This is a genomic window from Streptococcus pseudopneumoniae, assembly GCF_001072925.1.
GTDB lineage: Bacteria > Bacillota > Bacilli > Lactobacillales > Streptococcaceae > Streptococcus > Streptococcus pseudopneumoniae_Q.
Genome location: NZ_JVHE01000086.1, coordinates 1 through 49,618, shown reverse-complemented (window position 1 = coordinate 49,618; position 49,618 = coordinate 1). Strand labels below are relative to the sequence as shown.

At 39.5% G+C, this 49,618-nt stretch carries 53 protein-coding genes; 47 read left to right on the top strand and 6 right to left on the bottom strand.

What is annotated here, in order from left to right; genetic code table 11:
- The 22 genes from ADH81_RS05175 to ADH81_RS05070 all read left to right on the top strand — a co-directional run.
- Positions 1–313, top strand: a 313-nt coding sequence (locus ADH81_RS05175) for an LPXTG cell wall anchor domain-containing protein (protein ID WP_049526996.1), incomplete at its 5' end; no start/stop codon positions are given.
- A gap of 214 nt (positions 314–527) precedes the next feature.
- Positions 528–1,235, top strand: coding sequence for a glucosamine-6-phosphate deaminase (locus tag ADH81_RS05170; protein ID WP_049526994.1), 708 nt, complete (start codon positions 528–530; stop codon positions 1,233–1,235).
- A gap of 270 nt (positions 1,236–1,505) precedes the next feature.
- Positions 1,506–1,682, top strand: coding sequence for a 30S ribosomal protein S21 (gene rpsU, locus ADH81_RS05165; protein ID WP_000048054.1), 177 nt, complete (start codon positions 1,506–1,508; stop codon positions 1,680–1,682).
- A 129-nt stretch (positions 1,683–1,811) separates the two neighbouring features.
- Positions 1,812–2,747, top strand: a complete 936-nt coding sequence (gene hprK / locus ADH81_RS05160) for an HPr(Ser) kinase/phosphatase (protein WP_049526992.1) — start codon at positions 1,812–1,814, stop codon at positions 2,745–2,747.
- The gene (gene lgt / locus ADH81_RS05155; RefSeq protein ID WP_049526991.1) at positions 2,740–3,528 is read left to right on the top strand and encodes a prolipoprotein diacylglyceryl transferase; all 789 of its coding nucleotides are present in this window, start codon (positions 2,740–2,742) and stop codon (positions 3,526–3,528) included. The genes hprK and lgt overlap by 8 nt, the downstream gene beginning before the upstream one ends.
- Position 3,529: 1 nt before the next feature.
- Complete coding sequence (locus ADH81_RS05150; protein WP_000895021.1) at positions 3,530–3,913, top strand: DUF948 domain-containing protein; 384 nt, start codon at positions 3,530–3,532, stop codon at positions 3,911–3,913.
- Positions 3,914–3,928: 15 nt separating this feature from the next.
- Positions 3,929–4,324: a YtxH domain-containing protein gene (locus ADH81_RS05145; RefSeq protein ID WP_049526988.1), complete on the top strand. Its 396-nt coding sequence runs from the start codon at positions 3,929–3,931 to the stop codon at positions 4,322–4,324.
- Between the two features lie 85 nt (positions 4,325–4,409).
- Positions 4,410–5,540, top strand: coding sequence for a radical SAM family heme chaperone HemW (gene hemW, locus ADH81_RS05140; RefSeq protein WP_049526986.1), 1,131 nt, complete (start codon positions 4,410–4,412; stop codon positions 5,538–5,540).
- Positions 5,541–5,544: 4 nt separating this feature from the next.
- Complete coding sequence (locus tag ADH81_RS05135; RefSeq protein ID WP_049526984.1) at positions 5,545–6,282, top strand: acyl-[acyl-carrier-protein] thioesterase; 738 nt, start codon at positions 5,545–5,547, stop codon at positions 6,280–6,282.
- Between the two features lie 10 nt (positions 6,283–6,292).
- Positions 6,293–7,066, top strand: a complete 774-nt coding sequence (locus ADH81_RS05130) for a TIGR01457 family HAD-type hydrolase (protein WP_049526982.1) — start codon at positions 6,293–6,295, stop codon at positions 7,064–7,066.
- On the top strand, positions 7,056–7,679 hold the full coding sequence (locus ADH81_RS05125; protein WP_049526980.1) for a TIGR01906 family membrane protein: 624 nt from the start codon (positions 7,056–7,058) through the stop codon (positions 7,677–7,679). The genes ADH81_RS05130 and ADH81_RS05125 overlap by 11 nt, the downstream gene beginning before the upstream one ends.
- A gap of 211 nt (positions 7,680–7,890) precedes the next feature.
- Complete coding sequence (locus tag ADH81_RS05120; protein WP_049526979.1) at positions 7,891–8,292, top strand: Spx/MgsR family RNA polymerase-binding regulatory protein; 402 nt, start codon at positions 7,891–7,893, stop codon at positions 8,290–8,292.
- A complete protein-coding gene (locus ADH81_RS05115; protein WP_045763367.1) occupies positions 8,293–8,571 on the top strand; it encodes a UPF0223 family protein in 279 nt (92 codons plus the stop codon). It abuts the gene before it with no gap.
- Complete coding sequence (locus ADH81_RS05110; protein WP_049526977.1) at positions 8,561–9,328, top strand: inositol monophosphatase family protein; 768 nt, start codon at positions 8,561–8,563, stop codon at positions 9,326–9,328. The genes ADH81_RS05115 and ADH81_RS05110 overlap by 11 nt, the downstream gene beginning before the upstream one ends.
- Before the next feature lie 6 nt (positions 9,329–9,334).
- Positions 9,335–10,648, top strand: coding sequence for an RsmF rRNA methyltransferase first C-terminal domain-containing protein (locus ADH81_RS05105; protein ID WP_049526975.1), 1,314 nt, complete (start codon positions 9,335–9,337; stop codon positions 10,646–10,648).
- Positions 10,649–10,758: 110 nt separating this feature from the next.
- Positions 10,759–11,637 carry a phosphate ABC transporter substrate-binding protein PstS gene (locus ADH81_RS05100; RefSeq protein ID WP_049526974.1) on the top strand — a complete coding sequence of 293 codons (879 nt, stop codon included), beginning with the start codon at positions 10,759–10,761 and terminating at the stop codon, positions 11,635–11,637.
- Positions 11,637–12,554 (top strand): phosphate ABC transporter permease subunit PstC, encoded by a 918-nt coding sequence (pstC, locus tag ADH81_RS05095; protein WP_049526972.1) that lies wholly within the window; start codon positions 11,637–11,639, stop codon positions 12,552–12,554. The genes ADH81_RS05100 and pstC overlap by 1 nt, the downstream gene beginning before the upstream one ends.
- Entirely contained in the window at positions 12,544–13,428 is an 885-nt protein-coding gene (gene pstA, locus ADH81_RS05090; RefSeq protein ID WP_045763362.1) for a phosphate ABC transporter permease PstA, read from the top strand. Before pstC ends, pstA begins: the two co-directional genes overlap by 11 nt.
- A gap of 10 nt (positions 13,429–13,438) precedes the next feature.
- Entirely contained in the window at positions 13,439–14,242 is an 804-nt protein-coding gene (gene pstB, locus ADH81_RS05085) for a phosphate ABC transporter ATP-binding protein PstB (protein ID WP_049526970.1), read from the top strand.
- A 12-nt stretch (positions 14,243–14,254) separates the two neighbouring features.
- Positions 14,255–15,013, top strand: a complete 759-nt coding sequence (pstB, locus tag ADH81_RS05080; protein WP_045763360.1) for a phosphate ABC transporter ATP-binding protein PstB — start codon at positions 14,255–14,257, stop codon at positions 15,011–15,013.
- An 11-nt stretch (positions 15,014–15,024) separates the two neighbouring features.
- The gene (gene phoU / locus ADH81_RS05075) at positions 15,025–15,678 is read left to right on the top strand and encodes a phosphate signaling complex protein PhoU (protein ID WP_049526968.1); all 654 of its coding nucleotides are present in this window, start codon (positions 15,025–15,027) and stop codon (positions 15,676–15,678) included.
- 157 nt (positions 15,679–15,835) lie between these two features.
- The gene (locus ADH81_RS05070; RefSeq protein WP_049526966.1) at positions 15,836–16,651 is read left to right on the top strand and encodes an ABC transporter substrate-binding protein; all 816 of its coding nucleotides are present in this window, start codon (positions 15,836–15,838) and stop codon (positions 16,649–16,651) included.
- A gap of 18 nt (positions 16,652–16,669) precedes the next feature.
- Here ADH81_RS05070 and ADH81_RS05065 read toward each other — a convergent pair whose 3' ends face one another.
- Entirely contained in the window at positions 16,670–17,944 is a 1,275-nt protein-coding gene (locus ADH81_RS05065) for a PLP-dependent aminotransferase family protein (protein ID WP_049526964.1), read from the bottom strand.
- A gap of 376 nt (positions 17,945–18,320) precedes the next feature.
- Here ADH81_RS05065 and budA point away from each other — a divergent pair, with 376 nt between their 5' ends.
- The 12 genes from budA (at position 18,321) to ADH81_RS05000 (ending at position 30,368) form a co-directional block, all read left to right on the top strand.
- Positions 18,321–19,049 carry an acetolactate decarboxylase gene (gene budA / locus ADH81_RS05055; protein ID WP_049526960.1) on the top strand — a complete coding sequence of 243 codons (729 nt, stop codon included), beginning with the start codon at positions 18,321–18,323 and terminating at the stop codon, positions 19,047–19,049.
- A gap of 12 nt (positions 19,050–19,061) precedes the next feature.
- Complete coding sequence (locus tag ADH81_RS05050) at positions 19,062–19,814, top strand: YhfC family intramembrane metalloprotease (protein ID WP_049526958.1); 753 nt, start codon at positions 19,062–19,064, stop codon at positions 19,812–19,814.
- A gap of 117 nt (positions 19,815–19,931) precedes the next feature.
- Positions 19,932–20,837, top strand: coding sequence for a UDP-N-acetylmuramate dehydrogenase (gene murB / locus ADH81_RS05045; RefSeq protein WP_049526956.1), 906 nt, complete (start codon positions 19,932–19,934; stop codon positions 20,835–20,837).
- Between the two features lie 161 nt (positions 20,838–20,998).
- The gene (locus ADH81_RS05040; RefSeq protein ID WP_049526954.1) at positions 20,999–22,156 is read left to right on the top strand and encodes an ABC transporter ATP-binding protein; all 1,158 of its coding nucleotides are present in this window, start codon (positions 20,999–21,001) and stop codon (positions 22,154–22,156) included.
- Positions 22,137–22,943 (top strand): ABC transporter permease, encoded by an 807-nt coding sequence (locus tag ADH81_RS05035; protein WP_000754123.1) that lies wholly within the window; start codon positions 22,137–22,139, stop codon positions 22,941–22,943. The genes ADH81_RS05040 and ADH81_RS05035 overlap by 20 nt, the downstream gene beginning before the upstream one ends.
- Positions 22,940–23,713 carry an ABC transporter permease gene (locus ADH81_RS05030; protein ID WP_045763347.1) on the top strand — a complete coding sequence of 258 codons (774 nt, stop codon included), beginning with the start codon at positions 22,940–22,942 and terminating at the stop codon, positions 23,711–23,713. Before ADH81_RS05035 ends, ADH81_RS05030 begins: the two co-directional genes overlap by 4 nt.
- On the top strand, positions 23,710–24,780 hold the full coding sequence (locus tag ADH81_RS05025; protein WP_049508863.1) for an ABC transporter substrate-binding protein: 1,071 nt from the start codon (positions 23,710–23,712) through the stop codon (positions 24,778–24,780). Before ADH81_RS05030 ends, ADH81_RS05025 begins: the two co-directional genes overlap by 4 nt.
- 140 nt (positions 24,781–24,920) lie before the next feature.
- Positions 24,921–25,172, top strand: coding sequence for a hypothetical protein (locus ADH81_RS11320; protein WP_049526953.1), 252 nt, complete (start codon positions 24,921–24,923; stop codon positions 25,170–25,172).
- Positions 25,173–25,445: 273 nt separating this feature from the next.
- Positions 25,446–25,931 carry an LURP-one-related/scramblase family protein gene (locus tag ADH81_RS05015; RefSeq protein ID WP_001258742.1) on the top strand — a complete coding sequence of 162 codons (486 nt, stop codon included), beginning with the start codon at positions 25,446–25,448 and terminating at the stop codon, positions 25,929–25,931.
- Positions 25,932–25,947: 16 nt separating this feature from the next.
- A complete protein-coding gene (alaS, locus tag ADH81_RS05010; protein WP_049526951.1) occupies positions 25,948–28,566 on the top strand; it encodes an alanine--tRNA ligase in 2,619 nt (872 codons plus the stop codon).
- Between the two features lie 137 nt (positions 28,567–28,703).
- Complete coding sequence (locus ADH81_RS05005) at positions 28,704–29,708, top strand: NADP-dependent oxidoreductase (protein ID WP_000234814.1); 1,005 nt, start codon at positions 28,704–28,706, stop codon at positions 29,706–29,708.
- 15 nt (positions 29,709–29,723) lie between these two features.
- The gene (locus ADH81_RS05000) at positions 29,724–30,368 is read left to right on the top strand and encodes a TetR/AcrR family transcriptional regulator (protein WP_049526949.1); all 645 of its coding nucleotides are present in this window, start codon (positions 29,724–29,726) and stop codon (positions 30,366–30,368) included.
- Between the two features lie 97 nt (positions 30,369–30,465).
- On the opposite strand, the gene gdhA is transcribed toward ADH81_RS05000, so the two are convergent.
- Positions 30,466–31,812 carry an NADP-specific glutamate dehydrogenase gene (gene gdhA, locus ADH81_RS04995; RefSeq protein ID WP_049526948.1) on the bottom strand — a complete coding sequence of 449 codons (1,347 nt, stop codon included), beginning with the start codon at positions 31,810–31,812 and terminating at the stop codon, positions 30,466–30,468.
- A 229-nt stretch (positions 31,813–32,041) separates the two neighbouring features.
- Here gdhA and ADH81_RS04990 point away from each other — a divergent pair, with 229 nt between their 5' ends.
- From ADH81_RS04990 to ADH81_RS04965, 6 genes are all read left to right on the top strand, one after another.
- The gene (locus ADH81_RS04990; RefSeq protein WP_049526946.1) at positions 32,042–32,977 is read left to right on the top strand and encodes a dihydroorotate oxidase; all 936 of its coding nucleotides are present in this window, start codon (positions 32,042–32,044) and stop codon (positions 32,975–32,977) included.
- Positions 32,978–33,009: 32 nt separating this feature from the next.
- Complete coding sequence (gene holA, locus ADH81_RS04985; protein ID WP_049526944.1) at positions 33,010–34,047, top strand: DNA polymerase III subunit delta; 1,038 nt, start codon at positions 33,010–33,012, stop codon at positions 34,045–34,047.
- Between the two features lie 69 nt (positions 34,048–34,116).
- The gene (gene sodA / locus ADH81_RS04980) at positions 34,117–34,722 is read left to right on the top strand and encodes a superoxide dismutase SodA (protein WP_049526942.1); all 606 of its coding nucleotides are present in this window, start codon (positions 34,117–34,119) and stop codon (positions 34,720–34,722) included.
- Positions 34,723–34,872: 150 nt separating this feature from the next.
- Positions 34,873–35,781 (top strand): LysR family transcriptional regulator, encoded by a 909-nt coding sequence (locus ADH81_RS04975; RefSeq protein WP_049526940.1) that lies wholly within the window; start codon positions 34,873–34,875, stop codon positions 35,779–35,781.
- Positions 35,778–36,239: a signal peptidase II gene (gene lspA, locus ADH81_RS04970; RefSeq protein ID WP_049526937.1), complete on the top strand. Its 462-nt coding sequence runs from the start codon at positions 35,778–35,780 to the stop codon at positions 36,237–36,239. Before ADH81_RS04975 ends, lspA begins: the two co-directional genes overlap by 4 nt.
- Positions 36,229–37,119 carry an RluA family pseudouridine synthase gene (locus ADH81_RS04965; RefSeq protein WP_049503197.1) on the top strand — a complete coding sequence of 297 codons (891 nt, stop codon included), beginning with the start codon at positions 36,229–36,231 and terminating at the stop codon, positions 37,117–37,119. Before lspA ends, ADH81_RS04965 begins: the two co-directional genes overlap by 11 nt.
- Before the next feature lie 183 nt (positions 37,120–37,302).
- On the opposite strand, the gene ffh is transcribed toward ADH81_RS04965, so the two are convergent.
- Genes ffh through ADH81_RS04950 form a run of 3 tightly spaced genes read right to left on the bottom strand, consistent with a single transcriptional unit; the run spans position 37,303 to position 39,436 of the window.
- Positions 37,303–38,868, bottom strand: coding sequence for a signal recognition particle protein (ffh, locus tag ADH81_RS04960; protein WP_049526936.1), 1,566 nt, complete (start codon positions 38,866–38,868; stop codon positions 37,303–37,305).
- A gap of 17 nt (positions 38,869–38,885) precedes the next feature.
- Positions 38,886–39,101 (bottom strand): hypothetical protein, encoded by a 216-nt coding sequence (locus ADH81_RS04955; protein WP_049508835.1) that lies wholly within the window; start codon positions 39,099–39,101, stop codon positions 38,886–38,888.
- A gap of 2 nt (positions 39,102–39,103) precedes the next feature.
- Complete coding sequence (locus ADH81_RS04950; RefSeq protein WP_000402062.1) at positions 39,104–39,436, bottom strand: putative DNA-binding protein; 333 nt, start codon at positions 39,434–39,436, stop codon at positions 39,104–39,106.
- 153 nt (positions 39,437–39,589) lie between these two features.
- Here ADH81_RS04950 and rnc point away from each other — a divergent pair, with 153 nt between their 5' ends.
- The 4 genes from rnc to ADH81_RS04930 all read left to right on the top strand — a co-directional run bounded on the left by rnc (position 39,590) and on the right by ADH81_RS04930 (position 45,321).
- Positions 39,590–40,288 carry a ribonuclease III gene (rnc, locus tag ADH81_RS04945; protein WP_000661075.1) on the top strand — a complete coding sequence of 233 codons (699 nt, stop codon included), beginning with the start codon at positions 39,590–39,592 and terminating at the stop codon, positions 40,286–40,288.
- Positions 40,279–43,818 (top strand): chromosome segregation protein SMC, encoded by a 3,540-nt coding sequence (gene smc / locus ADH81_RS04940; RefSeq protein ID WP_049526935.1) that lies wholly within the window; start codon positions 40,279–40,281, stop codon positions 43,816–43,818. The genes rnc and smc overlap by 10 nt, the downstream gene beginning before the upstream one ends.
- 88 nt (positions 43,819–43,906) lie before the next feature.
- A complete protein-coding gene (locus ADH81_RS04935; RefSeq protein WP_049526933.1) occupies positions 43,907–44,566 on the top strand; it encodes a trimeric intracellular cation channel family protein in 660 nt (219 codons plus the stop codon).
- A 176-nt stretch (positions 44,567–44,742) separates the two neighbouring features.
- Positions 44,743–45,321 carry an HD domain-containing protein gene (locus tag ADH81_RS04930; protein WP_049526931.1) on the top strand — a complete coding sequence of 193 codons (579 nt, stop codon included), beginning with the start codon at positions 44,743–44,745 and terminating at the stop codon, positions 45,319–45,321.
- A gap of 318 nt (positions 45,322–45,639) precedes the next feature.
- On the opposite strand, the gene ADH81_RS04925 is transcribed toward ADH81_RS04930, so the two are convergent.
- Entirely contained in the window at positions 45,640–46,107 is a 468-nt protein-coding gene (locus tag ADH81_RS04925; RefSeq protein ID WP_000136624.1) for an 8-oxo-dGTP diphosphatase, read from the bottom strand.
- Between the two features lie 325 nt (positions 46,108–46,432).
- Here ADH81_RS04925 and ADH81_RS04920 point away from each other — a divergent pair, with 325 nt between their 5' ends.
- From ADH81_RS04920 to ftsY, 3 genes are read left to right on the top strand one after another with little or no spacing between them, the layout of a single operon-like run.
- Positions 46,433–47,224: a Cof-type HAD-IIB family hydrolase gene (locus ADH81_RS04920; protein WP_049526929.1), complete on the top strand. Its 792-nt coding sequence runs from the start codon at positions 46,433–46,435 to the stop codon at positions 47,222–47,224.
- Complete coding sequence (locus tag ADH81_RS04915) at positions 47,224–48,042, top strand: Cof-type HAD-IIB family hydrolase (protein ID WP_049526927.1); 819 nt, start codon at positions 47,224–47,226, stop codon at positions 48,040–48,042. Before ADH81_RS04920 ends, ADH81_RS04915 begins: the two co-directional genes overlap by 1 nt.
- 3 nt (positions 48,043–48,045) lie before the next feature.
- Positions 48,046–49,509, top strand: coding sequence for a signal recognition particle-docking protein FtsY (ftsY, locus tag ADH81_RS04910; RefSeq protein WP_049526925.1), 1,464 nt, complete (start codon positions 48,046–48,048; stop codon positions 49,507–49,509).
- Positions 49,510–49,618 lie beyond the last annotated feature (109 nt).

The following is a 49,618-nucleotide window of genomic DNA, read 5'->3' as shown; positions in this document are numbered from 1 at the left end:
GCCTCCAGGCCCAGTAACGCCTCCAGGCCCAGTAACGCCTCCAGGCCCAGTAACGCCTCCAGGTCCAGTAACGCCTCCAGCTCCAGTAACACCTCCAGGTCCAGTAACGCCTCCAGGTCCAGTAACACCTCCAGCTCCAGTTACACCACCAAGTTCAGTTACACCTCCAGCACCAGGAACATCATCAACGCCTGAAAAGAAAAAGGCCAATGAGTTACCGAAAACAGGTGAACAGAAAACTACAGTTTTAATCGTTTTAGGAGTAGCGCTTGGTTTAGTTGGATTGAGTTTGGTTGCTAAACGTAAAAAATAATATAAGAAAAAGAAACATTTTCCAAAATATAATCAGGAAGTGTTTCGGATATAAGATTTAAGAGAGGACGTCAAACTCCTCTCTTTTTTGGAGTAGGTAGACCTATCAATTGATTTCTTTAGTATATTTATATTTTCAACAAAAATAAACCGTTTTCACTTGACAAAAATTGGTCTATACCATATAATAAAATAAAGAATATGGAGGACAAATTATGAAAGTTATTCAAGTGGAAAATCCAATTGAAGGTGGAAAAGTTGCTTTTGATATCTTAAAAGAAAAATTGGAAAACGGTGCACAAACATTGGGACTTGCAACAGGAAGCAGTCCTTTGGAGTTTTACCAACAAATCGTTGAGAGCGATCTTGATTTTTCAAATCTTACAAGTGTGAACTTGGATGAGTACGTAGGTCTTGATGGGGACAATCCTCAATCATACCGTTACTTTATGCAAGAAAATCTTTTCAATAAGAAACCATTTAAAGAAAGCTTCTTGCCACGTGGTGTCAAGGATAATGCAGAAGCAGAAGTAGAACGCTACAACCAAATTCTTGCTGACCATCCAGTTGACCTACAAATCTTAGGAATTGGTCGCAATGGTCATATTGGCTTTAATGAACCAGGCACACCATTTGACAGTCAAACTCATCTTGTAGAACTTGACCAGTCTACTATCGAAGCTAACGCACGTTTCTTTGAGAAGATTGAAGATGTTCCAACACAAGCAATTTCTATGGGAATTAAAAACATTTTGGATGCTAAATCTATCCTTCTCTTTGCTTATGGTGAATCAAAAGCAGAAGCTATCGCTGGAACTGTTGAAGGCCCTGTGACAGAAAGTCTACCGGCAAGTAGCCTGCAAAACCATCCAGATGTAACCATTATCGCCGATGCAGCAGCACTCAGCTTGTTAAAGAAATAAGATTTTAATCATTAAAGACCATTCGATCCTATGGATTGGGTGGTTTTTTGGTCTGGATATGTTCAAAAAATGAATACAGTTTGTCTGAAAGTGGTACAATAGTTCTAATAGAAGAGTGCGTGATAGATTATCCCTTGAAAAGAAGAATATATAATCCTCATTTTTTAAAAATTAAATGGAATGATTTGGGGGAATTTCATTTTTTTCTTGACAATTTTCTTCATTCCGTGTAAAATAGAGTAAATCTTGAACTTGAAGGGAGTGAAAAAAATGTCTAAAACAGTAGTACGTAAGAATGAATCTCTTGACGATGCTCTTCGTCGTTTCAAACGTGCAGTTACTAAAGCTGGTACTCTTCAAGAAACACGCAAACGTGAATTCTATGAAAAACCTTCTGTAAAACGTAAACGTAAATCAGAAGCAGCTCGTAAACGTAAAAAATTCTAATTAATAAGAAAGGCTAGACTTGTCTAGTCTTTTTTGTTTTAAATAAATCCTATAAATCCTGCAAAATTCTGAAACTTCCTACTACAATTTGATATAATAGTAGGGAGAACTCGATTGAAGGAGAAAATTATGTCGGTTTTAGTTAAAGAAGTGATTGATAAGCTCAGACTAGACATTGTCTATGGTGAGCCAGAATTACTTGAAAAGAAAATCAATACTGCGGATATTACGCGACCAGGGCTTGAAATGACGGGGTATTTTGACTACTATACTCCAGAGCGGATTCAGTTACTGGGAATGAAAGAGTGGTCTTATCTGATTAGTATGTCTTCTCATAACCGCTACCAGGTTTTGAAAAAGATGTTTCAACCAGAAACACCTGCAGTTATTGTTGCGCGTGGTTTAGTAGTTCCAGAGGAAATGCTAAAGGCCGCTAGAGAATGTAAAATCGCTATTTTAACGAGTCGTACAGCAACAAGTCGTCTGTCTGGGGAATTGTCAAGTTACCTAGATTCTCGTTTGGCTGAGCGTGAAAGTGTACATGGTGTCTTGATGGATATCTATGGTATGGGTGTGTTAATCCAGGGCGACAGTGGTATTGGTAAGAGTGAGACAGGTCTAGAACTCGTGAAACGAGGACACCGTTTGGTAGCGGATGACCGTGTAGATATCTTTGCTAAGGATGAAATGACTCTCTGGGGTGAACCAGCTGAAATCTTGAAGCATTTACTTGAGATTCGTGGTGTTGGTATTATAGATGTGATGAGTCTTTATGGTGCCAGTGCAGTTAAGGATTCTTCGCAAGTTCAGTTGGCTGTCTATCTAGAAAATTATGACACGCAAAAGACTTTTGATCGCCTAGGCAATAATGCTGAGGAATTGGAGATTTCTGGAGTAGCTATTCCACGTATCCGCATTCCTGTAAAAACAGGACGTAATATTTCTGTTGTTATCGAAGCAGCAGCTATGAATTATCGTGCTAAGGAAATGGGCTTTGATGCTACTCGACTATTTGAAGAAAGATTGACAAATCTGATTGCAAAGAACGAGGTGAAAAATGATTGATCCAATCGCTTTTCAAATTGGTCCTCTAGCAGTTAGATGGTATGCACTCTGCATTGTTTCAGGTCTTGTTTTAGCGGTATATCTTGCCAGTAAAGAAGCGCCTAAAAAGAAGATTTTATCTGATGATATTTTGGACTTCATCTTAATTGCCTTTCCTTTGTCCATCATTGGTGCTAGACTCTACTATGTTTTTTTTAGATTTGATTATTATAGCCAACATCTGGGAGAGATTTTTGCTATTTGGAATGGTGGTCTTGCCATATACGGTGGTTTAATTACTGGCGCGATTGTACTCTATATCTTTGCTGATCGCAAATTAATCAATACTTGGGATTTCTTAGATATTGCAGCTCCGAGCGTCATGATTGCACAGAGTTTAGGACGTTGGGGAAACTTCTTTAACCAAGAAGCTTATGGAGCAGTCGTTGACAATCTAGACTATTTACCTGGTTTTATTAAGAATCAAATGTATATCGATGGCTCATATCGACAACCAACCTTCTTATACGAATCTATCTGGAATCTGATCGGTTTTGCCTTGATTGTCGTTTTTAGACGCCTATTAAAGAATATCCGTCGTGGTCATATCACTGCCTTTTATCTAATTTGGTACGGATTTGGACGTATGATTATTGAGGGCATGCGTACGGATAGTCTCATGTTCTTTGGACTCCGAGTATCCCAGTGGTTGTCCGCGCTATTGATTGGCCTTGGTATTTATATCATCTTTTATCAAAATCGGAAAAAAGCACCATTTTATAATGTAGAAAAGGAGAATTAAAATGTTAGAAGTTGCTTATATTATTGTGGCAATTGCCTTGGTTGTATTTTTAGTTTATCTGATTATTACCCTTCAAAAAGTTGGTCGTGTAATCGATGAAACTGAAAAAACTGTTAAAACTTTAACATCAGATGTAGATGTAACTCTTCATCAAACAAATGAATTGCTTACAAAAGTCAACGTTCTTGTTGATGATATCAATGTCAAAGTTGCTACAATTGATCCCCTCTTTACAGCAGTTGCGGACCTTTCTGTTTCTGTTTCTGACCTAAATGAGCAAGCACGTGTTTTGAGTAAAAAAGCATCATCTGCTGGATCAAAAACTATAAAAACTGGTGCAGGTTTGTCTGCTATTCGTGTTGCAAGTAAATTTTTTAAAAAATAAAAAAGGAGTTGACTAATGGGAAAACTATCATCTATCCTTTTAGGAACTGTTTCAGGTGTTGCAGCTGCCTTGTTTCTAACTAGTGATAAAGGAAAACAAGTTAGAAGCCAAGCACAAGAATTTTTAGAAGATCTAAAAGAAGATCCTGAGTATGCTAAAGAGCAGGTTTGTGAAAAAATAACGGATGTCAAAGAACAAACCAAAGAATTCGTTCTTAAAACAAAAGATCAGATTGAATCTGGGGAAATTACTCTTGACACTGTTCTTGATAAAGCAAAATATCATGCTCAACAAGCGACTGAAGCTTCAAAAGAAACCTTGAATCATTTTAAATCACAACTGGAAGAAAAAGTAGTTGTGGAAGAAAATGGAAATGGTCAAGAAATTGTCATTGAGCTTCAAGAAAATTAAAATAGAGTCACCATTCTTTGTTTTCTAGAAAATCAAGAATGGTGATTTTTTTCTTGAGTGAACTCTTTGTGGTATAATAAATACTATGCAGAAGAAACCGACATCAGCCTATGTGCATATTCCGTTTTGCACACAGATTTGTTATTATTGTGACTTTTCAAAGGTCTTTATTAAAAATCAGCCAGTAGACAGCTATCTAGAGCATCTACTGCAAGAATTTCATTCTTATGACATTCAAAAATTGCGTACACTCTATATTGGTGGTGGGACACCGACAGCCTTGTTTGCTTCTCAATTGGAAGTTTTGTTAGAAGGATTGACTAAAAACTTAGATTTATCAGTCTTAGAAGAATTGACCATTGAGGCTAATCCTGGTGACCTGGATGCTGATAAGATTGCTGTTCTGCAAAATTCTGCAGTTAATCGTGTTTCACTAGGTGTTCAGACCTTTGATGATAAAATGCTGAAAAAGATAGGGCGTAGTCATACGGAGAAGGATATTTATGAAAATATCGATCGTCTCAAACTGGCTGGTTTTGACAATATTTCCATTGACTTGATCTACGCACTTCCTGGGCAGACCATGGATCAGGTCAAGGACAATGTCGCTAAGGCAATTGCCCTTGATATTCCTCATATGAGTCTCTATAGTTTGATTTTGGAAAATCATACGGTCTTTATGAATCGTATGAGACGAGGGAAATTACCACTTCCAAAGGAAGAACTAGAAGCAGAGATGTTTGACTATATCATTGCAGAGCTAGAAAGAGCTGGCTTTGAGCACTATGAGATTTCTAACTTTTCTAAACCAGGATTTGAAAGTCGTCACAATCTTATGTACTGGGACAATGCTGAGTATTATGGAATCGGTGCTGGTGCATCTGGCTATGTAGACGGTGTTCGCTATAAAAACCATGGGCCGATCCGCCATTATTTAAAGGCAGTAGAAGAGGGAAGTGCTCGTATCAATGAAGAACACTTGAGTCAAAGGGAGCAAATGGAAGAAGAGATGTTTCTCGGCCTTCGCAAGAAGTCAGGAGTTTCCATGGCACGCTTTGAAGAAAAATTTGAACGGTCTTTCCAGGAACTTTATGGGGATATTGTCAAAGACTTGATTCAACAAGGTCTTATGCAACTTGATGGCGATCATGTTCGTATGACTAAGAGAGGGCTCTTCTTAGGTGATACAGTAGCAGAACGATTTATATTGGAGTAAAATTATGGGTTTAACTTATCAAATGAAGATGAAAATTCCTTTTGATATGGCTGACATGAATGGCCATATCAAGCTACCAGATGTGATCTTGTTGTCCCTCCAGGTATCAGGGATGCAGTCAATTGAACTGGGTGTGAGTGACAAGGATGTTTTAGAACAGTATAATCTGGTCTGGATTATCACAGATTATGATATCGATGTGGTTCGTTTGCCTCGTTTTGCTGAGGAAATCACCATTGAAACAGAAGCTTTAACTTATAATCGTCTATTTTGCTACCGCCGATTTACGATTTATGATGAAGATGGTCAAGAAATCATTCATATGGTAGCTACCTTTGTCCTTATGGATCGTGAGAGTCGAAAGGTTCATCCTGTAGTATCAGAAATTGTCGCTCCTTACCAATCTGAGTTTTCTAAGAAACTGGTCCGTGGGCCAAAATATACAGAGCTGGAAGAAGCGATAAGCAAGGACTACCACGTTCGTTTCTATGACTTAGATATGAATGGTCACGTCAATAACAGCAAATACCTAGACTGGATTTTTGAGGTCATGGGAGCCGATTTTCTTACTAACCATATTCCCAAAAAAATTAACCTCAAATATGTCAAGGAAGTTCGACCAGGCGGAATGATTACTTCTAGTTATGAATTGAATGAACTAGAAAGCAATCACCAAGTCTCAAGTGATGGCGACATCAATGCTCAAGCAAAGATAACTTGGCAAGAAATTAACAAATATTAGAAAGAAAGATATGACTTATAAAGGATATTTAATTGATTTAGACGGAACGATCTATAAGGGAAAAGACAGAATTCCAGCTGGTGAAGCTTTTGTCCATGAGTTACAAAAAAGAGAGATTCCTTATCTTTTTGTGACAAACAACACCACTCGTACACCTGAAAGTGTTCAAGAGATGCTAGGCAATCAGTTTAACATCGAAACGCCTGTATCGACCATCTATACTGCAACCTTAGCAACTATCGACTACATGAACGATCTAGGACTTGATAAGACAGTCTATGTGATTGGAGAAGCAGGGCTCAAGGAAGCCATTCAAGCAGCTGGTTATGTTGAAGATAAAGAAAACCCAGCCTATGTTGTTGTTGGTTTGGACTGGCAAGTAGACTATGAAAAATTTGCTACGGCAACCCTAGCTATCCATAGAGGTGCTCATTTTATCGGTACCAACCCAGATTTGAATATTCCAACAGAACGTGGACTTTTACCTGGTGCTGGTTCACTGATTACTCTTCTAGAAGCAGCAACTCGCGTAAAACCAGTTTATATTGGAAAACCTAATGCGATTATTATGGATAAGGCTGTTGAACACCTAGGACTTGAGCGCCAAGAAATTGTCATGGTAGGGGATAACTACCTGACTGATATTCGAGCTGGTATTGACAATGGCATTCCTAGTCTTTTGGTAACGACAGGATTTACAAAACCTGAAGAAGTAGCAGACTTGCCAATTGCACCAACTCATGTCCTTTCAAGTCTAGCGGAGTGGAATTTCGATGAAAACTAAGTTTACTTTTGTAGGAAGTATTCTCTTTCTCCTCTCGGTTGCTATTTTATTGACCATTTACCTAGCTTGGTTGGTCTATCCTCAGGAAATTTCTTGGTTAAACTTGACAAATCGTGTTCATCTGCAACCTCAGACCATCCAGCATAATTTTAATGTTTTGATGGATTATTTGACCAATCCATTAAATCAAGCATTGGGAATGCCAGATTTTCCTTCATCAGCTTCTGGCATCCATCATTTTGCAGTTGTGAAGGGACTCTTCCATCTAGCGCAAGGAGTAGCGATAGTTACCTTACCGATTTTCTATCTTTTTTGGAAGCAGGTCATTCAGAAAGGATTTCTATCTCTATACCGTAGAGGTCTCTTAATCATGCTCTCGTTACCTTTGGTTCTTGGTTTAATTGGAGTTTTCATTGGATTTGAGCAGTTCTTTACTTTGTTTCATCAAATTCTTTTTGTAGGTGATGATACCTGGCTATTTGATCCGGCAAAGGATCCAGTCATTCTTATCCTACCAGAGGACTTTTTCCTCCATGCCTTTCTTCTATTTTTCTGCTTGTATGAATTGATTTTTGGATTTCTGTACCTACAGAGTCGAAAAACAAATAGATAAGTCAAGAAAAGTATTACTGATTCCAAATAAAATCTAGGAAAAAACTATCGTTTGTAACATGAATATTTCTATATTTAAGCGAAACATTCACATTTGATTCTAAAAACCCTATTTTTCTTGAAAAAGTAGGTTTTTTTTACGGAAATAACTAGTCAAGCGCTTTATTTTTTTGTATAATAGGAATAGAAAAGTATGTAAAGAAGAGGAAAGCATGATTACACTATTTTTATCACCGAGTTGTACATCATGTCGTAAAGCAAAGGCCTGGTTCGAGAATCATAAAGTGCCCTTCCAAGAGCATAATATTATGACCAGCCCTTTAACGAGAAAAGAACTGCAACACATTCTTTCCTTGACCGAAAATGGTACTGATGACATCATCTCGACTCGTTCAAAGATTTTTCAAAAATTGAATATTGATGTAGAGAGTATCTCAGTATCGGAGTTGCTTCATTTAATTGAGCAGTATCCGAGTCTTTTGCGTCGTCCGATTATTATTGACGCAAAGCGAATGCAAATCGGTTTTAATGAAGATGAGATTCGTGCTTTTCTCCCTCGTAGTTACCGTAAACAAGAACTGAAAGAAGCTACATTGAGAGCTGGTATTAATTAGATGAATAAACAGTATAGTTACCCACTAGATTTGTCGTGGAGCACTGAAGAACTTGCTTCAGTGCTTTCTTTTTTTAATGATGTTGAAGCAGCCTATGAGACTAAGGTAGAGGCAAAAAAACTACTAGATTCCTATAAGGGATTCAAAGCGGTTGTTCCAAGCAAGAGTGAAGAAAAACGCTTGGGCCGTGAATTTGAAACTGCGAGTGGTTACTCCTTCTATCGAGCTGTCCAATTGGCCAAAGAACAAGGGGAAGGGAAGATTTCGCTTGGAAAATAAATTTATGTTTGCCAAAGAGATTGTCAAGGAAGCAGGAGACTATATTCTAGCTCATATGCAGGAAGAATTGCATATTGAGAGAAAATCATCCCCTACAGACTTGGTGACTCGTTTGGACAAGGAAGTTCAGAATTTTTTGATTGATAAGATTCGTTCGCATTATCCTGATGACCAATTTTGTGCAGAAGAGGGATGTCTACGTGCTTCAGTTGGACATGGATCTGTTTGGGTCATTGATCCCATTGATGGTACCAACAACTTTGTCGCACAAGGTGATGATTTTGCCATTATGGTAGCATATTTTGAAAACGGTGTGGGCCAGTTTGGGATCATTTATGATGTCATGAAAGGTCATTGTTATCATGGAGGAGGTACTTTTCAGGCCTGTCTCAATGAAGAACCCTTGCCTAGTTTTAAGGATAAGCCCTTGCGAGATTTTCTAATTGCGAGTAATGCTGGCATGTTGGAAACAAACGCTTGGGGTGTAGCAGAATTGGCTAATGCTTCACTTGGTGTACGTATCTATGGAAGTGCAGCTATCAGCTTTTCAAAAATATTATCTGGTCAGCTATTGACCTATATCACCTATCTCCAACCTTGGGACTATGCTGCAGCTGGTATCATTGGAAAAAGTTTAGGTTATCAGATTGTAACCTTAACTGGAGAGCCGGTGGATTTTCAGACACGACAACCAATTATGATGGTTCCTACAGACAAGTTGGCAGAAATCCAATCCTATATCTATGAAAGGAAATAAACTTACATGCAATTTCCAGAAGGATTTGTAAAAAAATATGAAGCAATATTGGGAGATGAGGCAAGAGCTTTTCTTGCCTCTTTTGATGATGAGGCAGTTTCCGCCTTTCGCATCAATCCCTTAAAAGAAAGCCAAGTTTCTTTTTCAGATGCTATTCCACATACGCCTTGGGGCTATTATGGCAAGGTTTCTGGGAAATCTCCTGAACATGTAACAGGCTTAGTCTATTCCCAAGAACCTGCTGCACAAATGGTTGCACAAGTAGCTCAACCTAAACCAGGTATGAAGGTCTTGGATTTGGCAGCGGCTCCCGGTGGGAAATCAACTCAACTGGCAGCTTATCTTGCAGGCGAAGGACTACTTGTTTCCAATGAAATTTCTAGCAAGCGAGCTAAGATTTTGGTTGAAAATATGGAACGGTTTGGTGCATCAAATGTTGTTGTAACCAATGAATCTGCCGATCGTTTGGCTAAAGTATTTAAAGGATATTTTGACCTAATTGTCCTAGATGCACCATGCTCTGGAGAAGGGATGTTCCGAAAACAGCCAGATGCTATGGATTATTGGAGTGTAGAATATCCAAGCCAATGTGCTGACTTGCAGCGTGAAATTCTAGAGGATGCGGTCACCATGTTAGCTGATGGTGGTCGTTTGGTCTATTCGACTTGTACATGGGCTCCAGAAGAAAACGAAGAAATTATCAAATGGTTACTGGATAGTTATGATTTTGAATTGATTCCAATCGAACCTATCAATGGGATGGTACCTGGAATTGAAATACCTGAGACAGCTAGAATGTACCCACATCACTTTAAGGGAGAGGGCCAGTTTGTTGCCCATTTGCAATTTCGAGGGGAAAATAAGGCCTCTAAATTCAAGCCATCTAAGTCTAATCTCTCTCGAGAGCAGCTTTCTTTATGGCAAGATTTTGAAAAAAAACATCTAAAGATAAATTTGCCAGGTATTTTACAGACTTTTGGAGACCAACTGTACCTCTTGCCTGAAGTTCTACCAGATTTGGGTAAACTTAGGATTGCACGAAACGGACTTCATCTTGGAACCTTTAAGAAGAAACGTTTTGAACCAAGTTTTGCTCTTGGTTTAGCCTTAAAACCAAGCCAAGTCAAGCAAGTCATTGAAATACATCAAGAAGACTTCGTTAAATACGTAGCTGGTGAGACAGTTCAATTGTCTGAAACTTTGCCAAATGGCTGGTACCAAGTTTTAGTTGGTGGGAATGGTCTAGGCTTTGCAAAAGTGACCGGAAATACCTTGAAGAACTATTTCCCTAAGGGCTTGAGGTTTAAGGTAAAAAACTAGTCAAAATCAGTATTCTATGTTATAGTGGAAGTATGGATTTTTTGCATAAAACATTAGAAAAATAGGGCGAAATTCCAAGCTATTCATCATTATTTTCAAGGAGACAAATAGTGAAAAAATTTAAAAAACTCACCCTCTTTCTTGCGACCTTTTTACTTGCGGGTTCACTAGCAGGGTGTGCAAGTTGGATTGATCGTGGGGAGTCAATGACGGCTGTTGGCTCAACTGCCCTCCAACCTTTAGTCGAGGCGGCAGCAGATGAATTCGCATCAGCTCATATCGGTAAAACGGTCAATGTTCAAGGTGGTGGTTCTGGTACAGGACTATCGCAGGTTCAATCAGGAGCAGTAGATGTCGGAAACTCGGATGTATTTGCTGAGGAAAAAGACGGTATTGATGCTTCAGCATTGGTCGATCATAAGGTAGCTGTTGCAGGTTTGGCTGTTATTATCAATAAAGAAGTAGATGTTGATAATCTAACGACAGATCAACTCCGACAAATCTTCACAGGAGAAATTACCAACTGGAAAGAAGTCGGCGGGAAAGATTTAGCCATCTCTATAATCAACCGTGCGGCTAGTTCAGGTTCTCGTGCAACCTTTGATAGTGTGATCATGAATGGTCAATCAGCAATGCAAAGTCAGGAACAAGATTCGAACGGGATGGTTAAATCAATCGTTTCTCAAACCCCTGGAGCTATTTCCTACCTAGCATTTGCTTATGTTGATGATTCTGTTGGGACAATCAAACTCAATGGTTATGAACCAATTTCAGAGAATGTAACCACGAATAATTGGCCTTTGTGGTCTTATGAACATATGTATACACTTGGTGAGCCAAATGAATTGGTTGCCGAATTCTTAAACTTTGTCCTTTCAGACGAAGCTCAGAACGGAATCGTTAAAGGAATGGGCTATATTTCTGTTAAGGAAATGAAGGTTGAAAAAGATGCTGCTGGTACGGTGACAGCGCTAGAAGGGAGCCAATAATGAATCAAGAAGAATTATCTAAAAAATTGCTCTCTCCGTCAAAAAACTCTCGTCTTGAGAAATTAGGAAAAAGTCTGACTTTTGCCTGCCTATCTTTGATTGTTATCATTGTGGCTATGATTTTAATCTTTGTAGCCCAAAAAGGTTTGTCAACCTTCTTTGTCAACGGTGTGAATATCTTTGATTTTCTCTTTGGTGCAACTTGGAACCCTTCAGGTAAACAGTTTGGTGCTCTTCCAATGATTTTAGGTTCCTTTATCGTTACTATCCTATCTGCTCTTATCGCAACACCATTTGCAATTGGTGCTGCAGTCTTTATGACAGAAGTATCGCCAAAAGGAGCTAAGATTTTGCAACCAGCAATCGAACTCCTAGTTGGGATTCCTTCAGTAGTTTATGGATTTATCGGTTTGCAGGTCGTGGTACCATTTGTACGTAGTGTCTTTGGTGGAACAGGTTTTGGTATTTTATCGGGGATTTTCGTTCTCTTTGTTATGATTTTGCCGACTGTAACTTTTATGACAACGGATAGTCTGCGTGCTGTTCCTCGACACTACCGTGAAGCTAGTTTAGCGATGGGAGCAACTCGTTGGCAAACTATCTGGCGTGTAACCTTAAAGGCTGCTCGTTCAGGTATTTTTACGGCTGTAGTCTTTGGTATGGCGCGTGCTTTCGGTGAAGCCCTTGCGATTCAGATGGTTGTTGGTAACTCAGCAGTTGTTCCAACTTCATTGACGACACCAGCAGCGACTTTAACATCTGTATTGACCATGGGAATTGGTAATACCGTTATGGGAACTGTTGATAATAATGTTCTTTGGTCACTGGCCCTAGTATTGCTCTTGATGAGTTTGGCCTTTAACAGTGTGATTAAATTGATTACGAAAGAAAAAGGAAAGAAAAACTATGCACGCTAAGAAATTAGATAAACTTGCAACAGCTGTCCTCTATACCATCGCAGGAATCATTGTGACCATTCTTGCTTCCTTGATTCTCTATATCTTGGTTCGAGGCTTACCTCATGTTTCTTGGTCCTTCTTGACTGGAAAATCATCTTCTTACCAAGCAGGTGGAGGTATTGGAATTCAGCTTTATAATTCCTTCTTCCTTTTGGTCATCACCTTGTTCATCTCTGTGCCTTTGTCAATGGGAGCTGGGATTTACTTGGCTGAGTATGCCAAAAAAGGTCGTGTTACCAACTTCGTTCGTACCTGTATTGAGATTTTGTCTTCACTGCCATCAGTCGTAGTCGGTCTCTTTGGTTACCTTATCTTTGTAGTTCAGTTTGAATATGGATTTTCAATTATTTCAGGTGCCTTGGCTTTGACTGTCTTTAACCTTCCCCAGATGACGCGTAATGTTGAAGACAGTTTGAAACACGTTCACCATACGCAACGTGAAGCTGGTTTGGCTCTAGGACTCTCTCGTTGGGAGACAGTTCTTCATGTCGTTATTCCAGAAGCCCTTCCTGGTATTGTAACTGGTGTAGTACTTGCATCAGGTCGTATCTTTGGTGAAGCTGCGGCTCTTATCTATACGGCAGGACAATCTGCACCAGCTCTTGACTGGTCAAACTGGAATGTCCTCAGCGTAACCAGTCCAATCTCAATCTTCCGTCAAGCAGAAACCTTGGCTGTTCATATCTGGAAAGTCAACAGTGAAGGAACTATTCCTGATGGAACCCTTGTTTCAGCAGGTTCTGCTGCGGTGCTCCTAATCTTTATTTTAATCTTTAACTTTGGAGCTCGCAAACTCGGAAGCTACCTACACAAGAAATTAACCGCTGCCTAAAGGAGAAGCCATGTCAAAATATAATTGGGATGAAAAGCATATCATTACCTTTCCAGAAGAAAAAGTGGCCCTCTCTACTAAGGATTTACATGTTTACTACGGTAAAAACGAATCCATTAAGGGCGTCGATATGCAATTCGAAAAAAATAAAATTACTGCCTTGATTGGTCCATCAGGATCTGGGAAATCAACCTACCTACGCAGTCTCAATCGTATGAATGATACCATTGATATTGCTAAGGTGACTGGACAGATTCTCTATCAGGGAATCGACGTCAACCGTCCTGAAATCAATGTTTATGAAATGCGTAAACATATTGGAATGGTGTTCCAACGTCCAAATCCATTTGCAAAATCTATTTACCGCAACATCACCTTTGCACATGAACGTGCAGGAGTTAAGGACAAGAAAATCCTTGATGAAATTGTAGAAACCTCTCTTCGTCAGGCTGCCCTCTGGGATCAGGTCAAAGATGACCTTCATAAGTCTGCCTTGATGCTTTCAGGTGGTCAGCAGCAACGTCTCTGTATCGCTCGTGCTATCTCTGTTAAACCAGATATCCTCTTGATGGATGAACCTGCATCAGCCTTGGACCCGATTGCGACAGCTCAACTTGAGGAAACCATGTTGGAGTTGAAGAAGGATTTTACCATTATCATCGTAACTCACAGTATGCAACAGGCTGCGCGTGCTAGTGACTATACAGGATTTTTCTACTTGGGTGATTTGATTGAGTATGATAAGACTGCTAATATTTTCCAAAATGCTAAGTTACAGTCAACCAATGACTATGTAACTGGACACTTTGGTTAGAAAGGGAACAGTATGACAGAACCGATTTTACAGGTTTCAGACCTGTCAGTCTATTACAATAAAAAGAAGGCCTTGAATAGTGTTTCCTTATCATTCCAACCCAAGGAAATTACGGCCCTTATCGGTCCGTCTGGATCTGGGAAATCAACACTTCTAAAGGCTATTAACCGAATGGGTGACCTTAATCCTGAAGTGACGACAACTGGATCAGTGGTTTATAACGGTCACAACATCTATAGCCCTCGTACCGATACAGTTGAATTGCGTAAGGAAATTGGAATGGTATTCCAACAACCCAATCCTTTCCCTATGTCTATCTATGAAAATGTCGTTTATGGCCTCCGCATAAATGGAGAAAAGGATAAGCAGGTCTTAGATGAAGCAGTGGAGAAGGCTTTACAGCGTGCTTCAATCTGGGATGAAGTCAAAGACCGTTTGCATGACTCTGCTATTGGTCTTTCAGGTGGTCAACAACAACGTGTTTGTGTAGCACGCGTATTGGCGACTAGTCCTAAAATCATCCTTTTGGATGAACCAACTTCAGCCTTGGACCCTATTTCTGCTGGTAAGATTGAGGAAACCTTGTATGGTCTAAAAGACAAATACACCATGCTCTTGGTCACTCGTTCTATGCAGCAAGCATCTCGAATCTCTGATAAGACAGGATTTTTCCTCAATGGAGATTTGATTGAATTTAACGATACCAAGGATATGTTCCTCTATCCGCAACATAAGGAGACAGAGGACTACATTTCAGGTAAATTTGGATAAGGAGTGAGAAGATGTTACGATCTCAATTTGAAGAAGATTTAGAGAAATTGCATAATCAGTTTTATGCTATGGGACAAGAAGTTCTTTCCCAGATCAATCGTACTGTACGTGCTTTTGTTACTCATGACCGTGACTTGGCAAAAGAAGTCATTGAGGAAGATGCAGAAGTAAACGAATACGAAGTGAAACTTGAAAAGAAATCATTTGAAATGATTGCCCTACAACAGCCAGTTTCACAGGACTTGCGAACAGTTTTGACAGTTTTAAAAGCTGTTTCAGACCTAGAACGTATGGGAGACCATGCAGTATCTATCGCAAAAGCAACGATTCGTATGAAGGGTGAGCAACGTATCCCTGCAGTTGAAGAAGAAATTAAAAAAATGGGTCGTGAAGTAAAAAACTTTGTTGAGGCTGCTTTAGAACTTTATTTGAATGGTTCTGTGGATCAAGCCTATGAAGTTGCAACTATGGATGAAAATATCAACCATTACTTTGATAATATTCGAGACCTTGCTACAGAGGAAATCAAGAAACATCCTGAAGCAATCATCACAGGTCGTGATTATTTCCAAGTTATTTCTTACTTGGAACGCATTGGTGACTATGCAAAAAATATCTGTGAATGGGTTGTTTACTTTGAAACAGGTAAGATTGTTGAATTGTAAGATTGATTAATTATGCAAAAAAAGGAGCTTGTTAGTAAGTAGAAGCTCCTTTTTTGAAAGAAAAATTGAAAATCTTTCATAAAAATTTAGAATATGCTTGACAAACAAAGTTTATAGAGTTATAATTATACAAAATTAACAGAGAGGTTGTTTATTTATGAATTTTAAAAAATGGATATTTGTTTTATGTAGTTTTCTTGCAAGCTTCTTTTTAGTAGCTTGCCAATCGTCTAGCTCAAGCTCACAGTCTGCAGTGGAGGCTATCAAACAAAAAGGAAAATTAGTGGTTGCAACTAGTCCAGACTATGCTCCCTTTGAGTTTCAATCCCTTGTAGATGGTAAGAACCAAGTCGTAGGTGCTGATATTGACATGGCGCAAGCAATTGCTGATGAACTTGGAGTGAAATTGGAAGTTTCAAGCATGAGTTTTGATAATGTCTTGACTAGTCTTCAGACAGGTAAGGCTGATTTGGCCATTGCGGGAATCAGTGCAACAGAAGAAAGACAAGAAGTCTTTGATTTCTCAATTCCTTACTATGAAAATAAAATTAGCTTCCTTATCAGAAAGTCAGATCTTGAAAAATACAAGGATTTGGACTCTCTAGCAAGTGCTAATATTGCAGCTCAAAAAGGAACTGTTCCTGAATCCATGGTCAAAGAGCAACTTCCAAAGGCACAGTTGACTTCTTTGACAAACATGGGCGAAGCAGTCAATGAGCTTCAATCAGGTAAGGTTGATGCCGTTCATATGGATGAGCCAGTAGCACTAAGCTATGCTGCTAAGAACTCAGATTTGGCTGTAGCTACAGTAAGCTTGACTATGAAAGAAGGCGAAGCAAATGCCGTAGCTATCAAAAAAGGTAACTCAGATTTGAAAGAAGTAGTTGATAAGGTCATCCAAAAACTGAAAGATGACGGAACTTACCAAACTTATCTTGAAAAAGCTGCTAAGCTAACAGAAGTAGAACAATAAAAAATAACAGAGTTGGACTCAGTCCAGCTCTGTTTTTAAATAGCTTAATGTTTCTTCAATATTTTCTAGGGGGACTTTTGCAAAGTGATAAGGGCAGTTCGCTAGATAGGAAGATTCAAAGAAGTCGAGTTCTAGAGGACTATGTTTAAGACTAGCGATGCTAGGATAGTTCCTGAGATCAAGCAAAAGCCCATCATGAAGTGGATAGCTTGGTAGGGAAATAGGATAGCTTTGTAAGAGTTGTTGGATGTGCTCCTGACTTTTTTCTTGCAGTGCCAATCGTGCTAGTCTGTTTTTTTCAAAGAGTTGACTATCAATATAGAGTGATAGAGCCTTTTGCATGATAAGGTTGTTGTCATAGTCGAGAATGTTTTTGTAGGTCACAAAAGCTTCCTTGATCGCATTAGGAAGAAGTAGGGCAGTGATTCGAAGGGCAGGAAATAGACTCGTAGAAAAGGACTTGATATAGATGACCAAATCATGTTGGTCCAGATAATGAAAGGTTTGTCCCATTTTAGGATCCAAGTCCCCCAGGTAGTCATCCTCAACGATATAAATCTGATATTTTGCAGCTAAGTCAAGGATAGCAAGTTTTTCCTCTTCAGAATAGGAATGCCCCAGAGGATAGTGGAAACGGGGAATGGTATAGAAAAACTTAATCTTTCCACTTTTAAACTGTTCCTCAAGTTCTTTCAAGTCGATGCCATCCACCCGACGTTCAATGGTTTGAAAGGGAAGATTTTGAGCTAGTAGCAGCTGGTTCATTCGATGATAGGTCGGTTGTTCGACCAGTATTTCCTGAGCTTGACCTGGAAAATCGATCTGAGAAAGAATAAACAGTGCTTGTTGAGTTCCAGACGTCATGACCAACTGGTCTGCCTTACTATAAATGGCTTGATCAAAGAGCAAAGTCTGAACGGACTGACGTAATTCTTCTAAGCCTTCTTGGTGTTCATAATAGTTGTAGAGATAATTTTCTCGCCCAATCAAGCTCTCATTGACGCACAGACGAAAATCATCATAGGCAGCTGCGTGTTCATCGTTAACTGAAATAATTAGATCTTCATGACTGGTTTGTTGCTCCAATACATAATAACCACTTTGAGGTTTGGAGTAGATATATTTCTCGTATCGGAGTTCTAAGAGTGCGCGCTGTATGGTGTCTTTGCTACAGTGAAAATCTTGACTGAGTTTTCGGATAGATGGCAGGCGACTTCCAGTGGGAAATCTACCTGATTCTATCTCATTTTTTAGATAGTGAACGACTTGTTCATATTTGCTTTCTTGCTTCATCCCAGACCTCTCATGATTTTGTTACATTGTACCTTTTTTTTAGAAGTTTGGCAATGTTATACTCTTCGAAAATCTCTTCAAACCGCGACAACGTCGCCTTGCCGTATGTGTAGGATACTGACTACGTCAGTTCCATCTACAACCTCAACACAGTGTTTTGAGCTGCCTTCGTCAGTTCTATCCACAACCTCAAAACAGTGTTTTGAGCTGACTTCGTCAGTCCTATCCACAACCTCAAAGCAGTGCTTTGAGCAACCTGCGGCTAGTTTCCTAGTTTGCTCTTTGATTTTCATTGAGTATTAAAAGGCAGTCTAGCATTCAATTCTAATCAGAAATGTGATATACTTAGTAAGTAAAATTTTCAAAGAAGAGTGAGATGATGAAGGTGCAAGAACCAGTTAAATTATTCCAATATAATACTTTGGGAGCCTTGATGGCGGGACTTTACGGAGGAACCATGACCGTTGGTGAATTGCTTGAACATGGTGATTTAGGATTAGGAACCCTGGATTCTATCGATGGAGAATTGATTGTCTTAGATGGGAAAGCATATCAGGCTAAGGGTTCAGGTGAGAAACCTGAAATTGTGGAAGTTTCACCAGATGCCTTGATCCCCTATGCAGCAGTTGTACCCCACCAGGCAGAAGTTATTTTCCGCCAGCGTTTTGAAATGACTGATCAGGAACTTGAAAAACGTATTGAGTCCTATTATGATGGAGAAAATCTTTTCCGTTCCATCAAGATTCATGGTGATTTTAAACACATGCATGTTCGTATGATTCCAAAATCAACAAGTGAAACGAAGTTTGCTGAGGTTGCGACGCATCAGCCTGAATATAGCTGCGACAATGTCTCAGGAACTATCGTTGGTTTTTGGACACCTGAAATTTTCCATGGAGTTAGTGTTGCTGGTTATCATTTGCACTTCATTTCAGACGATCTAACCTTTGGTGGCCACGTTATGGACTTTGTCATCAAGGAAGGGATTGTAGAGGTGGGAGCTGTTGACCAGTTGGATCAACGTTTTCCTGTTCAGGATCGTCAATATCTATTTGCTAAGTTTAATGTTGACGAGATGAAAAAAGATATCGAACAGGCAGAATAAAAGGAGTCAAATATGAAAATTCATGTAATAATAACGATGCTGGCTTTATTTGCCTTTCTCATTACAGCAGTTTGGTATGCAAGAAAGCAATACAAGATTAATTTTGCAGTTTTGGGACTTGGGGCAGTTGCATTTTTTGCCTCTTCTCAAGTCTTGGAGAAAATCGTTCATCTCTTGGTTCTCCACCCACAAAAGGATGGGACAGTTCCACTCATGACGGAAAATCCTCTTCTCTATGTGATTTATGGCATTTCTATGGCTGCTTTATTTGAAGAAACAGCTCGACTTATTTTCTTTAAATGGTTGGAGAAGAAAAGAACTTTGGAAGATTCAGATGCTCTTGCTTATGGATTGGGACATGGTGGCTTGGAGTTGATCTATATCGGGATTGCAAGTTTACTCAATCTCTTCATCCTCTTTTCAGCAGTAGAATCTCAAAATCCAGCCATCATGCAACTCTTACCTGAGAGTACGCTTGCTACGATTAACAATCTAGCAGCATGGCAGATTTACCTTTTGGGACTAGAGAGAATCCTAGCCTTGCTTCTTCAAGTTGGATTGACCTTCTGGGTTTATCAAGCAGTTCGCCAAAAGAAATGGATTTACCTAGTAGCTGCTTATGGTTTACACGCCCTATTTGATTTGGCTCCGAGCCTATCTCAAGTTGGTTGGTTGTCAAATCCCCTTCTCGTAGAAGGATTGTTAGCAGCGGAAGTTATTATTTTTATTTACTTTACAAAAACGATCTTTTATAAAAAGCAATAATACAAAAAAGAGGTTCATCCTCTTTTTAGTTTGAGCTTTTGAAAAAGCTAACCAAATCATCGAAAAATAGAGTTAAAAATGGTATAATGGAATGAATTTTATAAAAGGAATAGAAAAATGACCGTATTAGATAAACTAAAAGAAACCCTAGAAGGAATCGATATTCGATTCGATGAACCGCTAAAAACTTATACCTATACCAAAGTTGGAGGAAAGGCAGATTATTTAGTTTTTCCACGCAATCGTTATGAGATGGCTCGTGTAGTAAAATTTGCCAATCAGGAAAACATTCCTTGGATGGTTCTTGGAAATGCAAGTAACATTATCGTCCGTGAGGGTGGCGTTCGTGGTTTTGTAATCATGTGTGACAAGCTTAATAACGTTTCTGTTGATGGCTATACCATCGAGGCAGAAGCTGGAGCTAACTTGATTGAAACCACTCGTATTGCCCTCCGTCATAGCTTGACTGGTTTTGAGTTTGCTTGTGGAATTCCAGGAAGCGTCGGTGGTGCTGTCTTTATGAATGCCGGGGCTTATGGTGGTGAGATTGCTCATGTTCTCCAGTCTTGTCAAATCTTGACTAAGGAAGGTGAAATCGAAACCATATCTGCTAAAGATTTGGCCTTTGGTTATCGTCATTCAGCCATTCAAGCATCTGGAGCAGTTGTCCTATCAGCTAAATTTGCCTTAGCTCCAGGTAATCACCAAGTCATCAAGCAAGAAATGGACCGCTTGACCCACCTTCGTGAACTCAAGCAACCTTTAGAGTATCCTTCATGTGGATCAGTCTTTAAACGTCCAGTGGGTCATTTTGCTGGACAATTGATTGCAGAAGCAGGTTTGAAAGGATATCGTATTGGTGGCGTAGAAGTTTCAGAAAAGCATGCAGGCTTTATGGTCAATATTGCTGATGGAACTGCCAGAGATTATGAAGACTTGATTGAGTCTGTCATTGAAAAGGTTAAAGAACACTCAGGTGTTACTCTCGAGCGAGAAGTTCGTATCTTGGGTGAACATGAGTAAATACTAGAAATAGCTTAGCTGCTACTAACTAGAATGTAGAGGGGATGAAAGCTTATCGTTAGTGCAGAAGAATGTAGGCAGTTCAATCTCCTACAAGAGGTAGTGACGGCCTGACAGAGCCCTGATCTGTTAATCTATGAAAAAGAAGGAATAAATGACAATTGAAAAAACCAATCATCGAATTCAGAAACGTTTCTAAAGTTTTTGAAGATAGCAACACCAAGGTTCTCAAGGATATTAACTTTGAGTTGGAAGAAGGGAAGTTCTACACACTTCTCGGTGCCTCAGGATCTGGTAAATCAACCATCCTAAATATCATTGCAGGTTTGCTAGACGCAACGACTGGAGATATTTTACTGGATGGCGTGCGAATCAATGATATCCCAACTAATAAGCGCGATGTTCATACTGTCTTCCAATCTTACGCCTTGTTTCCGCATATGAATGTCTTTGAAAATGTTGCCTTTCCATTGCGTTTGCGTAAGGTCGATAAAAAAGAAATCGAACAACGTGTATTAGAAGTTCTCAAGATGGTACAGTTGGAAGGTTTCGAAAAACGTTCTATTCGTAAGCTTTCTGGAGGACAACGCCAGCGTGTAGCTATTGCGCGTGCGATTATCAACCAGCCTCGTGTGGTCTTGTTGGATGAACCTTTGTCAGCCTTGGACTTGAAGTTGCGAACAGATATGCAGTACGAACTGCGTGAACTGCAACAGCGATTGGGCATTACCTTTGTCTTTGTTACCCACGATCAAGAAGAAGCCTTGGCTATGAGTGACTGGATTTTCGTCATGAATGACGGTGAAATCGTTCAGTCTGGTACACCAGTTGATATCTACGACGAGCCAATCAACCACTTTGTTGCCACCTTCATTGGTGAATCAAATATCTTGCCAGGGACCATGATTGAGGATTATTTAGTCGAGTTTAACGGCAAACGCTTTGAAGCGGTCGATGGTGGTATGAAGCCAAATGAACCGGTCGAAGTCGTTATTCGTCCAGAGGACTTGCGCATTACCCTTCCAGAAGAAGGGAAGCTCCAAGTGAAGGTTGATACCCAACTTTTCCGTGGGGTTCACTATGAGATTATTGCCTATGATGAACTTGGCAATGAATGGATGATTCACTCAACTCGTAAGGCTATCGTTGGTGAGGAAATCGGTTTGGACTTTGAACCAGAAGACATCCACATCATGCGTCTCAATGAAACAGAAGAAGAGTTCGATGCACGTATCGAAGAGTACGTAGAAATCGAAGAGCAAGAAGCAGGTTTGATCAACGCTATCGAGGAGGAAAGAGATGAAGAAAACAACCTCTAAACTCTTTGTAGTGCCCTACATGCTTTGGATTGTGCTCTTTGTATTGGCACCGTTGGTCTTGATTTTTGGACAATCCTTTTTCAACATTGAAGGCCAATTCAGTTTAGAAAACTATAAATCCTATTTTGCGTCACAAAACTTGACCTATCTCAAAATGAGTTTTAACTCAGTCCTCTATGCAGGAATTGTAACTCTAGTGACGCTACTTATCAGCTATCCAACAGCCCTCTTTTTGACCCGTCTCAAACACCGTCAACTCTGGCTCATGCTAATCATCTTGCCAACCTGGATCAACCTACTTCTTAAGGCTTATGCCTTTATCGGGATTTTTGGGCAAAATGGTTCTATCAACCAATTCCTAGAATTTATTGGAATCGGATCGCAGCAGTTGCTCTTTACGGATTTCTCATTTATCTTTGTTGCAAGCTACATCGAGCTTCCATTTATGATTTTGCCTATCTTCAATGTCTTGGATGATATGGATAATAACCTCATTAATGCTAGCTATGACCTCGGTGCAACCAAGTGGGAGACTTTCCGTCATGTCATCTTCCCTCTGTCTATGAATGGAGTGCGAAGTGGTGTCCAATCTGTCTTTATCCCGAGTTTAAGTCTCTTTATGTTGACCCGTTTGATTGGGGGGAACCGAGTGATCACCTTGGGAACTGCTATCGAGCAGAATTTCCTGACAAACGATAATTACGGTATGGGTTCAACTATTGGTGTTGTTCTTATCCTGACCATGTTTATCACCATGTGGGTGACTAAGGAAAGGAGAGAACGATGAAAAAATTATCAAATCTTTATCTAGCCTTTGTCTTTATCGTCCTCTATCTGCCAATCTTTTACTTGATTGGTTATGCCTTCAATGCTGGGGATGATATGAATAGCTTTACAGGCTTTAGTTTGTCTCACTTTGAAACTATGTTTGGCGATGGAAGACTCATGCTGATCTTGGTTCAAACCTTTTTACTAGCCTTCCTATCAGCCCTGATTGCGACTGTTATTGGGACTTTCGGTGCTATCTACATCTACCAATCACGTAAAAAATATCAAGAAGCCTTCCTATCACTCAATAACATTTTGATGGTTGCACCAGACGTTATGATTGGTGCTAGTTTCTTGATTCTCTTTACACAACTCAAGTTTTCACTTGGATTTTTGACAGTTCTGTCTAGTCATGTGGCCTTCTCCATTCCAATCGTAGTGCTTATGGTCTTGCCTCGATTGAAAGAGATGAATGGGGATATGATCCATGCGGCCTATGACCTTGGAGCTAGCCAGTTCCAGATGTTTAAGGAAATTATGCTTCCTTACCTAACACCGTCTATCATTGCAGGTTACTTCATGGCTTTCACCTATTCCCTAGATGACTTTGCCGTGACCTTCTTTGTAACGGGGAATGGCTTTTCAACCCTCTCAGTCGAGATCTACTCTCGGGCTCGTAAGGGAATTTCGCTGGAAATCAATGCTCTTTCAGCCTTGGTCTTTCTCTTTAGTATTATCCTAGTTGTCGGATATTACTTCATTTCACGTGAGAAGGAGGAGCAAGCATGAAACGACTCTATTCATTTTTAGCAGGAATTCTAGCGATTATCCTTGTCTTGTGGGGAATTTCTTACCATCTTGACAGTAAAATCAATAGTCGCGATAGTCAAAAATTGGTTATCTACAACTGGGGAGACTATATCGCCCCTGAACTTCTCGAGAAATTTACAGAAGAAACAGGAATCCAAGTTCAGTACGAAACCTTTGACTCCAATGAAGCCATGTACACGAAAATCAAGCAGGGTGGAACAACCTATGATATTGCTATCCCGAGTGAGTACATGATTAACAAAATGAAGGACGAAGACCTTCTAGTTCCACTGGATTATAGTAAGATTGAGGGCATTGAGAATATCGGTCCAGAGTTTCTCAATCAGTCCTTTGATCCCAACAACCAGTACTCTATCCCATACTTCTGGGGGACCTTGGGAATTGTCTACAATGAAACTATGGTAGAGGAAGCACCTGAACACTGGGACGACCTTTGGAAGCCAGAGTATAAAAACTCCATTATGCTTTTTGATGGGGCGCGTGAAGTACTTGGTTTAGGTCTTAACTCACTAGGCTATAGCCTCAACTCTAAAGATCCACAGCAGTTGGAAGAAACGGTAGATAAGCTCTATAAGCTAACTCCAAATATCAAGGCTATTGTGGCGGATGAGATGAAGGGGTACATGATTCAGAATAACGCTGCTATAGGTGTGACCTTCTCTGGTGAAGCCAGTCAGATGCTAGAGAAAAATGAAAATCTTCGCTATGTCGTACCGACAGAGGCAAGTAATCTCTGGTTTGACAATATGGTCATTCCCAAAACAGTCAAAAACCAAGACGCAGCCTATGCCTTTATCAACTTTATGTTGAAACCCGAAAATGCTCTCAAAAATGCAGAATATGTCGGCTATTCAACACCAAACAATGCTGCTAAGGAAATGCTCCCTGAGGAGACCAAAGAGGACAAGTCCTTCTATCCAGACGCAGACACTATGAAACACCTAGAGGTCTATGAGAAATTTGACCATAAATGGACAGGTATCTACAGCGACCTCTTCCTACAATTTAAAATGTATCGGAAGTAGGAGTAAACAAAAAGAACGAATCAGTTAAACTGGTTCGTTTTTTGAATAGTTCTATAGCTGTGTATTTTTACTATCCTATTTGCTTATTTTATAGCCTAGTAGTATACTAAGTTTATAATAATAGAAAGCGGTAACAAATCATGAAAATGTCTACTTTTTTCAAAAAAAGTTATTGGCCAACCTTTTTGATTGTTCAGCAAACTGTTATACTATTCTATCTAAAGGATGGTTTGGATCGACAATACCTAACAACTGATTCCATACATTTGGTGATAGGGTTCTTTATATTTGTAAATATTTTCGAAGCTATCTTTAACAATTCAAAACTTTGGAATAAAAGTTGGGATAAAAAGAAAAATGGTAGTAAGAAAAAATATATCCTGAAAAAGTAACCAGAGATATAGGGAGTTGGTTATTTAAATGAGGATTATTTCCAGTTGACGCAGACTTAAAAAAACGATATAATAAGAAAGTTGAGAATTGATTTTCTCTCCATCTTAGTTCAGAGAATTGGCGGTGCTGCGAGCCATCTAAGATAGAAAATCATGCTACTCAATCTAACAATTGCATAAGAATCAAAGAATGACAAGTTCATTGAATGAAGGTGGTACCGCGGTTTTTCGCCCTTCGTGATATGGATTTGTCTTTTATTTTTGGAGGTGTTTATGAGAACATTTCTTGTCAAACAAAAATTTCGCCTAGGTGGTGAACGCTTTGATATCAAGGATGAAATGGGCAATGTCGCCTATCAGGTTGAAGGTTCATTTTTTAAGATTCCTAAAACCTTTACCATCTATGATGTTGCTGGTGAACAGGTCAGTGAGATTAGTAAGGAAGTCTTAACTTTCCTACCTCGTTTTGAGATTCAACTCAGTAATGGAGATCATTTTTATATCCGAAAGAAGTTGACTTTCTTCAGAGATAAGTATGAGTTTGACAATCTCGGCCTTCGCATCGAAGGAAATGTCTGGGATTTAAATTTTAAATTGCTGGACGACCGTGACCAAGTGATTGCTGAGATTACCAAGGAACTCTTCCATTTAACCTCTACCTATACCGTAACCGTCTATGACGAATCTTATGCAGACCTAGTCATTTCCCTCTGTGTCGCTATCGACTATGTGGAAATGCTAGAAAGCCAATCAAATTAGTAAAAAGGAGATACATATGAAACAATTATCTAGTGCACAAGTCCGCCAAATGTGGCTTGATTTCTGGGCTACAAAAGGCCACTCAGTAGAACCATCCGTTAGCTTGGTTCCAGTAAACGACCCAACACTTTTGTGGATCAACTCAGGGGTTGCTACTCTTAAAAAATACTTTGATGGAACTATCATTCCTGAAAATCCACGTATTACCAATGCTCAAAAGGCTATCCGTACCAACGATATCGAAAACGTAGGTAAGACTGCCCGTCACCATACTATGTTTGAAATGTTGGGGAACTTCTCAATCGGGGATTACTTCCGTGACGAAGCAATTACATGGGCTTATGAGCTTTTGACAAGTCCTGAGTGGTTTGACTTCCCTAAAGACAAACTTTACATGACTTATTATCCAGATGATAAGGATTCATACAACCGCTGGATTGAAGTGGGAGTAGATCCAAGTCATTTGATCCCAATCGAAGACAACTTCTGGGAAATCGGTGCGGGACCTTCTGGACCTGATACAGAAATCTTCTTCGACCGTGGAGAAGCTTTTGACCCAGAAAATATCGGTCTTCGTCTTCTTGCAGAAGATATCGAAAACGACCGTTATATCGAAATCTGGAACATTGTATTGTCACAATTTAACGCTGACCCTGCTGTTCCTCGTAGCGAGTACAAAGAATTGCCACACAAAAACATTGATACGGGCGCTGGTTTGGAGCGTTTGGTGGCGGTTATCCAAGGGGCTAAGACAAACTTTGAAACAGACCTCTTCATGCCAATCATTCGTGAAGTTGAGAAATTATCTGGTAAGGTTTACGACCAAGATGGCGACAACATGAGCTTCAAGGTTATTGCAGACCATATCCGTTCTCTTTCATTTGCGATTGGTGATGGTGCCCTTCCTGGAAATGAAGGTCGTGGTTATGTCCTCCGTCGTCTTCTTCGTCGTGCCTCTATGCATGGTCAAAAATTGGGTATCAATGAGCCTTTCCTTTACAAACTCGTTCCAACTGTTGGAAAAATCATGGAAAGCTACTACCCAGAAGTGCTTGAAAAACGTGACTTTATTGAGAAAATCGTTAAGAGCGAAGAAGAGTCATTTGCTCGTACTCTTCACTCAGGTCAACACTTTGCCCAAGGTATCGTAGCAGACTTGAAAGAAAAAGGTCAATCTGTCATCGCCGGTCAAGATGTCTTTAAACTCTATGATACATACGGATTCCCAGTGGAATTGACAGAAGAAATCGCTGAAGAAGCAGGGATGACTGTAGACCGTGAAGGTTTCGAAGCAGCCATGAAAGAACAGCAAGAGCGCGCGCGTGCGTCAGCTGTCAAGGGTGGCTCAATGGGTATGCAAAATGAAACCCTTCAAAACATCACTGTAGAAAGTGTCTTCAACTACAATGCTAGTCAATTGTCTTCTAAGTTAGTGGCTATCGTAGCGGACAATGCTGAAGTAGAAGCTGTAGATGAAGGAAATGCCTCTCTTATCTTTGCAGAAACACCTTTTTACGCTGAAATGGGTGGACAAGTTGCGGACCATGGTCAAATCTTGGATGCTGCAGGAAATGTCGTAGCGACTGTAACAGACGTTCAAAAAGCACCAAACGGACAAGCATTGCACACCGTTGAAGTTCTTGCTCCTCTTGCTTTGAACCAAGAATACACTTTGGCTATCGATAGCAATCGTCGTCATCGTGTCATGAAGAACCACACAGCCACTCACTTGCTCCATGCGGCTCTTCATAATATTCTTGGCCATCATGCAACTCAAGCAGGTTCACTTAATGAAGTAGAATTCCTTCGCTTTGACTTCACTCACTTCCAAGCTGTCACTCCTGAAGAATTGCGTGCTATTGAACAACAAGTCAATGAGAAGATTTGGAAAGCCATCGCAGTAGAAACAGTTGAGACTGATATTGACACAGCTAAAGAAATGGGAGCTATGGCCCTCTTTGGTGAGAAATACGGTAAGGAAGTTCGCGTTGTCACTATCGGTGACTACTCAGTAGAGCTTTGTGGTGGTACCCACGTTGGCAATACTTCTGAAATCGGCCTCTTCAAGATTGTTAAAGAAGAAGGTATCGGATCAGGAACTCGTCGTATCTTGGCAGTGACTGGTAAGGAAGCCTTCGAAGCTTATCGTGAACAAGAAGATGCACTGAAAGCAGTAGCAGCAACCTTGAAAGCACCTCAACTCAAGGAAGTCCCTCATAAGGTGGAAGGCCTTCAAGAACAACTCCGTCAATTGCAAAAAGAAAATGCAGAATTGAAGGAAAAAGCGGCAGCAGCTGCAGCAGGCGATGTCTTCAAGAATGTTCAAGAAGCAAATGGCCACCGTTACATTGCCAGCCAAGTTTCAGTATCAGATGCAGGTGCCCTTCGTACCTTTGCGGATAACTGGAAACAAAAAGATTACTCTGATGTCCTTGTTCTTGTCGCAGCTATCGGTGACAAGGTCAATGTCCTTGTTGCAAGCAAGACAAAAGAGGTACACGCAGGTAATGTGATTAAAGAATTGGCTCCAATCGTCGATGGACGTGGTGGTGGTAAACCAGACATGGCCATGGCGGGAGGAAGCAATCAAGCGAAAATCCAAGAATTGTTGGATGCAGTAGCAGGCAAATTGTAAGAAAAAATCTACCATTTTTGGTAGATTTTTTTGTTTAAAGTCATAGAGCAGTTGATTTCTTTGAAGAATAAGCGTATAATATATAAAAATTAATTGAGTGCTCACTCAATTTTGTTAGGGATTAGGAGAATTAGATAATGGTTATTAAAGCAATACAGTATAATCGTTTTGGTGATGAAAAAGTTCTAGATTTAGTAAATATTATATCTGAATCATTAGGAATGAATCAAGTTAGAGTAAAAGTATTTGCTGTTGGTCTAAATCCTATTGATTACAAAACTTTCGAGGGGGCGAAGCCACTTCGTTTTTTGAGTTTTTTGACAAAATTAAAACAACCAGGTCGTTGGTTTGAATCAAAATCATCTTTATTTCCAAGAGGTATCGCTAGGGATTTTGCTGGTGTTATCACAGAAATTGGTGATGGAGTGAGTCGATTTTCAGTAGGTGATAAGGTTTTTGGAACAATAATAAGTGATCCTGGACTTGGTACTAAGAGGGGTGCGTTAGCAACAGAAATTTGTGTTAGCGAATCAGAAATTGCATTGAAACCAGACAATATTGATATGTATCATGCTGCTACTATGGGGGTGGCTTCTTTAACAGTCGGTGGTGCTTTTAGAAGAATTAATTTAAATTCTAAAGATGTTGTAGTTATTTCAGCAGCTTCAGGTGGCATTGGTAGCATTGCAGTACAGTATGCGGTTGCTAAGGGCGCAACTGTTATTGGTATTGCGAGCAAGAAAAATTCAGAATATCTAGAATCATTAGGTGCTATACCAGTATCTTATGAAGGGGATGTCCAAAAGTCTCTTTTATCAGTAGCTCCAAAACCTATTACAAAATTCTTGGATTGCTATGGTGGTGATTACGTTAAGTTAGCTTTCCATCTTGGATTGAACGGAACTGATATTGGAACTTTAGTACCTTCACCATATGTTTTAATAAGAGGAGCTCAGTTCACAGGTCCGAGACATTCCACTTATGATGATTTTAAAATTCTAGAGGAGATGGTCTCAGATGGAAAAGTTCAGCTGAATATTGAGAAAGAGTATAGTTTTTCTCTGGAGTCAGTTAGAGAGGCATATCGTAGTCTAAAATTAGGACATACCCGTGGTAAAAGAATTATTAAAATAAGAGAGTAGATAGAGGGGGCAGGAATGGAAAGTATAGAATATAAGTTTGCTGAGACATTAAAAAGCAGTGAATTAAGTTTAAAACAACGTCAAGTATTAATATCCAGTTTAAAATTATTTTCCGAGATTGGTTTTGAAAATACAACATCTAATCTTATTGCTGAACATGCTGGCGTCTCAGAAGGAACCGTTTTTAGTTATTTTAAAACCAAGGAAGGTATCCTAGATGCTATTTTATCTAGATTTCTTGAACAAGTCATTCCAGAGGCCATTGCTGATTTTTCAGATAAGAGATTTACAATAGGGCAAGAAACCTTTTCACTTTTTCTAAGAAGCATCGTTCAGGATAGGTTAGTCTTTATTCATAACAATAAAATGCAAGTTAAAATTCTTTTGAGTCGTTCACTGATTGATAAATCTATTTCTGAAGAGTTAGGAAATATTATTGTTCATTCTATCATTAATCCAATTACACCAGTTTTGAATCAGTTTAAAAAAAATGGTGTTATTCGAGATTGGTCAAATGAAAGGATCGTTCGCTATATTTTAGCTTTAAGTCTTTCTTATATTGTTCCTATGATTATAAATGACAAAGAAGATATAAACATTGATAAAGTAACAAATGAAATTGTAGAATGTCTTTCTTTTGCCTTAGTTATCGTAAAATAACTATTAATTTTAAGTTCACTAAAAAATTTAGTGAGCTTTTTTAAAACCAAAATAAAAATCCCCAATCAGAGTGATTGAGGATTCAGCATATTTTATCTTAAACAATCCCTTGGGCAATCATAGCGTTTGCTACGTTTTCAAAGGCTGCAATATTTGCACCTGCAAGGTAGTCAGTTCCAAGACCGTAAGTTTCTGCAGTTGTTTTAGCTGTGTTAAAGATGTTAGTCATGATGTCTTTCAAGCGACCGTCAACTTCTTCACGTGTCCATGAAAGGCGAAGGCTGTTTTGGCTCATTTCAAGAGCAGATACAGCTACACCACCAGCATTGGCAGCTTTGGCAGGTCCGTAAAGGATTCCATTTTCCTTGTAGACTTTGATAGCTTCAAGGTCGCTAGGCATGTTAGCACCTTCAGATACACAGATAACTCCTTGAGCAACCAAGCGTTTCGCAGCTTCACCGTTAATCTCGTTTTGAGTCGCACATGGAAGAGCAATATCGTAGTTTCCAGTATAAGTCCATACAGAACCTTCGTAGTAAGTAGCAGTTGGTTTTTCTGCAGCGTACTCAGTCAAACGAGCACGACGTTTTTCCTTAACATCTGTAAGAAGGTCAAAGTCGATACCATTTTCATCGATGACATAACCATTTGAGTCAGATACAGAGATAACAGTTGCACCAAGTTCAGTTGCTTTTTGAAGAGCGTATTGAGCTACGTTACCAGAACCTGAAATCACAACTTTCTTACCAGCAAAGCTATTGTCGTTTGCTCTAAGCATTTCTTCAGTGTAGTAAACCAAACCGTAACCAGTTGCTTCTGGACGGATCAAGCTACCACCAAATCCAAGAGGTTTACCAGTCAAGACACCAGCATCAAATTGGTTGAGGCGTTTGTATTGTCCGTAAAGGTAACCAATCTCACGTCCACCAACACCGATATCACCAGCAGGTACGTCAAGGGATGGTCCGATGTATTTTTGCAATTCAGTCATGAAGCTTTGGCAGAAGCGCATCACTTCAGCATCAGTTTTGCCTTTAGGATCGAAGTCTGATCCACCTTTACCACCACCGATTGGCAGTCCAGTCAAAACGTTTTTAAAGATTTGTTCGAATCCGAGGAATTTCAAGATCCCTTGGTTTACAGTTGGGTGGAAACGAAGTCCGCCTTTATATGGTCCAACAGCTGAGTTAAATTGAACACGGTAACCACGGTTAACTTGAACTTTTCCATCACGGTCAACCCAAGGAACACGGAAAGAAATCACGCGCTCAGGTTCTGTGATACGTGCCAAGATATTTTCTTCAATATACTCAGGGTGTTTTTCAAAGACAGGCTCCAAAGTGCTGAAGAATTCTTCAACCGCCTGGAGAAATTCAGCCTCATGCCCGTTACGAGCTTTTACAGTTTCAAACACGCTTTGGATATATTCTTTAGCAGATGTCATATCGTTCTCCTTTTTGTTGTCATATTTTATTACATGAGACATTATAGCAGAAAATTTTTTCAGTGTAAAGAAAAAAACATAAATTTTCTAAAAATTCTTTCAATTTAAAACGACTGATTCAGAACATGCTAAAAAACGAACCTTTTCTATGGAAATGGTTTTATTGAAAAGCAAAAGTCAAAGTATGGTATAATAATAGACATAAAAAGGAATCTGGAGGAACAGAATCATGGTATCAACTAAAACACAGATTGCTGGTTTTGAGTTTGACAATTGCTTGATGAATGCAGCAGGAGTTGCTTGTATGACAGTTGAGGAGTTGGAAGGTGTCAAAAACTCAGCAGCAGGAACCTTTGTCACTAAAACAGCAACCTTGGAATTTCGTCAGGGAAATCCGGAACCACGTTATCAAGATGTTCCACTCGGTTCTATCAACTCTATGGGGCTACCAAATAATGGTTTAGACTACTATCTGGACTATCTTTTGGACTTGCAAGAAAAAGAGCCAAACCGTACTTTCTTCCTATCTCTAGTTGGCATGTCTCCAGAGGAAACTCATATCATTTTGAAAAAGGTTCAAGAAAGTGATTTTCGAGGTCTAACTGAACTCAATCTCTCATGTCCAAATGTTCCAGGTAAGCCACAGATTGCCTATGACTTTGAAACTACAGATCGCATCTTATCAGAAGTCTTTAAGTATTTTACAAAACCTCTAGGAATTAAGCTTCCACCTTATTTTGATATTGTTCATTTTGATCAAGCTGCAGCGATTTTCAACAAATACCCACTTAAGTTTGTCAACTGTGTTAACTCTATCGGAAATGGTCTTTATATAGAAGATGAGTCAGTCGTGATTCGTCCTAAGAATGGCTTTGGTGGGATTGGTGGAGAATACATCAAACCAACAGCCCTTGCTAATGTCCATGCTTTTTATCAACGCTTGAATCCAGAAATTCAAATCATCGGAACAGGTGGAGTATTAACAGGACGTGATGCTTTTGAACATATCCTATGTGGTGCCAGCATGGTGCAGGTAGGAACTACCCTGCACAAAGAAGGTGTAGGTGCTTTTGATCGCATTACAAACGAACTCAAAGAAATTATGACGGAAAAAGGTTATGAAAGCCTTGAAGATTTCCGTGGTAAATTGAATTATATTGATTAAATAAAAGCGAAACTAAAAAGAAAGGAGAAATGATGCTAGCAATAGAAGAAAGCCAAAAGCTATCTTTATCAAACTTACCTAGTTTGACCTTGTTTACAGGCGCTGATCAAGGACAGTATGAAGTCATGAAAACTCAGGTGCTAAAGCAAATCGGCTACGATTCTGCTGATTTGAACTTTGCTTATTTTGATATGAAAGAAGTAGACTACAAAAGCTTAGAACTAGAGCTGGTCAGTCTTCCTTTCTTTGCGGATGAAAAAATTGTAATCCTAGATCACTTTGTGGATATTACAACTGCTAAAAAACGCTATCTATCTGATGATGAGCTTAAGGCTTTTGAAGAATATTTGGAAAACCCATCTCCGACGAGTAAATTAGTTATTTTTGCTGAAGGTAAACTAGATAGCAAGCGACGTCTAGTTAAAATTCTAAAGAGAGATGCCAAGATTTTTGAAGCCCTTGAACCAAAAGAGCAAGAGATGCGAGCCTATTTTCAAAAGTGGGCTCAGGAACAAGGACTGACCTTTGATGGAAAATCCTTCGAACAGTTGCTTATTAAATCAGGTTTTCAATTCAGTGAAATTCAGAAAAATCTACTCTTCTTACAGTCTTATAAGGATGATGACTGGATTACCGAAGAAGACATTGTTGAAGCTATACCAAAGACTTTGCAGGATAATATTTTTGATTTGACCCAATTAATATTGACTAAGAAGATTGATCAGGCACGTGATTTAGTGAAAGATTTGACTTTGCAGGGAGAAGATGAGATTAAACTGATTGCCATTATGTTGGGGCAGTTCAGACTCTATACACAAGTGAAAATTTTGCAAGAATCTGGTCAGACAGAGTCCCAGATGGTCAGCAGTTTGGGTCACTATCTTGGTCGCAATCCGAATCCCTACCAAATCAAATTTGCCCTTCGTGATTCTCGAAGACTATCCCTTGATTTTCTCCAGAATTCTATTCGTTATCTCATCCAAGCTGATTACCAAATTAAGACAGGAGTTTATGAGAAAGGCTACCTGTTTGAGAAGGCTCTATTACAGATTGCCAGCCAGTCAAATTGAGCAAATAACTTGAAAAAATAGGATGATTGCGTTATCATCATTATATAGAAAGAAAAAGAGGTATTACAGATGGCTATTATCTTACCAGATCTTCCATACGCTTACGATGCATTAGAACCATACATCGATGCTGAAACAATGCACTTGCACCATGACAAACACCACCAAACTTACGTTAACAATGTAAATGCAGCTCTTGAAAAACACCCTGAAATCGGTGAAGACCTTGAAGCTTTGCTTGCTGACGTAGAATCTATCCCAGCTGATATCCGTCAAGCGCTTATCAACAATGGTGGTGGACACTTGAACCACGCTCTTTTCTGGGAATTGATGACTCCTGAAAAAACAGCTCCTTCAGCAGAACTTGCAGCAGCAATCGATGAAACTTTCGGTTCATTCGAAGAATTCCAAGCAGCCTTCACTGCAGCAGCAACAACTCGTTTTGGTTCTGGATGGGCTTGGTTGGTTGTTAACAAAGAAGGTAAACTTGAAGTGACTTCAACAGCAAACCAAGACACACCAATCTCAGAAGGTAAAAAACCAATCTTGGGCTTGGATGTTTGGGAGCATGCTTACTACGTGAAATACCGTAACGTGCGTCCTGACTATATCAAAGCTTTCTTCTCAGTTATCAACTGGAATAAAGTAGACGAACTCTACGCAGTAGCGAAATAATATTGAACCTAACACCTTTGCTTAGACCTTAGTCTAATCTGAAAGGTGTTTTTTGTTTGCTTTGCGAAGATATCTGTGACTCATGATTTTCCTTTGTTAGATAGGCTTGATTTATGGTATAATGATAAGATAGAAATCGAAGGAGAAATCATGAATATTCAACAATTACGCTACGTTGTAGCTATTGCTAATAGTGGTACTTTTCGTGAAGCGGCTGAGAAAATGTACGTTAGCCAACCCAGTCTATCTATTTCTGTAAGAGACTTGGAAAAAGAGCTTGGCTTCAAGATTTTTCGTAGAACCAGTTCAGGAACTTTTCTTACACGTCGCGGGATGGAATTTTATGAAAAGGCACAAGAGTTGGTTAAAGGATTTGATGTTTTCCAAAATCAGTATGCCAATCCTGAAGAGGAGAAAGATGAGTTTTCAATAGCCAGCCAGCACTATGATTTCTTGCCACCAACCATTACAGCTTTTTCGCAACAGTATCCTGACTATAAGAATTTTCGTATTTTTGAATCTACAACTGTTCAGATTTTGGATGAAGTAGCCCAAGGACATAGTGAGATTGGAATTATCTACCTTAATAATCAAAACCAAAAAGGAATCATGCAACGGGTTGAAAAGCTAGGACTTGAAGTAATTGAGTTGATTCCTTTCCAAACCCATATCTATCTGCGTGAAGGACATCCTTTAGCCAAGAAAAAAGAGTTGGTCATGGAGGATTTGGCAGATTTACCAACGGTTCGATTCACTCAAGAAAAGGATGAGTATCTTTATTACTCAGAGAACTTTGTGGATACCAGTGCTAGCTCTCAAATGTTTAACGTAACTGACCGTGCTACCTTAAATGGAATCCTTGAAAGAACAAATGCTTATGCGACTGGTTCTGGATTCTTAGATAGCGATAGTGTGAACGGGATCACCGTTATTCCGCTAAATGATAATCTTAATAATCGCATGGTTTATGTCAAGCGTGAAGAAGTAGACTTGAGCCAAGCGGGAACCTTATTTGTAGAAGTTATGCAAGAGTATTTTGATCAGAAGAGGAAAGCATGAAAAAAAGAGGAATTATTGCAGGGATAATAGCAGCTTTGATTGTCTTAGACCAAGTGGTAAAGGCTTACGTCGTTCAGAATATTGCTCTTGGTGAAATTAAATCATGGATCCCAAATCTGGTCAGTTTGACCTATCTGCAAAATAGGGGGGCAGCCTTTTCAATGCTCCAAGATCAGCAGTGGTTTTTTGCAGTAATAACTCTTGTAGTTATGGCAGGGGCTATCTGGTATCTGCATAAGCATATAGAGGATTCCTTCTGGACAGTTCTTGGATTGGTTTTGATTATTGCAGGTGGTCTAGGCAACTTTATTGATCGCATCAGTCAAGGATTCGTGGTGGATATGTTTCACTTAGACTTTGTTAATTTTGCTATATTTAATGTGGCAGATAGTTATCTGACAGTAGGAGTGCTTGTTTTATTGCTTGCAATGCTAAAAGAGGAAATGAATGGAAATTAAAATTGAAAGAGGTGGACTACGCTTAGACAAGGCTTTGTCAGATTTGACAGAATTGTCCCGTAGTCTCGCCAATGAACAAATCAAATCAGGCCAAGTCTTGGTCAATGGTCAGGTCAAAAAAGCCAAGTATACGGTCCAAGAGGGCGATGTCGTTACTTATCAGGTGCCAGAACCAGAAGTTTTGGAGTATGTAGCTGAAGATATTCCTCTAGAAATCATTTATCAAGATGAGGATGTAGCAGTAGTCAACAAACCTCAAGGAATGGTTGTTCATCCAAGTGCTGGTCATACCAGTGGTACCTTGGTTAATGCCCTCATGTACCATATCAAGGACCTATCAGGCATTAATGGTGTATTGAGACCAGGGATTGTCCATCGTATCGATAAAGATACATCTGGACTCTTGATGATTGCTAAAAACGATGATGCCCATTTAGCACTAGCTCAAGAATTGAAGGACAAAAAGTCTCTTCGGAAATATTGGGCCATCGTTCATGGGAATCTTCCCAACGACCGTGGAGTCATTGAGGCACCGATTGGTCGTAGCGAAAAAGACCGTAAGAAGCAAGCTGTGACTGCAAAAGGGAAACCAGCAGTGACACGTTTCCAAGTCTTGGAACGTTTCGGTGATTATACATTGCTGGAATTGCAACTGGAAACAGGACGAACTCACCAAATCCGTGTACACATGGCTTATATCGGACATCCAGTCGCTGGTGATGAGGTATATGGCCCTCGTAAAACCTTGAAAGGACATGGGCAATTTCTCCATGCCAAGACTCTTGGATTTACCCATCCAAGAACAGGTGAAACTATGGAATTTACTGCTGATATTCCAGATATCTTTAAAGAGACTTTGGAGAAACTTCGAAATAACTAAAAAAGAGGCTAGGACTTTTGTCCCAGCCTCTCAATTATCTTTGGATTGTCGAGCAAGACGCAGTGGTTGAGTGGGCTCTACTACGCTGATTTCATCAGCTTTTACAACCCTACTCAACTGTGCGGAGGTGGGACGACGAAATCGAATTCTAACGAATTACCGATTTCTGTCCCACTCTCCTTTTTATTTGCGTTTTTTCTTAGCTTTTTTCATTTTATTGGCCATGCGTTTCATGGATTGCTTCATAGCAAATTCACCGATTTTACCTTTGAGACCTCCACCAAACATCTGGCTCATATCAGGCATTCCTGCTCCACCAAGAGCTGACAAGTCAGGCATACCACCTTGTCCCATCATACCTTCAAGGGCAGACATATCCATACCCCCAGGCATATTTTTAGGAAGGTTGTTAGGGTTGATGCCCATCTGCTTCATCATCTTGTTCATGTCACCAGACATGACACCTTGCATGAGTTGTTTAGCTTGGTTGAAGTCCTTGATGAACTTGTTGACTTCGATAAAGGTATTCCCAGAACCAGCAGCGATACGGCGACGGCGACTTGGAGTAAGTAAGTCTGGATTTTCACGTTCTTCTGGAGTCATAGAAGATACGATGGCACGTTTGCGAGCAATTTGTTTTTCATCCACCTTCATATTTTGAAGGGCAGGATTGTTGGCCATACCTGGAATCATCTTGAGTAAATCTTCCATTGGTCCCATATTTTGCACCTGATCCAACTGATCGATGAAATCATTGAAGTCAAAAGTATTTTCCCGCATCTTTTCAGCCATTTCAAGGGCTTTTTGCTCATCGTATTCTTGGGAAGCTTTCTCAATCAGAGTCAGCATATCCCCCATACCGAGAATACGACTAGCCATACGGTCAGGGTGGAAGGTTTCAATGTCGGTAATCTTTTCACCAGTACCAGTGAATTTGATTGGTTTTCCTGTGATATGACGAACGGAAAGGGCCGCACCACCACGAGTGTCCCCGTCAATCTTGGTAAGGATGACACCGGTAACTTCTAATTGAGTGTTAAATTCTCGCGCAACGTTTGCAGCTTCCTGACCGATCATGGCATCGATGACCAAGAGAATCTCATTTGGTTGAGCAAGTGCTTTTACATCACGGAGCTCATTCATGAGAAGTTCGTCGATTTGTAAACGACCTGCCGTATCGATCAAAACATAGTCGTTATGGTTAGCTTTTGCTTGCTCCAAACCTTGGCGAACAATCTCAACAGCAGGAACTTCAGTACCAAGAGCAAAGACAGGTACATCAATCTGTTGCCCCAGTGTTTTCAATTGGTCAATAGCAGCAGGACGATAGATGTCGGCCGCGATCATTAAAGGACGAGCATCCTCTTCCTTTTTAAGTTTGTTAGCAAGTTTACCTGCAAAAGTTGTTTTACCAGCCCCCTGCAAACCGACCATCATGATAATAGTTGGGATTTTTGGTGACTTGATAATCTCAGCAGTGTCTGAACCAAGGACTTCTGTCAATTCTTCATTGACAATCTTGATGATTTGTTGAGCTGGATTGAGGGTATCAATGACTTCATGCCCAATGGCACGTTCACGAACCTTCTTAATAAAGTCTTTGACAACTGGCAGAGCAACATCGGCTTCTAAAAGAGCTAGACGAATTTCCTTGGTTGCTTCTTGGATATCGCTCTCTGTAATTTTTCCTTTTTTACGTAGGTTTTTAAAGACGTTCTGCAAACGTTCTGTTAAATTTTCAAATGCCATTATTTTCTCCTATTTTTTCAATTCAGTGGAAATCGTCCGAAATGTTGCAAACTCTCTAGTTCTTCGGTTGTGACTTCTTTCATGATTTCATTTGGATATCCCCAACAGCTAAATCCTTCTTTAAGGGCTTGAGGAATAGAATCAGGTGAGAGAATTTGTAGTCTTGTAGGAAATGGTTCCTCTGCAGCTAATAGTTTGCAAGGTATCCCTTTATAGACAACAAGATTTTCCATGATTACTCCCTATTATCAATACTGGTCAAAATCTCAATTTGCTCTTGTAGAAAAGCATCCTCTGGATAACGCTCTAAGATCTGGTCAAAAATCTGACTGCGAACAATGTAGTCAGAGTACATATGGAGCTTCATCTCATAGTCTTCCAGAATCTTTTCAGTTCGCTTGATATTATCATAAACGGCCTGGCGACTGACACCGAATTCTTCAGCGATTTCAGCTAAACTATAGTCGTCTGCATAGTAGAGTTCGATATAGTTCATCTGCTTATCAGTTAAAAGGGCTGCATAAAATTCAAACAGAGCATTCATTCGATTGGTTTTTTCAATTTCCATAAGATTTATTATACCAAAAAAAAGCCCAATTCGCTAGCTGGGGGCTGATTTTAGCTAGAAGTTAGAAAATGAGCTTTTCACTGTTCTTTTCTGACTATGAAGCCTTTTTTTGATATAATGGATAGGATTATAATGATTTAGAAAGAGGTAGTCATGAAAGAATTAGAATCAGTGTTACAAGACCGTTTTGAGCTTGTTTTTACAGATAAAAGCTTACTTGAAACAGCTTTTACCCATACCAGTTATGCCAATGAGCACCGCCTCTTAAAAATTTCACACAACGAACGCTTGGAATTTTTAGGAGACGCTGTTCTGCAATTATTAATTTCAGAATATCTGTTTAAAAAATACCCTAAAAAACCAGAAGGGGACTTGTCAAAACTCCGTGCTATGATTGTCCGAGAGGAGAGTTTGGCTGGTTTTGCCCGTGATTGTCAGTTTGACCAGTTTATCAAGCTTGGTAAGGGGGAGGAAAAGTCTGGTGGTCGTAACCGAGACACGATCTTGGGTGACGCTTTTGAAGCCTTTTTGGGTGCTCTGCTTTTAGACAAGGATATAAAGACTGTAAAAACCTTTATCTACCAAGTCATGATTCCTAAGGTTGAAGCTGGCGATTTTGAGATGATCAAGGATTATAAGACTCACCTGCAAGAATTGCTCCAAGTTAATGGAGATGTTGATATTCGTTATCAGGTGATTTCAGAGATTGGGCCAGCCCATGATAAGATGTTTGAGGTTGAAGTCCTTGTTGAGGGACAAAGTCTAGGTTCAGGTAAAGGACGCTCTAAAAAATTGGCCGAGCAGGAAGCCGCTAAAAATGCAGTTGAGAAAGGGCTGGATTCATGTATTTAAAGGAAATTGAGATCCAAGGGTTTAAGTCCTTTGCTGACAAGACCAAGGTTGTTTTTGACCAAGGGGTGACGGCGGTTGTAGGACCAAATGGCTCTGGGAAATCAAATATCACTGAAAGCCTCCGTTGGGCACTTGGTGAATCTAGTGTCAAGAGTCTGCGTGGTGGGAAGATGCCTGATGTCATCTTTGCAGGAACAGAAAGTCGGAAGCCTCTAAACTACGCTTCTGTTATTGTTACTTTGGATAACCAAGATGGCTTTATCAAGGATGCAGGCCAGGAAATCAAAGTTGAACGTCATATCTATCGGAGTGGAGATAGTGAGTACAAGATAGACGGGAAAAAAGTTCGTCTTCGTGATATCCATGATCTTTTCTTAGATACTGGTCTCGGACGTGATTCTTTCTCCATCATTTCCCAAGGGAAGGTCGAAGAAATCTTTAACTCCAAACCTGAGGAACGTCGCGCTATTTTTGAAGAAGCGGCTGGAGTTTTGAAGTATAAAACTCGTCGAAAAGAAACTGAAAGCAAGCTCCAACAAACTCAGGACAACTTGGATCGTTTGGAAGATATCATTTATGAGTTAGATAATCAAATCAAACCATTAGAAAAGCAAGCAGCAACAGCTCGTAAATTTATAGAATTAGACGGTCAGCGTAAAGCCATCTACTTGGATGTTCTGGTTGCACAAATTCAAGCCAATAAGGCTGAATTGGATGTGACAGAAGAAGAATTAAACCAAGTCCAAGAACTGTTGACTAGTTATTATCAAAAACGTCAAGACTTAGAAGAAAAAAACCAAACTCTCAAAAAGAAACGTCATGATTTGCAGGCTGAGATGGCTAAAGACCAGTTAAGTTTGATGGATTTGACTGGTTTAATCAGTGATTTAGAACGTAAGTTAGCTTTATCTAAACTAGAAACTGAGCAAGTTGCCCTCAATCAACAAGAGGCACAGGCTCGTTTGGCTAGTTTGGACGAAAAGAGAAATGTTCTCATTCAAGAGAAGGAAGAAAAAGAAACAAATCTCAGTCAGTTAGAAGAAAATCTAGCTGTCAATACGAAGGAAGTCAATCGTTTAGAAGCTGAGTTGTTAGCTTTTTCTGATGATCCAGACCAAATGATTGAGCAATTGCGTGAACGTTTCGTTTCCTTTTTACAAGAAGAAGCTGATGTGTCTAACCAGCTGACACGTATTGAAAATGACCTTGAAAATAGTCGCCAACAGACTCAAAAGCAAGAAGAACAATTAGCATCCTTGAAGGAACAATTGGCTTCTGCCAAGTCTAACGCTGCTGACCAAGAGCTTGCCCTAAAGTCTGCTAAAGAAGAAGTACAGAACTTACTCGCTGACTATCAAACCAGTGCCAAAGAAGAAGAAGCACAAAAGCAGGCTTATCAAAGCCAGCAAAATCAACTATTTGACTGCTTGGATAGTCTGAAAAACAAGCAGGCCAAGGCGAAAAGTCTGGAAAACATTCTTAAAAACCATAGTAATTTCTATGCTGGTGTCAAGAGTGTTCTCCAAGAAAAAAATCGCTTGGGCGGTATTATTGGAGCAGTCAGTGAACATTTAACCTTTGATGTTCGTTATCAGACAGCACTTGAAATTGCCCTTGGTGCAAGTAGCCAACACATTATTGTTGAAGATGAACAGGCAGCAACAAAGGCCATCGATTTTCTTAAGAGAAATCGAGCTGGTCGCGCTACCTTTCTACCTTTGACAACGATTAAGGCACGTAGCATTTCTGGGCAGAATCAAGATGTGATTGCCTCAAGTCCAGGTTTTCTTGGTATGGCAGATGAACTGGTTACCTTTGATGCCAAACATGAAGCAATATTTAAAAACTTGCTAGCTACGACAGCTATCTTTGATACAGTGGAGCATGCGCGTGATGCAGCTCGTAAGGTGCGTTATCAAGTTCGGATGGTAACCCTCGATGGTACAGAATTGCGAACAGGTGGTTCTTATGCTGGTGGTGCCAATCGTCAAAATAACAGCATTTTCATCAAGCCTGAATTGGAGCAGTTACAAAAAGAAATTGCTCAAGAAGAAAAGCTCCTTAGTCAGGAAGAAGAAAAACTGAAATCACTTCAAGAAAACTTGACTGCTCTCGCTCAAACTTTGGAGACCATTAAGTCTCAAGGAGAGCAAGCTCGTATAGAGGAGCAGGGCTTATATCTTGCTTATCAACAAACTTGCCAGCAAGTCGAAGAACTCGAAACACTTCTAGAACTTCAGGAAAAAGAATTAAACAATCTCAGAGGTGGAGATTGGCAAGCTGAAAAAGAAAAATGCCAAGAACGTCTTGCAGTTATTTCAACTGAAAAGGAAAAGCTGGAGTCTGAGATTGAAGAAATCAAGTCCAATAAAAATGCGATTCAAGAACGTTATCAGAACTTGCAGGATAAACTTTCTCAAGAACGTCTGCTCAAAACAGAAATGATAGGGCGAAAACGTTACGAAGTTGCGGATATTGAACGGATTAACAAAGAACTTGAGAACCTCAATATCGAGCAAGATGAAATCGAACGTCTTCTCCAAGAAAAGGTAGACAATCTTGAAAAAGTTGATACAGAACTTTTGGCCAAGCAGGAAGCAGAAGCCAAGAGTCAGAAGGAAGAACTTCAACAAGGGCTCATTCGTAAGCAGTTTGAACTAGATGATATTGAAGGTCAATTGGATGATATTGCCAGTCATTTGGATCAAGCTCGTCAGCAAAATGAAGAATGGATTCGTAAGCAAACACGTGCAGAAGCAACTAAAGAGAAGATTACGGACCGCCTTCGCTATCTTCAAGGTCAACTGACTGAAGAATATCAGATTAGCTATACGGAAGCCCTAGAACAAGCCAATCCGTTAGAAGATTTGACTGTCGCTGAACAAGAGGTCAAGGATTTGGAAAAATCCATCCGTTCACTTGGTCCGGTTAACTTGGATGCTATTGAACAGTTTGACGAAGTACACGAACGTTTGGAGTTCTTAAATAGTCAGCGTGATGATATTCTTTCTGCTAAAAACTTACTTCTTGAAACCATTACAGAGATGAATGATGAAGTGAAGGAACGATTTAAATCAACCTTTGAAGCTATTCGTGAGTCCTTTAAAGTGACCTTCAAGCAGATGTTTGGTGGTGGCCAAGCAGACCTAATTCTGACAGAAGGTGATTTATTGACAGCAGGTGTCGAAATCTCTGTGCAACCACCGGGCAAGAAAATCCAATCTCTCAATCTCATGAGTGGTGGAGAGAAGGCCTTGTCAGCTCTGGCTTTGCTCTTCTCAATCATTCGGGTCAAGACCATTCCATTTGTTATCTTGGATGAAGTAGAAGCTGCACTTGATGAAGCAAACGTTAAACGCTTTGGGGATTATCTTAACCGATTTGACAAGGATAGCCAGTTTATCGTCGTTACCCATCGTAAGGGTACAATGGCGGCCGCAGACTCTATTTATGGGGTGACCATGCAAGAATCTGGTGTTTCTAAGATTGTTTCTGTTAAACTAAAAGATTTAGAGAATATGGATGCTTAGTTTGTTTTCGATACAACATTTCAAGCTAAAGTATTTAGAATGACCTTCAAGAAGTCGGAGGGTTACAAAAATAATTTGAGGAGCTTATATGGATTTCGATCTATTCCTAATAATCTGTAATTATATTGGGACTATAGCCTTCGCGGCTTCAGGAGCCATTAAAGGATTTGGTAAACGATTAGATATTTTTGGAATTAGTTTATTGGCAATTGTAACGGCAGTAGGCGGAGGGATTTTGAGAGATTCTATTATCAGTCGTTTTCCTTCCTCTCTTGCTGATCCCAGCCCGATTTATGTCTCTATCCTTGTAGCGGTTATCATGTATGTCTTTGTAACTTCAAAACAGGCCAATGCTAGTCATGAAAAAAAGTTCTATAAGTGGTTGAGAGAAGCTTACCTCATCTTTGATTCGATTGGGTTAATTATCTTCTCTCTAATCGGAGCCACAGCTTTAGCTGATAGTAAATTGAACTTGATGTCGGCTGGGATTTTGGCCTGTTTAACGGGTGCAGGTGGTGGAATTATCCGAGACCTCCTGATCAATGAAGTACCAAGTGTTCTAAAAGAAGATATTTATGCCCTTCTATCTTTCGTAATTGGAGTTATTTATTATTGGTTGGCCTTTGTCCTTCACTTTCCAAGAATCACTGTCTTTATCATTGTTTCTATTGTTGGTTTTGTGATTCGACTCTGCATCATTAAATTCCGACTCTCTTTGCCAAATATGGATAAAAAGACTTGGAATTGATTGATGGTAGGAAAGTTCAATCACTCGAATGATAAATATTTTATAAATTACAAGTTTAATCAAGCGTCTAATCTCGTATGGATTAGGCGTTATTTTTTTGCAAATACGGGAAATTAATGATGTAAAGATTAATTTTTGCTAATATATTTGTAATTTAGAATAAGGTAGGAATAGCAATGAGTAATTTGAAACATTCAGTTGATTTTATTAAAGAAATAGAGAAATTAAAGTCAGTGACAAGATTTAATAGAACTCTTGATGGCAGATTTGAAAATAGTGCCGAGCATTCCTGGCAGGGTGCCATAGCTGCAATGGTTCTTCAAGATTATTATCCTAAAAAATTGGATATGGAAAAAGTGATTCCTATGTTATTGATTCATGATTTAGGTGAGATTTATGCCGGAGATACTTGGGTTTTTGATGATGAAAAAAAGCTTCATTCTCATGATAGAGAACTAGCATCTATAGAAAAAACAATGAGTATCCTTCCAGAAGAAAAATATTTGAATATGAAAAATTTGTGGTTGGAATTTGAAAAAGGGCTGAGTGCTGAAGCAAGATATGCAAGAGTGATCGACTCCTTGGTACCACTGATAAATCACTTAGAAGTGTCAGAATTCAATTATAATCCTGATAATATCAGTGCAGACATGATATTAGAAAAGAAAAAGTTCGTAAAAAGTGAATCAGAAGAATTATGGAAACTGACGGAAGAGTTAATTCAGGAAAGTGTGGAAAAGGGCTTATATTTTTAATAGCAATTGGCCCAATAGAAGATAGATTTTTAACTGGAGAATGGAAATAAACTTGTCACAACTGAAATTGGAATAAGGAAATTGATACAGTAAAATACAAAGAAAGCCTTGGAATAAGCTGTTTCCAAGGCTTTTTATCTATCTATCTATCTATAGATACAAGGAAAAAGTTGTTAGAGTAGATGATTTTTATTAGATACCCTTGTTTTGTATAACATTAAATTATATGTTATTAAAGACAGATTGTGTTGAGTATTGAATTATACAAAAATTACTAATGTACTGAGATTTTTGCATTTGATTATACTGTAGAGAATATTAGTCAAATAAAATTGTTTTGTTTTCACTAATGCATTTCTTATTATCATCCCAATAGTTAATACTTTCAAAGCTTCCTTTTCTTAAATAAAGCGGTAGCCTTTTTCTTATTTCATCTTGCATTGGTATTTTATCAATATCTTTTAGATTCCACCATTTTGGCTCACCTTCAGCAGATGTGCTTAGTTCACCAGTAAACTGAGTACATAAAAAGTCATAGAAGACAAATCTCTCATTACCAATTGAATTAGTAAAACCTGAAATTCCTTTTAATTCAAGATTTAATGCAGTAAGTCCAGTTTCTTCCTTAAGTTCCCGTAATGCAGCTTCAAAAAAACTTTCAGGGAATTCAACTTTTCCGCCCGGTGGAATCCAGCCAGGAAAATTATCGTGCTGTCTATTAAGTAATAAAATTTCTTGATTTTTCAAAACGCAAATATTAACCCAGTTTTTGATTTTTTCAGTCATATGATCAACCTCCAACAATTATTTTTTCATATGCAAGATTATATGTCAAGAACTATATGCTATTTATGATTATGATATCTCAGCCAAAGATTGATAATTTTTACTCAATAGTTGATTAACTCTCAGAAGAGACTTCAATCAAGAACTTTAGAAGAAAAGTGTTGAGAGGTTGGATATAAAAGAAAGTAAGCAAATCAGCCTGGCCTTAAATTAGCCCTACAGGATTATTTATAGAAGGCAAGGACGTGTCAATTCAGCACGTCTTTTTTTACTTTTTCTATGGTATAATAGAAGGTAGATTTATTAATTGGAGTATGAAGAACTTATGATTAAATTAGTAGCAACGGATATGGACGGTACTTTTTTGGATGGTGCCGGTCAATTCGATATGGAGCGTCTGAAAAAGTTGCTCCATTCTTATCAAGAAAAAGGAATCTACTTTGCTGTTGCCTCTGGTCGTGGGCTTTTGTCACTTGAAAAGCATTTTGCGGATGTTAAAGATGAGATTATTTTCATTGCTGAAAATGGGAGTCTCGTTCGCTTCCATGGAGAGGACCTTTATGAAGCAACCATGCCTCGTGATTTTTACCTATCAACATTTGAAAAACTAAAGACTTCACCTTATTTTGATGAGAAAAAGATGCTCTTGACTGGTAAAGAGGCTTGCTATGTCTTAGATACAGTAGATGAAACCTATCTTATGTTTAGTCATCATTACAATGAAAATATCAAAAAAGTAGCCAGTCTTGAAGAGATTACCGATGAGATTTTCAAATTCACAACTAACTTTACTGAAGAGACAGTAGAAGCTGGAGAAGCTTGGGTCAATGAACATGTTCCTGGTGTTAAGGCTATGACGACAGGTTTTGAATCTATTGACATCGTTTTAGATCATGTTGACAAGGGAGTCGCTATTGTCGAATTGGTCAAGAAGTTAAATCTAGATATGGACCAGGTGATGGCCTTTGGTGATAATCTTAATGACCTGCACATGATGCAAGTTGTAGGGCACCCAGTCGCACCTGAAAATGCTCGTCCAGAGATTTTAGAACTAGCTGAAACAGTTATCGGACATCACAAAGACCAATCAGTTATTGCTTATATGGAGGGATTGTAATGGCAGATATTAAATTAATTGCCCTAGACTTAGATGGGACTTTGCTGACGACAGACAAGAAGTTGACTGATCGTACTAAGGCAACTTTAAAGGCTGCGCGTGATCAGGGAGTTAAAGTTGTACTGACAACTGGACGTCCCCTCAAGGCTATGGATTTCTTCCTCAAAGAGCTTGGAACAGACGGCCATGATGACGAGTATACTATCACCTTTAATGGTGGATTGGTTCAGAAAAATACGGGTGAAATCCTCGATAAGACAGTATTCTCTATTGATGATGTGACACGTATTTACGAGGAAACTGAAAAACTAGGCATTCCTTTAGATGCCATTTCAGAAGGTACAGTTTACCAAATCCAATCAGATCAAGAAAGTCTGTATGCTAAATTTAATCCTGCTCTGACTTTTGTTCCAATTGACTTTGAAGATTTGTCTAGTCAGATGACCTACAACAAATGTGTGACCGCTTTTGCCCAAGAACCACTGGATGCAGCAATTGCTAATATTTCACCAGACTTGTTTAACAATTATGAAATTTTTAAATCTCGCGACATGCTTTTGGAATGGTCACCAAAGAACGTTCATAAGGCTACTGGATTAGCTAAATTGATCGACCATCTAGGAATTGACCAAAGTCAAGTGATGGCTTGTGGAGATGAGTCCAATGACCTTTCCATGATTGAATGGGCAGGGCTCGGTGTTGCTATGCAAAATGCTGTGCCTGAGGTCAAGGAAGTTGCAAATGTAGTAACCCCTATGACCAATGACGAGGAAGCTGTTGCCTGGGCCATTGAAAAATATGTACTGAAGGAGAACTAAAGAATGGGATTATTTGACCGTTTATTTGGGAGAAAAGAAGAACCAAAAATCGAAGAAGTCGTTAAAGAAGCTTTGGAAAACTTGGATCTGACAGAATCTAGCGAGGAAGTTGAAGCACTTGGAACTGAAAAAGTTGAAGTGAAAAATACTGAGGAAATCAATCAAAGTTCAGAAGTTGAGGAAACTAATTCTAAAGAAGCTAGTGAGTCTGCAGAACCAGAGGCAGAAGCTACTCTAGAAACAGTTGAACCAGAAGCAACTCAGCTTGAAGAGAAAATGAAGTGCCACTGTTGTCAGGAAGAGTCAACAGAAGCTAAAGAAACTAAAGATAGAGCTCAAGAGGTGACAGAGTTTGTTGCAGAAGAACCTGAGTCACCAATCGAAGAAAGTTCTCAAGAGGAATCGACTCATGTTGAAGAAGTAGCTTCAAGTGATAATGATGATCAAGAAGCTAATCAAGCTCAATCAGACGAAACGGAATCAGACGCTTCTGAAGGAGTGGAAGAGGAAGTAGCAATCGAAGAAATTCCTCAAGTTCAAGAGACTGTACAGGAAAAGTATGATCGTAGTCTCAAGAAAACCCGCACAGGCTTTGGTGCTCGTTTGAATGCCTTCTTTGCTAACTTCCGCTCTGTTGATGAGGAATTTTTCGAAGAACTAGAAGAATTACTTATCATGAGTGACGTTGGTGTGCAGGTTGCTTCAAATCTCACTGAAGAATTGCGTTATGAGGCCAAGCTTGAGAATGCTAAGAAGCCGGATACGCTTCGTCGTGTCATCATTGAAAAGTTGGTGGAACTCTATGAAAAAGATGGACAATACAATGAAAGCATTAATTTCCAAGATGGTTTGACGGTTATGCTCTTTGTAGGTGTTAATGGAGTCGGCAAAACAACCTCTATCGGTAAATTGGCACATCGCTACAAGCAAGCTGGCAAGAAAGTCATGTTGGTTGCTGCAGATACCTTCCGTGCTGGTGCGGTTGCTCAGTTAGCTGAATGGGGTCGTCGTGTGGATGTTCCTGTCGTAACTGGTCCTGAGAAAGCAGATCCAGCCAGTGTTGTCTTTGATGGGATGGAGCGTGCTGTGGCTGAAGGTGTTGATATTTTGATGATTGATACAGCAGGCCGTCTGCAAAATAAAGAAAACTTGATGGCAGAGTTGGAAAAAATTGGTCGTATCATCAAACGAGTTGTGCCTGAAGCACCGCATGAAACCTTCCTAGCGTTGGATGCTTCAACAGGGCAAAATGCTCTGGTACAAGCTAAAGAGTTTTCAAAGATTACTCCTGTTACAGGGATTGTCTTAACAAAAATTGACGGAACAGCCCGAGGTGGTGTTGTTCTTGCTATCCGTGAAGAACTCAATATCCCTGTTAAATTGATTGGTTTTGGTGAAAAAATCGATGATATCGGTGAGTTTAACTCTGAGAACTTTATGAAGGGCCTTCTTGAAGGTTTGATATAAAAGAAAATCCTGCAAGAATTCTTGCAGGATTGTTTTTGATTATTCTGACTCTTTGTCAACTGTAGTGGGTTGAATAAAAGCTAACATCTGGAGAGGACAATCGTTGTCC

Coding starts and splice junctions, on each gene's coding strand:
- hprK (WP_049526992.1), top strand. CDS start 1,812: ATGTCGGTTTTAGTTAAAGAAGTGATTGATAAGCTCAGACTAGACATT.
- ADH81_RS04935 (WP_049526933.1), top strand. CDS start 43,907: ATGGATTTCGATCTATTCCTAATAATCTGTAATTATATTGGGACTATA.
- pstA (WP_045763362.1), top strand. CDS start 12,544: ATGCACGCTAAGAAATTAGATAAACTTGCAACAGCTGTCCTCTATACC.
- ADH81_RS05150 (WP_000895021.1), top strand. CDS start 3,530: ATGTTAGAAGTTGCTTATATTATTGTGGCAATTGCCTTGGTTGTATTT.
- ADH81_RS05170 (WP_049526994.1), top strand. CDS start 528: ATGAAAGTTATTCAAGTGGAAAATCCAATTGAAGGTGGAAAAGTTGCT.
- ADH81_RS05145 (WP_049526988.1), top strand. CDS start 3,929: ATGGGAAAACTATCATCTATCCTTTTAGGAACTGTTTCAGGTGTTGCA.
- murB (WP_049526956.1), top strand. CDS start 19,932: ATGACCGTATTAGATAAACTAAAAGAAACCCTAGAAGGAATCGATATT.
- alaS (WP_049526951.1), top strand. CDS start 25,948: ATGAAACAATTATCTAGTGCACAAGTCCGCCAAATGTGGCTTGATTTC.
- ADH81_RS04955 (WP_049508835.1), bottom strand. CDS start 39,101: ATGGAAAATCTTGTTGTCTATAAAGGGATACCTTGCAAACTATTAGCT.
- hemW (WP_049526986.1), top strand. CDS start 4,410: ATGCAGAAGAAACCGACATCAGCCTATGTGCATATTCCGTTTTGCACA.
- ADH81_RS11320 (WP_049526953.1), top strand. CDS start 24,921: ATGAAAATGTCTACTTTTTTCAAAAAAAGTTATTGGCCAACCTTTTTG.
- ADH81_RS05065 (WP_049526964.1), bottom strand. CDS start 17,944: ATGAAGCAAGAAAGCAAATATGAACAAGTCGTTCACTATCTAAAAAAT.
- ADH81_RS05030 (WP_045763347.1), top strand. CDS start 22,940: ATGAAAAAATTATCAAATCTTTATCTAGCCTTTGTCTTTATCGTCCTC.
- holA (WP_049526944.1), top strand. CDS start 33,010: ATGCTAGCAATAGAAGAAAGCCAAAAGCTATCTTTATCAAACTTACCT.
- ADH81_RS05105 (WP_049526975.1), top strand. CDS start 9,335: ATGCAATTTCCAGAAGGATTTGTAAAAAAATATGAAGCAATATTGGGA.
- budA (WP_049526960.1), top strand. CDS start 18,321: ATGATGAAGGTGCAAGAACCAGTTAAATTATTCCAATATAATACTTTG.
- ADH81_RS04950 (WP_000402062.1), bottom strand. CDS start 39,436: ATGGAAATTGAAAAAACCAATCGAATGAATGCTCTGTTTGAATTTTAT.
- rnc (WP_000661075.1), top strand. CDS start 39,590: ATGAAAGAATTAGAATCAGTGTTACAAGACCGTTTTGAGCTTGTTTTT.
- phoU (WP_049526968.1), top strand. CDS start 15,025: ATGTTACGATCTCAATTTGAAGAAGATTTAGAGAAATTGCATAATCAG.
- ffh (WP_049526936.1), bottom strand. CDS start 38,868: ATGGCATTTGAAAATTTAACAGAACGTTTGCAGAACGTCTTTAAAAAC.
- ADH81_RS05015 (WP_001258742.1), top strand. CDS start 25,446: ATGAGAACATTTCTTGTCAAACAAAAATTTCGCCTAGGTGGTGAACGC.
- pstB (WP_045763360.1), top strand. CDS start 14,255: ATGACAGAACCGATTTTACAGGTTTCAGACCTGTCAGTCTATTACAAT.
- ADH81_RS05125 (WP_049526980.1), top strand. CDS start 7,056: ATGAAAACTAAGTTTACTTTTGTAGGAAGTATTCTCTTTCTCCTCTCG.
- ADH81_RS05025 (WP_049508863.1), top strand. CDS start 23,710: ATGAAACGACTCTATTCATTTTTAGCAGGAATTCTAGCGATTATCCTT.
- lspA (WP_049526937.1), top strand. CDS start 35,778: ATGAAAAAAAGAGGAATTATTGCAGGGATAATAGCAGCTTTGATTGTC.
- ADH81_RS04975 (WP_049526940.1), top strand. CDS start 34,873: ATGAATATTCAACAATTACGCTACGTTGTAGCTATTGCTAATAGTGGT.
- ftsY (WP_049526925.1), top strand. CDS start 48,046: ATGGGATTATTTGACCGTTTATTTGGGAGAAAAGAAGAACCAAAAATC.
- lgt (WP_049526991.1), top strand. CDS start 2,740: ATGATTGATCCAATCGCTTTTCAAATTGGTCCTCTAGCAGTTAGATGG.
- ADH81_RS04915 (WP_049526927.1), top strand. CDS start 47,224: ATGGCAGATATTAAATTAATTGCCCTAGACTTAGATGGGACTTTGCTG.
- ADH81_RS05035 (WP_000754123.1), top strand. CDS start 22,137: ATGAAGAAAACAACCTCTAAACTCTTTGTAGTGCCCTACATGCTTTGG.
- ADH81_RS05070 (WP_049526966.1), top strand. CDS start 15,836: ATGAATTTTAAAAAATGGATATTTGTTTTATGTAGTTTTCTTGCAAGC.
- ADH81_RS04930 (WP_049526931.1), top strand. CDS start 44,743: ATGAGTAATTTGAAACATTCAGTTGATTTTATTAAAGAAATAGAGAAA.
- ADH81_RS05120 (WP_049526979.1), top strand. CDS start 7,891: ATGATTACACTATTTTTATCACCGAGTTGTACATCATGTCGTAAAGCA.
- pstC (WP_049526972.1), top strand. CDS start 11,637: ATGAATCAAGAAGAATTATCTAAAAAATTGCTCTCTCCGTCAAAAAAC.
- sodA (WP_049526942.1), top strand. CDS start 34,117: ATGGCTATTATCTTACCAGATCTTCCATACGCTTACGATGCATTAGAA.
- ADH81_RS05130 (WP_049526982.1), top strand. CDS start 6,293: ATGACTTATAAAGGATATTTAATTGATTTAGACGGAACGATCTATAAG.
- gdhA (WP_049526948.1), bottom strand. CDS start 31,812: ATGACATCTGCTAAAGAATATATCCAAAGCGTGTTTGAAACTGTAAAA.
- ADH81_RS05005 (WP_000234814.1), top strand. CDS start 28,704: ATGGTTATTAAAGCAATACAGTATAATCGTTTTGGTGATGAAAAAGTT.
- ADH81_RS04920 (WP_049526929.1), top strand. CDS start 46,433: ATGATTAAATTAGTAGCAACGGATATGGACGGTACTTTTTTGGATGGT.
- ADH81_RS05135 (WP_049526984.1), top strand. CDS start 5,545: ATGGGTTTAACTTATCAAATGAAGATGAAAATTCCTTTTGATATGGCT.
- rpsU (WP_000048054.1), top strand. CDS start 1,506: ATGTCTAAAACAGTAGTACGTAAGAATGAATCTCTTGACGATGCTCTT.
- ADH81_RS04925 (WP_000136624.1), bottom strand. CDS start 46,107: ATGACTGAAAAAATCAAAAACTGGGTTAATATTTGCGTTTTGAAAAAT.
- ADH81_RS05050 (WP_049526958.1), top strand. CDS start 19,062: ATGAAAATTCATGTAATAATAACGATGCTGGCTTTATTTGCCTTTCTC.
- pstB (WP_049526970.1), top strand. CDS start 13,439: ATGTCAAAATATAATTGGGATGAAAAGCATATCATTACCTTTCCAGAA.
- ADH81_RS05000 (WP_049526949.1), top strand. CDS start 29,724: ATGGAAAGTATAGAATATAAGTTTGCTGAGACATTAAAAAGCAGTGAA.
- ADH81_RS05115 (WP_045763367.1), top strand. CDS start 8,293: ATGAATAAACAGTATAGTTACCCACTAGATTTGTCGTGGAGCACTGAA.
- ADH81_RS04965 (WP_049503197.1), top strand. CDS start 36,229: ATGGAAATTAAAATTGAAAGAGGTGGACTACGCTTAGACAAGGCTTTG.
- smc (WP_049526935.1), top strand. CDS start 40,279: ATGTATTTAAAGGAAATTGAGATCCAAGGGTTTAAGTCCTTTGCTGAC.
- ADH81_RS04990 (WP_049526946.1), top strand. CDS start 32,042: ATGGTATCAACTAAAACACAGATTGCTGGTTTTGAGTTTGACAATTGC.